Raw genomic sequence first — 56,259 nt, 5'->3', positions numbered from 1 at the left:
TCATCACCAAGGTGGCTGATGAGGGCGTAGGTGACGCTCTCCCAGTCACCGGTCTCCTCGCCGCCGACGCCGACGATCTCCATGCCGGGCAGGATGCCGGCCTCTGCCACGATGGAGGCGGGACGCACCTCGCCCACCACGGGTTTGACGCTCGGCACCCCTATCATGAACATCAGCCAGAAGGCGAACAGGGCGAACACGAAGTTCGCCATGGGGCCGGCCGCGACGATGGCCATCCGGGCCCAGACGCTCTTGTGGTTGAAGGCCTGCGCCTCCTCCCCCGGCTTGAGTTCGTCGACCCGGCCATCCAGCATCTTGACGTAACCGCCAAGGGGGATCAGGGCCAGCACGTATTCGGTGCCATCCTTGCCAAGGCGACGCCAGATGGCCTTGCCAAAGCCGATGGAGAAGCGCTCCACCTTGACGCCGCAACGACGAGCCACCCAGAAGTGGCCAAATTCATGCACCGCCACCAGCAGCCCGAGGGCCACGATGAAGGCGCCGATATTCCACAGAAGCCCGCCCATCAGCCGCGTACCTCGCGGTCATGTCCAGTCCTGCGCTCGAGAGCATGGAGAGGGGCTGGCTGCCACCACAGTCCGTTCATACGGCAAGCTCCTTTATCAGTTGCTGGGCACGGGCTCGGGCCGTACCGTCCAGGGCGATGAGATCCGCCAGAGAGCCGGCGGCACTGCTGCCCAGCTCGGCCATGACGGATTCGTTGACTCTGGCAATATCCATAAATCCGATCCGCTCTGCAAGAAAAGCCGCGACGGCCTCCTCGTTGGCGGCATTGAGGGAGGTGGTCGCCCCCTGCCCCTGCTGGCACGCGCTCATGGCCAGCGCCAGACAGGGATAGCGCTCATAGTCGGGCCGGATAAAGCTGAACTCTCCGACACTGAAGAAATCCAAAGGTTCCACACCGGACTCGATCCGTTCCGGATAAGCCAGAGCGTGGGCAATGGGGGTGCACATGTCCGGGTTGCCGAGCTGGGCCAGTACGGAGCCATCCTTGTACTGCACCATGGAGTGAATGACGGACTGGGGGTGGATCACCACCTGGATCTGCTCGGGGGCCGCATTGAACAGCCAGCGCGCCTCGATGTACTCCAGCCCCTTGTTCATCATGGTGGCGGAGTCCACCGAGATCTTGGCCCCCATGGACCAGTTGGGATGGGCAATGGCTTGCGCCGGGGTGACATGGTGCAGTTCACCCACATCGGCATAGCGGAAAGGTCCACCGGAGCCGGTCAGCAGGATCTTGCTGATCCCCGCCCCGGCCAGATCGCAGAAACCGGGCTGGCGCTGCACGTCGACCGGCAGGCACTGGAAGATGGCGTTGTGTTCGCTGTCGATGGGTAGCAGCTCGGCGCCGTGCTCGCGCACCGCCTCCATGAAGAAGGCGCCTGACATCACCAGCGCCTCCTTGTTGGCCAGCAGAATGCGCTTGCCGGCGCGCACGGCAGCCATGGTGGGTGCCAGACCCGCCGCACCGACAATGGCCGCCATCACGCTGTGGGCATCGGGGTGAGCAGCCACGTCGCACAGGGCTGCCTGACCGGACAACACCCGGGTGGTGCTGCCGTGAGCCTTGAGCCGACCCGCCAGATCGCTGGCGGCGCCTTCGTCCATCATGACGGCGAACCGGGGGGAGAATTCGAGACAGTCGCGCAGCATGGCATCCACGCTGCGGGCAGCGGTCAGCGCCAGCACCTGCCAGCGCCCGGGGTTGTGGCGCAGTACCTTGAGGGTGCTCTGACCGATGGAGCCTGACGCTCCCAGGATCACCAGGTTTTGCATCAAGACTCCTGATTGGGTAACAGACTGATGGAGCGGGACGCTCCCGGGATCATCAGTGCGCGAAACATCAAAACTCCGGACCGAGCAACAGGTAGCTGAGCAGGAAGACGGGCAGCGCCGCCGTCAGGCTGTCGATGCGATCGAGAATGCCCCCATGGCCCGGCAACAGGGTGCCGGAATCCTTGATGCCGGCTTCCCGCTTGAACATGCTCTCGGCCAGATCGCCGAGCACGGAGGCCAGCACCGCCAGCAGGGAACAGAGCAGCACGGTGCCCATCTTGGCAGGCACGAAGCCCATGAACCAGGTCACGCCGATGGCCAGCAGGCTGGCGGTAAACAGCCCACCCAGCATGCCTTCGATGGTTTTACCCGGGCTCACGGCCGGTGCCAGCTTGTGTTTGCCGAACGCCTTGCCGAAAAAATACGCGCCTGAATCTGCCGCCCAGACCAGTCCCATCACGAACAGCAGGATCCAGGCCCCCATCATGGGGTCGTGGTAGAAGTTGTAACCGCGAATGGCCACCAGGGACCAGAAGAAGGGAACCAGGGTCACCAGACCGAACAGGGACTTGAGCCAGATGGATTCACGCCACAGCCTGGCGCTTTGCGGGTAGCGCAGCACCAGCAGCAGCCCCAGCAGCCACCAGCTGACGGCGGTCCAGAGCACGCCCATCACCAGCGGATGCAGTTGGGGGATCCAGAGTTGCTCCACGGGCACCCAGAACAGGCTGGCCCCCAGCAGCAGACAGAACACCAGCGGCAACCACTGTTGCGGCTGGGCAGTGACGAAGGCACTCCACTCACGGCTGGCCAGCAGAAAGACCAGGGCGGCGAGCAGGGCAAAGAATTTCAACGGCAGAAAAAACAGCGCCCCCAACACCAGGGGTACTAACAGTAATGCGGTAATAATTCGTTGTTTTAGCAAAAGAAACCTCTCTCTTGGGAGCGGGGTTTAGCCGGTCTGTTGCGCGGCGATCAATTCCCGGATCTGTTCACCCGTACACCCGAAGCGACGCTCGCGAGCAACGAAGGAGGCAACTGCCCCACTGAACTCGGCCTCGTCAAAATCGGGCCACAGGACCGGGGTAAAATAGAGTTCGGCATAGGCGAGCTGCCAAAGGACAAAGTTGCTGATGCGATGATCCCCGCCGGTGCGGATCAGCAGATCCACGGGGGGCAGATCAGCCATGCAGACATGACGACCCAATGCCGCCTCGTCGACCGCCTCGGCATCCAGTTCACCCGCCGCCACGGCGCGTGCCAGGGTCCGGGCCGCCTGGGCGATGTCCCACTGACCGCCATAGTTGGCGGCGATATTGAGGGTCAATCCCTGATTGTTGGCGGTCAGGGCCTCGGCCTTGGCGATCTTGGCCTGCAGCCGCTCGCTGAAGCGGGCAGTGTCGCCAATCACCCGAAGGCGAATGCCGTTGCTGTGCAACTTGCTCACCTCGCGACCCAGCACCGTCATGAACAACTCCATCAGGGCGTTGACTTCCCCTTCCGGACGGCGCCAGTTCTCGCTGGAAAACGCAAACAGGGTCAGCGCCTCCATCTTGGCACGGGCGGCAAAGGCCACGGCCTCACGCACGGATTTCACGCCCGCCTTGTGCCCGGAAACCCGCATCTTGCCGCGGTTCTGGGCCCAGCGACCATTGCCATCCATGATGATGGCGACGTGACGGGGCAAGGACGAGCTGGCGCTATCGCCTAGCGCTGCCAAAAGCGACATTCATTTCTCCCACAAAGACAAAAGCGCCGTGCAGGGGCACTACACGGCGCTCGTAATATACCTGTCGGAGGCTTAGATTTCCATTAGCTCCTTTTCCTTCACAACCAGGGCGTCATCCACCAGCTTGATGAAGGTATCGGTCAGCTTCTGGATCTCTTCCTGGGCGCGACGGTCGTCGTCTTCGGAGATCTCTTTCTCTTTCAGCAGGGCTTTCAGGTCGGCGTTGGCATCGCGACGGATGTTGCGAATGGCAACCCGGGCACCTTCGGCTTCGGCACGGACGATCTTGGTCAGATCACGGCGACGCTCTTCGGTCAGCGGCGGCAGCGGCACGCGCAGAGTCTGGCCGTTGCTGGACGGGTTCAGGCCCAGATCGGAGGTCAGGATGGCTTTTTCCACCGCCTGGATCATGGAGCGATCGAAGATGGATATGGAGAGAGTACGGGCATCTTCTGCCACCACGTTGGCCAACTGCTTCAGAGGAGTGGCAGCACCGTAATACTCCACCTGGATGCCGTCGAGCAGGCTCGGGTGAGCACGGCCGGTACGGATCTTGGACATCTGGGTCTTGAGCGACTCGACACTCTTGCCCATGCGGTCCTTGGCGTCGTTTTTAATCTCGTTGATCACAGTGGTTTTCCTTTTGGCGAACGAGCCGACAGGCGGCTCGTATCTATCTTGTTGACTGGCGTAATGGACAAGCGAGCCTGGGGCTCACACTTGCCTTACTTGCTGGCCTGGTGGATCAGGGTACCTTCCGGCTCACCCATGATCACGCGGCGCAGCGCGCCCGGTTTGTTCATGTTGAACACCCGGATCGGCAGATCGTGGTCGCGGGCCAGGGTAAAAGCAGCAAGATCCATCACTTTGAGTTCTTTTTCAAGAACTTCATCATAACTCAGTTCCTGATAGAGCACGGCATCCGGGTTCTTGACCGGGTCATCGGTGAACACGCCATCGACCTTGGTGGCTTTCAGCACGACGTCGGCTTCGATCTCGATACCGCGCAGGCAGGCTGCCGAGTCGGTGGTAAAGAAGGGGTTGCCGGTACCGGCAGAGAAGATCACCACCTTGCCGGCGCGCAGCTGGCTGATGGCTTCGGCCCAGCTGTAGGAGTCGCAGACCCCTTGCAGGGAGATGGCCGACATCAGGCGGGCATTCACATAAGCACGATGCAGGGCATCACGCATGGCCAGGCCGTTCATGACGGTCGCCAGCATGCCCATGTGGTCACCCACCACGCGATTCATGCCTGCCTTGGCAAGGCCGGCACCACGGAACAGGTTGCCGCCACCGATGACCAGACCGACCTGAACACCCAGCTCAACCAGCTCTTTGATCTCTTGGGCCATCCGTTCCAGCACCGCCGGATCAATGCCGAAACCCTCGGATCCTTGCAGGGCTTCACCACTCAACTTCAGAAGAACACGTCTGTATGCAGGCTTGGGATTGGTACTCATGTCACTGATTCCTGGTCATATAAAGACCGCGACATAAGTCGCGGTCTGGGGAAACGGAAAAACCGGTTCGATTAGGCCTTCTGAGCGGCCGCGATCTGGGCTGCTACTTCAGCAGCGAAGTCGGTCTCTTGCTTCTCGATGCCTTCGCCCACTTCGAAACGGGTGAAGGAAACAACGTCAGCGCCTTCTTTCTTCAGCAGCTCGGCAACGGTCATGGAAGGATCTTTCACGAACGGTTGACCAGTCAGGGAAACCTCACCGGTGAACTTCTTCATGCGGCCTTCAACCATCTTCTCGGCGATCTCTTTCGGCTTGCCGGAGTTGATGGCGATGTCGATCTGGATTTCGCGCTCTTTGGCAACGACTTCAGCAGACACGTCTTCCGGTTTGACGAATTGCGGGCTGTTGGCAGCAACGTGCATGGCCAGATCTTTGGCCAGCTCGTCGGTACCGCCAACCAGCTTGGTGATAACACCGATGCGGGAGCCGTGAACGTAGGTGCCCAGGTTGTCACCTTCAACCAGCATCACGCGACGCAGGTTCATGTTCTCACCGATCTTGGCGATCAGGTTGGTGATGGTCAGCTCGACGGACTCGCCGTTGCCGAAGTCGGCGGCTTTCAGCGCGTCAACGTCAGCGATTTTCTGGGTAGCAGCGATCTCGACGATCTTCTGACCCATGGCCAGGAAACCGGCATCCTTGGAAACGAAATCAGTCTCGCAGTTCAGCTCGATCATGACGGCAACGTTGCCTTCGGTACGGGCGAAGATCACACCTTCAGCGGCGATACGGCCAGCTTTCTTGGCGGCCTTGGCCTGACCGGATTTACGCATGTTCTCGATAGCCAGCTCGATATCACCGTTGGCTTCTTCCAGCGCTTTTTTGCAATCCATCATGCCAGCGGCGGTGCGCTCGCGCAGTTCTTTTACCAGGGCGGCAGAAATGTTTGCCATGTCCAGTATCCTCGGTCTTGAATTGACAAGAAACAGGGGCCACAAGGGCCCCTGCTAACCAATTACATCAGCTTGGTTAATAAGGGCTTTTCAGTCCTTATCAATTACTCAGCTTCAACGAAGCCATCTTGTTCGGCTTGAACAACGATGTCCTGCTCGCGGGCTTCCAGAACGGTGTCAGCAGCAGCGTTCAGGTACAGCTGTACGGCACGGATAGCGTCGTCGTTACCCGGGATGACATAGTCAACGCCGTCCGGGTTGGAGTTGGTATCAACGATGGAAACTACCGGGATACCCAGGTTGTTGGCTTCTTTGATAGCGATGTGCTCGTGGTCGGCATCGACAACGAACAGAACGTCAGGCAGGCCGCCCATGTTCTTGATACCACCCAGGCTCTTCTCCAGCTTTTCCATTTCGCGAGTACGCATCAGCGCCTCTTTCTTGGTCAGCTTGTCGAAGGTACCGTCTTCGCTCTGGGTTTCCAGATCTTTCAGGCGCTTGATGGACTGACGAACGGTTTTCCAGTTGGTCAGCATGCCGCCCAGCCAGCGGTGGTTAACATAGAACTGGTCGCAACGCTCAGCGGCTTCTTTGACGGCTTCAGACGCGGCACGCTTGGTACCTACGAACAGTACCTTGCCTTTCTTGGCAGCTACGGAGCTGATGAAGTTCATGGCATCGTCAAACATCGGAACGGTTTTTTCCAGGTTGATGATGTGAACTTTGCTGCGGGCGCCGAAGATGTAGGACTTCATTTTCGGGTTCCAGTAACGAGTCTGGTGACCGAAGTGAACGCCGGCTTGCAGCATGTCGCGCATAGAAACTTTAGCCATTTTATACCTCTGTATTGGGGTTAGGCCTCCACACATCCCATATAACCGACCCGTTAAGGCACCCCGGCATATGTGTCGATGTGTGTGTGTTGTTGAGTAAGGGTGATGGCATGAGGACACGAGTTCCCCATTCCGGCGCGCTTTATACCATAACTTTGGTCATGACACCACCAGCCCGGGTGCTAAAAATGAATCCCGGATCATGGTGCGACCGCCTGATGACGTTGCGATGACGATCACACTGGAAGTAAACGGGGGTTGGGGATAAAATTTCGCCCTGATTGCAAACGCATCTATTTTTCATTACCTGGTTGTTGGGCATCGGCAGGATGCGCAATCAGGCCCCAAGAGAGATCCCATGTCCATTAAAATCAAGACACCGGAAGAGATTGAAAAAATGCGTGTCGCCGGCCAGCTGGCCGCCGACGTGCTGGTCATGATCGCCCCCCACGTCAAGGCGGGCGTCACCACAGACGAACTGAATACCCTCTGCCACGACTACATCGTCGACGTGCAGCAGGCCATCCCCGCGCCGCTCAATTACCACGGCTTCCCCAAGTCCATCTGCACCTCAGTGAACGATGTCATCTGCCATGGCATCCCGAACCACAAAAAGCTGCGGGAAGGGGACATCATCAATCTGGATATCACCGTCATCAAGGATGGCTATCACGGCGATACCTCCGCCATGTTCATCGTGGGCCAGACCACCCCCCTGCGCCGCCAGCTCTGCAAGGTGGCCCAGGATAGCCTCTATGCAGCCATCAAGCGGGTGCGCCCGGGCATGTGCATCACCGAGATCGGCGCCGTCATCCAGCCCATCGTCGAGCAGGCCGGCTTCTCCGTGGTACGCGACTACTGCGGCCATGGCATCGGTGCCGAGTTCCACGAAGAGCCGCAGATCCTCCACTACCGCAACGGCGGCAAGCTGGAGCTGAAAGCAGGCATGTGCTTCACCATCGAGCCCATGGTCAACAGCAAGAAGTACCACTGCAAGGTCAATCCGAAGGATGGCTGGACCGTCACCACCAAGGACGGCGGCGACTCCGCCCAGTGGGAGCACACCCTGCTGGTGACCGAGGATGGCTGCGAGGTCCTGACCCTGCGCCCCGACGACACTATCGAGCGTTTTATCCGCCACGTTTGACATTCAACCCCGGCCGCGCGCCGGGGTTGCTCTTTACCCGGCCCGACCGAGAGTGTGACATGCCATGGATGCCAGCCTGCTTTCTCCCCATCTGCTCCCAGACGATCAGCTCACCCGTGACAACTGCAAGGAGTACCTGAGCCGCTTTCTCGCCTGGCTGCACGAGCGCTTCGACGCCGGTGACAACATCATCGAACTAGTGGCCACCCGCTCCGAATACATGGACGCGCTGCTGACCAGGCTCTGGCACAAGTTCGGCTTCGACAGGACCGAGCTCACCCTGATCGCGGTAGGCGGCTATGGCCGCGGCGAACTCCATCCCCACTCCGATATCGACCTGCTGATCCTCTACGAAGGAGATGAACTGGACGAGGTGCTGGGGCTTCGCATCGGCGAGTTCATCACCCTCTTGTGGGATCTCAAGCTGGAAGTAGGGCAGTCGGTGCGCAACGTGGCCGAGTGCATCGAGCAGGGCCGCAACGACATCACGGTTGCCACCAACCTCATCGAGGCCCGTTACATCACGGGTCGCCTGGCGGGATTCGAGCAGTTGCAGGCGGCCACCCAGCCCCAGCACTTCTGGCCGAGCGAAGCCTTCTTTCGTGCCAAACGCGAAGAGCAGGCCCTGCGCCACCAGCAGTTTCTCGGCACCGCCTACAAGCTGGAGCCGGATCTCAAGAACAATCCCGGGGGGCTTCGCGACATCCAGACCCTGGCCTGGGTCGCCCGCCGCCACTTCGGCGCCACCACCCTGTTCGAGATGACCAGCCACGGTTTTCTCAACCGGGCCGAGTACCGGGAATTGCTCGACTGCCAGAACTTCCTGTGGAAGGTGCGCTTCGCCCTGCACATGGCCATCAACAAGGGGGATAACCGCCTCTTGTTCGACCGCCAGCGTACCGTGGCCCAGATGCTGGGGTTCGAGGGGGAAGGAAACGGCCCGGTCGAGCAGATGATGAAGCGCTTCTACCAGACGGTGCGGCGGGTGGCCGAGCTCAACGAGATGCTGCTGCAACTGTTTGACGAGGCCATTCTCGGCAACACCGCCATGGACGTGCGCCGCATCAGCGACGAATTCCAGCTGCGCGGCCACCTCATCGATGCGGTGGACTCCGAGCTGTTCGGCCGGGATCCTGCCGCCATCCTGCGACTCTTCTACCAGATAGCCCAGCACCCGGAGATCGCCGGCATCCACTCCGCCACCTTGCGCCAGTTGCGCGAGGCCAGACGCACCCTCAACTGCTGGCTGCAAGATCTACCCGAGTGCCGCCGTCTCTTCATGGCGCTCCTGCGCCACCCCAACGGCATCGGCCAGCCGCTCACCCTGATGCACAAGTACGGGATCCTCGCGGCCTACCTGCCCCAGTGGAACCTCATCGTCGGCCAGATGCAGTTCGACATGTTCCACGCCTACACGGTGGACGAGCACACCCATCGGCTGCTGCAGAACATCCATCGCTTCCCGAATCCAGCCAGCCGCCAGACTCACCCGCTCTGCCACGAGGTGTTCACCCAGTTGCGCAAGCCCGAGCTGCTCAGCATCGCCGCCCTCTTCCACGACATCGCCAAGGGCAGGCGTGGCGATCATTCCGAACTCGGGGCCGTGGATGCGCTGGAATTTTGCCAGTTGCACGGGCTGGATCGCTACGAGAGCCGACTGGTCGCCTGGCTGGTGCGCCACCATCTGCTGATGTCGGTCACCGCCCAGCGCCGCGACATCTACGACCCGGACGTGGTCACCGACTTCGCCCAGAAGGTGCGGGATGAATTGCACCTCGACCTGCTCTATTGCCTGACCGTGGCCGACATCTGTGCCACCAACGACAGTCTGTGGAACGACTGGAAGGGCACCCTGCTGCGCGAACTCTACTTCGCCACCCAAAAGGCCCTGCGCCAGGGGTTGGAAAACCCGCCGGACATGCGCCTCAAGATCCGTGAAAACCAGCGCCAGGCCAGGCAGATCCTGACCCAGCGCGAGGTGCCACAGGAGGCGGTCACCGCCCTCTGGAACGACTTCAAGGCCGATTACTTCCTGCGCCACAGCCCGGAGCAGATCGCCTGGCACTGCCGCAAGATCATCGCCCACGGTGACAACCCGGCCCCCCTGGTGCTCATCGGCAAGCATCCCATACGGGGCGGTAGCGAGGTGTTCATCTATTGCCGCGATACCCCCAACCTCTTTGCCACCGTGGCTTCGGCACTGGATCAGAAGAACCTCAGCATCCACGACGCCCAGATCATGAATTCGCGCAACGACTATGTGCTCGACACCTTCATCGTGCTGGAACCGAACGGCGAGCCCATCAGCCCCAACCGTACCGCCACCATCAAGAAGGCGCTGGAGAAAGCCCTTCAGGAGCCGGGCAAGCTGGTCCTGCGCAGCAAGCCCCTGTCTAGACGCCACCGCCAGTTCAGCGTGCCGACCAGGGTGGTCTTCCTGCCCCACAAGGGGGAAAACCGCCACACCCTGCTGGAGCTGACGGCCCTAGACACTCCGGGCCTATTGGCCCGTATCGGTGCCGTGTTCCAGCAGTGCGGCCTCTCCCTCCATGCCGCCAAGATCACCACCATCGGTGAGCGGGTGGAGGACTTCTTCAGCCTCACCACCCTGACCGGAGAGCCGCTGAACCCGGAGGAGCAACAGGCCCTCGAGGAGAGGCTGGTCAATCAGCTCAACCCCCAGGAACCGGTTGGCGAGAGTGCCTGACACGCTCGGATGAAGCCTCGAAAGAGGCTTTTTGACGTATTGATTCCTCAATCAGAACAAATGGTTGGACCACTCAAGTACAATAAATCGCCCTGATTCTGAAGAAATCGGCGAGAGCCCTTAAAAACGATTGGAAAAGTGTGATACAACAAACAGAATTTTATAAAGGAAACCTGTCATGACCCAGTTGCAACAGACCATCGAAGCGGCCTTCGAGCGCCGTGACTCCATCACCCCCGGCTCCGTCGATGCCGCCACCAAGGCCGCCATTCTGGAAGCCATCGACCTGCTGGACTCCGGCAAAGCACGGGTTGCCGAGAAGATTGCCGGCGAGTGGGTCGTCCACCAGTGGCTGAAGAAGGCCGTGCTGCTCTCCTTCCGCATCAACGACAACGGCATCATCAAGGGCGACGATGCCCAGTACTACGACAAGGTTCCCCTGAAGTTCTCCAACTACACCGAAGAGCAGTTCAAGGCTGCCGGTGTACGCGTCGTGCCGCCCGCGACCGCGCGCAAAGGCTCCTTCATCGCCCCGAACACCGTGCTGATGCCCTCCTACGTCAACATCGGCGCCTTCGTCGATGAAGGCACCATGGTCGACACCTGGGCCACCGTGGGCTCCTGCGCCCAGATCGGCAAGAACGTGCACCTCTCCGGCGGCGTCGGCATCGGCGGCGTACTGGAGCCACTGCAGGCCAACCCGACCATCATCGAAGACAACTGCTTCATCGGTGCCCGTTCCGAAGTGGTGGAAGGGGTGATCGTCGAGGAAGGCTCCGTCATCTCCATGGGGGTCTTCATCGGCCAGTCCACCCGCATCTATGACCGCGAAACCGGCGAAATCCACTACGGCCGAGTCCCGGCCGGCTCCGTGGTCGTTTCCGGCTCCCTGCCCTCCAAGTGCGGCAAGTACAGCCTCTACGCCGCCGTCATCGTCAAGAAGGTGGATGCCAAGACCCGCGCCAAGGTCGGCATCAACGCCCTGCTGCGCTCCATCGACGAGTAATCCACGCCGATGTCATCAAGGGCACCTCTGGTGCCCTTTTTCATGCCCGCTCTCATGGGTGGACGCCAACTCTCCTGCCCCACCAGCACTGCACACCCCCATGAGACGATACCGCTTATGGCAGTGCTGACAAGGCGTTCACCCCTCCCCCTTGGCTCGCTGATTAAAAAAGACCTTTTTGACACCAATTTGAATTTGGCGCGCCTGTCACAGGCAAGGCGTCCGGACTCGGGTAAGATAGAGGGGTCAGGATCGTTTCAAACCAAGGAAGCCCGATGTACGAGAATCTCAAGAGCCTGGGGATCCAGGAACCCACCTCGGTGGACAGCTACACCCTGCGCCAGGAAGCCAACCACGACATCCTCAAGATCTATTTCAAGAAGCAGAAGGGTGAATTCTTCGCCAAGAGCGTCAAATTCAAATACCCTCGCCAGCGCAAGACCATGCTGGTCGACTCGGGGACCCATGAGTACAAAGATGTCACCGAGATCAACGCCAACCTCAAATACGTGGTGGATGAGCTGGACAATCTGACCCAGGGCGGCCAGCCTTCCGCCGATCCGGACATCAAGCAGAAAATACTGCGCGACTTGCGTCATCTGGAAAAGGTGGTGCAGAACAAGATCAGCGAGATAGAACGGGATCTCGAAAAGCTTTAAGCCGGTCTGATGCAGCAAAGGCGCCCAGGGGCGCCTTTTTCATTGGGTCACACCATGCTGGCGCCGTCAGGAAAGCCCCCGCACATGTCCCGCCACCAAACGCAACCCAGCAAAAAGGGAGGCTTGCGCCTCCCTTTTCGGAACTCGGATATCGGAGCGACAATCAGTTGCTCTTCATCCAGATGTCCATTTCAGTTTTCAGGTTGTCGGACTTGGTGCCGAAGATGGCTTGTACACCGGAACCAGCCACCACCACACCGGCGGCGCCCAGCTTCTTCAGACCAGCCTGGTCAACCTTGGCCACATCCTTCACACCGACACGCAGACGGGTGATGCAGGCGTCCAGAGAGGCGATGTTCTCTTTGCCACCGAAGGCGGAGACCAGTGCAGCAGACATCTCGTCCTTGCTTTGACCGGCAGAGGACTCTTGGGCAGCTTCGTCTTCACGACCCGGGGTTTTCAGGTTCATGGCACGGATGACCACGGTGAAGACCACGTAGTAGATGACTGCGTAGACCAGACCCAGACCCACCAGCAGCAGCATGTTGTCGGCACGCGGAGATTGCACCACGAAGTCGATGAAGCCGTTGGAGAAGGTGTGACCGTGAACGACACCCAGCATGTTGGTCAGCACGTATGCCAGACCGGCCAGCAGAGCGTGGATGGCGTACAGTACCGGGGCCACGAACAGGAAGGAGAATTCGATAGGCTCGGTGATACCGGTCAGGAAGGAGGTCAGGGCAGCAGAAGCCATGATACCTACGATCTTGGCGCGGTTTTCCGGCTTGGCGGAGTGCGCAATGGCAAACGCGGCAGCAGGCAGACCGAACATCTTGAACAGGTAGCCACCCGCCAGCTGACCGAAGCCGTTGCCGGCAGCACGGGAAGCGTCATCAGCAGTCAGGAAGCAGGTCATGATGCCGTGTACGGTTTCACCGGCGGCGTTGACGCAAGTACCAGCCTGATAGAAGAACGGCACGTTCCAGATGTGGTGCAGACCGAACGGGATCAGGGAGCGCTCAACCACGCCGTAGATGCCGAATGCCAGGACCGGGTTCTGGTTGGCAGCCCAGTCGGAGAAGGCACCGATGGCACCACCAATCGGCGGCCAGATGAAGGAGAGCACGACACCCAGACCGATGGAAACGAAACCGGTGATGATGGGCACGGCGCGCTTGCCGGCGAAGAAGCCAAGGTACTCTGGCAGCTGGATCTTGTAGAAGCGGTTGAACGCCCAGGCAGCCACGCCACCGGCGAGGATACCACCCAGCACACCGGTATCGATCTTCTCGACACCCATCACAGGCGCCATCACAGTCAGGGTGGCGGTCATGATGCCGTAGCCGACGATGGCGGACAGGCCGGACACACCGTCGTTATTGGTGAAGCCAAGGGCGACGCCCACGGCGAACAGCAGAGCCATCTGGCCGAATACGGAACCACCGGCCTGCTCCATCAGTTGGGAGACGATTTCCGGCAACCAGCTGAAGTGGGCAGCCCCCACCCCCAGCAGAATACCTGCAACGGGCAAGACCGATACGGGCAGCATCAGCGCCTTACCGACCTTTTGCAGATTAGAGAAAGCATTTTTTAACATGTGTGCGCTCCTGAATGGATTTTTTTCCGACAACGACTCAGGGCAGTTTATTGATGACGATGTTCTTCATCCGTCACTGCGCCAAGTGAGTTTCCCGGGTTGCTTATTTTGACCAGCAGAATATAACCCAGCGGGGGTGGAAATGCCTCTGTCGGAAACAAGGGAATAATAAATTTGGAGGAGAGATCACAAGATAATAAATAAGCAGAGAGGGGACTATCTTGAATATTATTTCGCATTGTTATAGCTTCGCCGCAAAAAGAAATAAACCACTTCAAAATAAATCACAAAGAAACCAAATAATACTGAACAATACCCACCGTAACAAAATGTAACTTATTGCGGATTTATATTATCCAGTCTACCGATTAAAAAGGCCTCCAACAAGGGAGGCCTCCAATAAATATCGATTTTAATAAACCGAGATATTTAGGGAAAGTGCGAACAAGTATCCCAAGAACAAAAAATGAAAATTTTAGTCATTTAATATCAATGGGTTACCAGTAAATGCTCTCGTGCCATATGACTTATTCGCACCTTCCTTAGTTCTTCTGTGAACGTTTCACTGCATCAATAAAGACCGATTTCGCCTTGGTTGAACCTGCACGCTCGGCTTCATTCACGAGTTGCATCGCCTTGTCGATGTCACCGGCCTTCACCGCTTTCTCGATCTGGGCGTTGTAGAAGCTCTCGGTCTCGCTCAGCATGGCGGGAGCCGGTTTGCTCGGCGCTGCGGCAACGGCTGCCGTGGTGGCCGCCGTCGCAGCCACGGCAGTGGTAGCAGGCTTGGCCTGGCTCATCGCCACCTTGTCGGCGTATTCAGGCTTGAACACGGCTTCCAGGCCTTGTCCCTTGGCCATGTCCGTGACCTTGATCTGTACCAGACCCCAGGGCGAATGGGGGATCACGGGGTCCTTGATATCCGGCTCGACCGTGCCGTTGGCACGGGCAAAGGCTTTGGCGGGGTGCAAGATGGTGGTGCTGCCCGCCGTCTCGTTGGCTGGCGCATAGACCACCATATAGGTTTCAGTGGCGGGATTGCCCGGCATGCTGCGGTCCACAAACACACGCCCCTCAATCCTGTCGTTGTCGAGCAAGTGGGCTGGTTGATAGGCAAAGACCGACTCACCCAGCACGCGAGTCACCTTGAACTGGGCATCCAGCATGATCACCTTGGGAACCAGGACCGTCTTGCTGACCTGGGAGGCCAGGGTGATGGCCAGATTGCCGGTATTGGCCGGCAGACGATAGGCGGCAAAATAGCTCATGCCCTCGTCAAACTGATAACTGGGCTGCTTGCCGTCGATGGCCAGCAGCGTCTCGCCTTCCGGCAGGGAGACATAATTGAATTCGTTGAACCCTGTGCAACAACTGGTTGCCTGGGAGAGCGCCTGCTTGGCCTGATCGGCATTACTCAGAATGGAGGCGTGCTCCTGCACGGGCACCACCATGCTACCGGAACAACCGGCCAGCAGCGCGGTAACCATGGCCGCGATAGACATCTTTACCAGTTTCATTCTTCTTATCTCCATAACCCGGTTGCCACATCATGCGAAACAAAACTGCCCCCATAAGGGGGCAGTGACTAACTTAACTGAAGATATTGCTTACCACCAGGCTTCTGCTTGTACGCCAACCTGATAGGTGTCTTTGGAGGTGTTGCCTTCAAAGGCGTTCTGGTCTTCGGTGTTCTTCAGGTAGGTGGCGAACACGCGGATTTCCGGACGGGCCCAGAAGCTGGAGCCGGCAGACCAGGCCTGAGCCAGGGTCAGCTTGTAAGCGCCATCTTTGTCGGTGGTACCGGAAGTGGACTTGCTCTTGTCCTGGAAGTAGCCGCCTTCGAAGATGGTCTTGTTGAAGTCATCCCACTTGTACATCGGGCGAGCGACGACAGACATGGTTTCGTACTTGTCGTTGCCGTTCCACATCTCGTTGCCTACCCCGTAGACCAGCTGGTGACCCATCTCCCAGGAGTTGCCCATCGGGATGACGCCCCAGTTGATGATACGGTAGCCATCGGCACCGGCTTTGGCTTCGGCACCATACCAGGAACCGTCACCGTAGAAGGCCATGGTCTTGGAGTAGCCTTCGGTACCGTACTGCAGCACGGTCTTGTTGAAGCCACCGAAGATGCCTTGAGTCAGTTCGGCAGTCAGCATGACGCCGTTCTTCATGTTGTCGTTCTTCAGATCTTTCTGGGCGTCGGTCTCATTGACCAGGGCATACATGGCGCCCACTTCCAGAGAGCCGTCCTGCCACAGCGGGATGCCGGCATAACGCACGTCCAGGGTGTTGACGTTCAGATCTTCGTTCTTCTGGTAAACCGGATCACCGTTGCCATCTACACCAGTCTGGGTGTACTGACCGAAGACATCACCCGCGCTGCGGTCGTTTCGGACCCAGGCCAGGGAGAGCTTGCCAGGACCAGCCTGGATGCCTTCGATACCGGCGCCGGCACCGGAGATGTTCCAGTAGTAGAAGTCAGAGATGTGGATGTCGTGACGTTGGTAGAAACGCTTACCGGCCCACAGGGTGGCTTCCGGCGCGAAGCCCAGCAGCCCCTTGGCTTGCACGTTGAACTGACGCAGGGCGAAGTCGGAGTCGCCGTTGCACTGCTTGGCATCGAAGTTACAGACGGTGCCGGTACCTTCCCAGTCGTTGGAGCCGTTGGACGCCATGGCGAACATGGAGTCTACGTAGAAAGTCTTGCCATCTTTGTTGAAGACTTCCTGACCCAGCTGGACTTCGCCGTAGGTATCATTTTCGTTACCCAGACGACCAACCTTGTTGACGTTGTATTTGACCATGTCCCCGTCACCGGAAACACCGACACCGGAACGGAAGTAGCCGTGGAAATCAACGGCGAAGGCGGCTTGGGAAGCCAGGGCTGCGGTTACTGCTGCAGCGATCGGGAGCCACTTTGCTTTCATTTTCATTTTCCTTATTCCCGCTGAGAGGAGTGTGATCCTGATATTCAAGTTCTTATCACCGGAAAAACGTTTTGGTGATAACCGAGGTCGATTATAGGTACCCAAATTCCCTGCAAACATGAGCTGATTCACAAAACGATGACAAATCGCACGCCACCGACAGCCAAAGCCACAAAATGTCAATGAATTTTCATTTTTTGGCACCAACCACCCAAGATAAGCACAAAAAAGAAAAACAATAACTAAAGAAAGCGCTTTCAAATATTAATTTGCAACGAGAGTTAAGTGATAAATCCATGTCGCAGTAGCAAAAACATGACTGAAATCGCTTTCAATGCGGAACTTTTAATTTTTCAATTTGTCGTGGTTGATGATGAATATGGCCAATCGCTTATCATCATTGGCGAGAAAAATAACCGGACGAAAGAGAGGATATATTTGGGGGCTGAGGCGTGACGCCCCAAAAATAAAACACCCCCGATAGCACACTCACGGAGGTGAATTTATTCTCGGGGAGAAGGGTCTGGCTACAGTCTATTTTCCCAGGTTTTCAACCAGGCCAGCGCCGCCACTTCAGGCTCATCTTCTACCGTCGCATCGATTTCCAGGTGCACAACCAGTGGCTCGGCAGCCAGCTCCTGCAACAGGGCATCCAGCGATCGCCCCGCTCCGCAGAAGTGTTCATAGCTGCTGTCTCCCATGGCGATGAGGGCATAGCGCCATCCCTTCATATAAGGAGCACGATCGGCCAGAGCACTGGCAAAGGACTGCAAATTGGGCGGTATATCCCCCTGCCCCGTGGTGGCGGTCACGATGAGCAGAAAGCGGGAGGCATCGATGTCGGTCAGCGCCGCGTCATCGAAGATCTGGCAGACATGGCCATCGGCTTGCAGGTGGTCACAGAGGGTCTCGGCCACCAGCATGGCAGAGCCGTAGACGGTGCCGACCAGGATGTCGATCTCGGCCATCAGCGACTCCTCAGGGACAGACATTGGGCCCGGCAAGACCGGGATGGGTAGGAAGAGCCCCCCTGAACAGGCGGGGGGTACGCGATTGCGCAGGCGATATCTCGTTGAGCCATAAGTCATTCCTCTGACGTACCTAGGTTACAGCATGCCACAGCCCGGTCAGAGGCAACAGATGGAAAGAGGCTCAGGCGCCGTAGTCTTGCTCGCTGGCAGGCCAGCCCAGACGGGCGAACAGACCCAGCACCTCGGGGCCCAGGGGCGCCTGGATCCGCATCGGCACCTTGAGCACCGGATGCTCGAAGCTCAGACGGTGCGCGATCAGCAGCAGGCGGTCGCACCCGTAGTGCTCGCGAAAGAAGCGGTTGTGTCGGCCATCCCCGTGGGTGGTATCACCGACGATGGGGTGGAACAGGTGATCCAGATGGCGGCGCAGCTGGTGCTTGCGCCCCGTCTTGGGAAAGAGGCGGACCAGGCTGTAGCGACTGGTGGGATGCTTCTTGGAGACGGCGAAGGGCAGCTCGACCTGATGCAGACGACGAAACGCGGTCACCGCCTCCTGGGCGGGGCGATCCGGGTCGCTGAAGGCATCGGCAATCTTGTCCAGCTGCTCCTTGAGCGGATAGTCGATGAGCCCCTCTTCGGGGGCCCATCCCCGCACCAGTGCCAGGTACTCCTTGTGGACCTGACGGGCAGCAAAGGCCTCGGTCAGGGTACGGGCCACGGCAGGATCGAGAGCAAACAGCAGCACACCCGAAGTGGGCCTGTCCAGTCGGTGCACGGGGTAGACATGACGACCCCCGATCAGATCCCGGGTCATCTGCATGGCGAAACGGGTCTCGGCCTTGTCGAGCCAACTGCGGTGCACCAGGAGACCGGACGGTTTGTTCACCGCCACCAGCCAGTCATCCTGATAGAGCAGAGTCGGCTGCAAGGCATCCGCTGTCCGGGTCTGCTCGTCCATCATTGTTCGACCACTTTGCCGGAGAGCAGCAGATCGAAACGGGCGATCAGACGAAGCAGGGCCTCGACCTCCGCCAGCTCCTCTTTATAGACCTCACTCGCCATGGGATAAAGGGAGACGCTGGTCGGCAGCGGAGCCTGCTGCACCACTAGCTGCTCCATGCGCGGGATCAGCACGAACTGCAGCCATTGATCGAAACTCAGGGTATCGACACAAAACGGCAGCTCGCTTGCCAGCGCCTCGCTCCCCGGATGGTCGGCTTGCCAGCGTTCCAGACGTTGCAACTCGGCAGTCAGCTCTCCCAGCAGACCGGCAACCAGCAGATATTGATTCATCTCGCTCACTTCCTCATCGCGGGCCCGGTCTGCGACGGGGCCCCACTCAATACGGCCATCAAAAAGGGGCGCTACTATACACCGACCCCGCAATGGCTGCCATGTTACCGTCACCTTCATCCCCTGCATCACCGCCTCTGGCTATCTGGTGCAGCCCCCTTATAATCGCCCGCATTATCTTCAAGCGGGATCTCTTCATGTCTTCCATCAACACCCTGACCGAGTTTCTGACCCAGGCCGATACCCAGTTCCAGCTGTTCGATCTGGGCCGCCAGGTGCGCCCGCTCCCCAGCGACCTCTTCGTGCGCATCGAGCAGCAGCAGGAGCCCTACCCCTGGCCGTTGCAGCAGCACGCCTGGCTCGGCGTGCACTTCTTCCAGCCGACCGAATCCAGGCACTACCTCTGGTTCCTCAAGTTCGCCCTTGATGAACGCGGCCTGCTCATCTCCAGCGGCCCCAAGCATTTCATGGATCAGGTGGTAGAGACTCTGGGCTACAAGCTCACCGGTGAACTGGACGAAGAGAAGGCCCAGCGTCTGGCGGACAACCCCTACACCTTCCGTCCGGCCGAGGCCAAGATGGCCAGTGTGCACGCCAAGCTGGCCCGCCAGCTGGAACAAGCCCCTTCCGCTTACTACGAGGCCCTCTGCCACTATCTGGCGGCGCCGGGGGAAGAGGGGTGGCAGGCCCTGGGACTGCAAGGGTTTGCAGATCTCGCGGAGCAGCTGCAGGTTGAACGCAACCTGGCACTGGTCTGCAAGGCCTTGCCCGTACTGCCGCAGGCCCCCCTCTACGCACTGTGCCAGAGCCTGGAGAACGCCCCCCTGCCTCCTGCCCTGCAAGGCGCATTGCTGGAGCGCATCGGCAAGGAGCAGGAGTGCGCCGAGCCTGACCCCGAAACCCTGGCCTATCTGTGCCGGGCACTGGCCTCCTGCCCGGGCAACGGACTGCGCACCAACAAGCTGCTGACCCTGCTGCAAACCCGGCCAAGCCCCTCCCTGCTCCTCGCCATCGCTGGCCGCCTCTGGCCCGATCTGAAACACCCCGAACTGCTCGGCCTGTTTCTGGAGCAGCTCGCCCTGCAACCCACCCAGTTCTTCAACCAGGTATTTGCCGAGCTCGTCACGCTACCGGCATTGCGCAATGATATGCTGGCAAAACTGCGTGACCCCGAACGCAGCGAGGCCCTGGGTCTGGCCATCGGTCGCCTGTTCGCTGCCACCTAGGCCCGACACAACGGCCCTGTTGCCTGAGGTGAACAGGGCCCCACACACATCACAGAAGGAACCCGCTGATGGGAGAAATGCTTGGGATCTTGCTGCTCGGCCTCGTTGGCTGGGCCTTCTGGCAACAGCGCCGCCAGGCGGAGTTGGCTTGGCAATACATGCGCCGCTACTGCCAGCACCACGACCTGCAACTGCTGTCGCTGGCGCGGACACACCGTGCCCTGGGGCACAAGCCCCTGCGCCTGCTCACCTACTACCAGTTCGAGTTCTCCAGCGACGGAGAGAGCCATTATCAGGGGCAGCTCTGCATGCAGGGGCTGCATGTCGCCGGTGTCGAACTGCCACCCCATCGTCTCCCCTCCTAGATTTGAGAGCACGGGGGCTGGCTATACTCTTCCACAGCCCCCTTCCAAGGAGTACCGACATGGAATTGCTCACCCATGACATGGCCGCCCTGTTTGCCCAGCTGGGGCTGGCCAGTGACGACATCAGCCAGCAGCGTTTTATCCGCGACCATCCCATCGATCGCCATACCCAGTTGCCCGACGCGCCGTTCTGGACGCCTTCCCAGGCAGACTTTCTGCGCGATGCCCTCAGCCACGACGCCGACTGGGCGGAAGCCATCGACCAGCTGGATGTGATGCTGCGCCAGGGGACCTGATCCCCCCACTCCCGGCGGCCAGCGTTGGGTCGACGCGGAGCCGCCAATCCCCTCCCTCTCGCCACCCACGCCCTTCGCTCCGCTTTCCTGATGGACAGGCTTTGATTAAGCTCTGTGCCACTATCCACCCGCAGCAAGACGGCCGTGCAGGAGCCAAGATGTCAGCCCAAGAGATCATCCAGATAGCCAACGAACTCAGTGCCAGGGGAATCACCCCCTCTACCGCCATGGTCAAGGCCCGCCTCAGCCATCCCGTGCCCATGGCCGAGCTGCTCAAGGTGTTGAGCCAGTGGAAACAACAACCCCAGCCCGCGTCGACAGCGCCCGCCCCCGCCAGTGCCCCCGAGGCATCCCCCTTGGCCACGGAACGCGTCACTCTTCAGCAACTGAGCGAACAGCTCGCCCGGCTGGAGCAGAAGGTCGATCGCCTCACCGACCTGCTGCTCAACCAGAAGCCGGATTGACCCATCGCCATGTATATCCTCGAACTCACCTTTGAGTGCTACCGCGATACCTCCCTCGGGGAGGCAGAGCGGGCCATTGTCCACTACCTCGACATGTTGCGCTATCAGGGGCAGATCCTGGGGCGGGAGTTTCCCACCAGCATGCACGAAGGCTATTTCGTCAGTCGGGTGGTCTGCCCGGAGCAGGACAGCCTGCACCCTGACAACCAGAGCGAGCTGGTCGCCCTTGCCGAGCAAGGTCTGCACCAGGCGGGCCTGCTCGCCCCCAAACTCCACCTGCAAGGGGCGGATCTGCTCTCGGACAGCACGGACCCGTGCGCAGAGCAGGGGGAGCGTCCCAGCTGGATGCTGCTCTACACCAGCTTCCTGCACAGTTGCTCTCCCCTGCGCTGTGGCGATCACTTCGCCCCCATCCCGCTCTATCGGCTGCCCGCCGTCGCCAACGGTGACCACAAGCAGATCATCAAGTGGCAGGAAGATTGGGAGGCCTGCGATCAGTTGCAGATGAACGGCTCCATCGCCGAGCACGCCGCCCTGCACGAAATCGGCGAGGTGGGCAGCCGCCTTCATCGCCGGGGCAGCGATCACGCCAGACGGCTGGAGCTCCTGAGCGGCATCCCCACCTATTACTATCTCTACCGGGTAGGTGGCCTGAGCACTACCGAAGAGCTGGCTCGCCCCTGCCCTGGCTGTGGTGGCCCATGGGCGCTGGCCGCCCCCCTGCACGAGATCTTCGACTTCAGGTGCGAGCCTTGCAGGCTGGTCTCCAACCTCTCCTGGGACTTCAAGGAGTAGGTGCCCACCGCGCACAATGGCGCATTAAAAAGAGAGGGCCTTGCCAGGTGGCAAGGCCCTCTCTTTTGGGGCATCACTGGGGCAAGGTTTCCAGTCGCGCCAGAAAGGCCGGCAACGAGGAGGCCAGCGTCAGGCGCCGCCCGGAGTCCAGCCACTCCAGCCACACCTGGCCGCTCTCGTTATCGAGGGAGACCAGCGTCATCTCGTTGCGGGTCGTGGCAATGAAGAGTGAAGGGGATCGCTTCAACTTGCGCAGCATCAGCAGGTGGCCGATGAGGTTCTCCTTGAGCAGATCCAGATCGGCATCGTTCCACGGCAGGATGAGTTCGATGCGCAACCCCTTGAAAGAGCAGGACAGAGGGCGGCTGAACCAGTGGCCAAACAGGGCGATGGCGCTGGGATGCAGGGTCAGCTCCAGGGCGTTCGCCATGGCCGTGAAGTCGGCTGCCTGCTCCCGCTGGAACGGACGCCAGGCGACCCGCCCCTCCCTGGGTTCATCCAGCTCGCAAGGAGAGCGCCAATCGGCCTCCCAGTCGCACAGGGGCAGCCCCCGCCTTCCTTCGCCATCGCGCTGCCAGCGTAAAAAGAACTGCTCCAGGGCAGACAGGACTTGATCCGACATCGATATTCCCCACAATAGCGGCCTCTGATGGCCGCAAGTACCTGATCGAAAAATCGGGCCATTGCACCATCAAACCCCTTATCAGACAAGCGTGAGCAAACCAGCATGAGCAAACAAGAGAGATACGCCGGCGCCAGTGCGCTGCAAGGCCTGAGCCTGGGGCAGCAGTCCGCCTACATCAGCCAGTACACCCCGAGTCTGCTGCAGCCCGTGCCACGCAGCCTGAACCGCGACGATCTTGGCCTGAGAGGTGAACTGCCGTTCCAGGGGTGCGACGTCTGGACCCTGTATGAACTCTCCTGGCTCAATGCCAAAGGCAAGCCCGTGGTTGCCATCGGGGAGGTCTTTGTGCCGGCCACCAGCCCGAATCTCATCGAGTCCAAGTCGTTCAAGCTTTACCTGAACTCCTTCAACCAGACCCGCTGCGACTCCCTGGAGGCAGTGCAAGCGCTGCTGGTTCAGGATCTGAGTGGCTGCGCTGGTGCCCCGGTGAGCGTCACCCTCTTCACCCTCGACCAGGCCCCCCACCAGATAGCCCAGCTGCCCGGTGAGTGCATCGACAACCTGGATATCGAGGTGGATGGCTACGAGTTTGACGAGACCCTGCTGCAAGGGGCCGCCGGTCGCGAGATCGTGGAGGAGACCCTGCACAGCCACCTGCTCAAGTCCAACTGCCTTGTGACCAGCCAGCCGGACTGGGGATCCGTGGTGATCCACTATCGCGGCCCGCGCCTCGACCGGGAGAAGCTGTTGCGCTACCTCATCTCGTTCCGCCAGCACAACGAGTTCCACGAGCAGTGCATCGAGCGCATCTTTACCGATCTCAAACACTTCTGCGCCCCGGAACAACTGACCGTCCATGCCCGTTACACCCGCCGCGGCGGCCTGGACATCAACCCTTTCCGCAGCGACTGGGAGCCGGTTCCGGCGAACCTGCGCCTCATTCGCCAGTAATCACCGGCGCCGCCATCCTGCGGGCTGCGGCCCGCTGCGCATCACCTCAGTAAACTCTGGACGGGCGGGGGTGGGCTTGGATAACATGCCTGCACCTCCGTGCCGTTCTTAATCCAATGAATCAACTGTTTTTTCTGGCAATGATGATGTCCTCCCTGTCGGCTCCTGATCTGGATCTGGCCAAGGAGCAGTTGTCCATCGACCTGCAGCAGGCCCAGACCCTGGTGCTGACCGATCCCGCCAGATGTGCCCAGATTGCCACCTCCTTCCTCGAACGCACGGCCAACAATCCCAAGCAGATCATCAGCAACCGTCAGGAGTACGGCTATCGCGAGCCGATGCTGAACTACGGTACCGCCACCCAGACCACGGGCGCCTATCTGCTCAAGGGGGAGTGTCTGCAGCAGCTAGGGCAGTTCGCCCAGGCACAGGAGTCCTTCGAGCAGGGCATCGCCATGGCCGAGAAAGAGCAGCAGTTCGAGCTGCAGGCCCATGGGCTCTATCTGCTGGTTAGAAGCCGCAACCTGCAACAGCATACCCATGGCGCCGCGGCCCCCCTGCTCGACAAACTCGACAAACTGCTGGCCAATCCCGACCTCAAGGAGAGCCAGTTGCAGGTCTACAGCCGCCTGCTGCGCGTCAACGCCAGCATAGAGGAGCGGCAATTCGATCTCGCCAAGCAGCAGCTGGCCGAGACCCGCAAATGGGCGGATCACGCCAAACACCCTCTGGCCAGGGCCTGGACCAGCGCAGTGGGCGGGGATCTCTATCAGGCTCTGGGTCAGCCCCAGCTTGCACTGGGGGAGTACATCGAAGCACAACAGCAAGCCAAGCCCCTGCAGGATCCCCTCTTCCTCGGCCTGCTTTCGAACCAGATGGTCAGCCTCTATCAGGAAGAGCAGGAGCCACAAAAAGCGCTGCAATACGCCAGCGAGGCGGCCAACTATTTTCATGCCCTCGGCAATTCCTCCATGCTGAGCGACGCCCTGATCGTGCTCGCCCGTCTCAACCGGGATCAGGGCGAGATGAACATGGCGCTGGTCTATTTCTTCAATGCCCTCGACCTGCTGGACGAGAGCAGCAACCGTACCCGCATCGCCCATCTCAAGTTCGAGATAGGCAAGACCTACCTGCAGACCGGCAACCTCAACCTGGCGCGAAACTACCTGAACGCCGCACGCCAGTCCCATGAGCTGGGGGATGACAAGGAGTCGCTCATCGACACCCTGCTGTTGCTGGGAGAGCTGCACCTCAAGCAGCAGGAGGCGGGCATCGCCATCCTGCAGTTGGAGAACGCCCTCACCCTGGCCAACCGGATTGGGGACATCCGGCGCCAGTTCGAGATCTTCCGCCTGCTCTCCGTCGCCTATGAGCAGAAGGGTTACCTCCAGCAGGCCCTGGAGAGCTACAAGAATTACCACCAGCGCAGCGAACTGGTTCGCCAGCAACAGCTGGCGCTGGAGCAGGAGGCGGTGCGCGACAACTACGCCCAGGTGGAGCGGGTGCAACAGGTCAAGGAGCTGGAACAGCAACTCGACGTCAGCCAGCACCAGCAGGAGCGATACCTCTGGACCAGCGTCAGCACCGGGCTGCTGCTGGCACTCTTCATCTATCTGTTCTTCACCCTCTGGCTGAAACTGCGGGTCGCGCGCCTTCATGCCAAACAGCTGGGAGAGGCCCTGCTGGTAGAGCCGCGCAGCGGCCTGGCCAACTGGCAGCGACTGATGAGCCGCTGGCCGCGGGAGATGGCAAAGCGCCAGCAAAAATCCGAGCGCTGGTACCTGAGCGAACGCCCCACCAGCGAATTTGACGACAAGCTGCACTACCTGCTGTTCCGGGTTCCCTTCCTGATCAACAGCCTGGAGCAGCACGGCTATCAGGTCAGCCGCGAGATAGAGCAGGCCTTCGGCCGTTACGTCAACGAACTGACCCCGCAGGATGGCCGCATCTACGACCTGCGCGAAGGTCACCTGCTCTATGTGGTGCCCCAGCGCCACGTGGCCCAGTTGCATCAGCTGGCCCAGACCCTGCTCGACACCCTGGCAGCCTTCCCCTGCGAGCACCCGCTGGACAGGCGCATCAGCCTCGGCATCGTCAGTCATCCCTTCCTGCCCAAGGCGGCCATGGCCCTCGATCACCACGGCCTGTTCGATCTCTGCTACCTGGCCCTCTCGGGAGCCATTCAGCTCAGCGAAAAATACCAGCAGAGCGTCTGGCTTGAGCTGGCCGCCATCGATTGCCAGCAGGCCGCATTTTTTAACGGAGATGTGTGGCAATGCTGCTTGATGGCAATTGACAAGGGACTGGTAAAAGTAAATTCTTCTCATGAAAAGCAATGGGTTAACTGGCTTGCGCTTTCACGGATGAAGGTTGCGGACAATCCTTGACAAAAAGGTACTCAACGGGGTCTTTGATTGGCTTTCTGTTGCTGGACGAAACAAAAACGATAATGACAACAGGGCGACCTGAAGAATGAATGATATGGCTGCCGTAACAGGACAACTGGCAAGACTCAGGGAATCCCTCCAGCAGAAACAGCAGGAGCTTGACGGCATGGCGAGCTTCTCCGATGCCGAACGCACCCGCAGTATCCAGTTCATCGGCAAGTTGATGCAAGCCTGTCGCGGCCACGATCGCGAGCTCGACAACCGGCTCGCCAAGCTCAAGCAGAAACTTGAAGGCAACCCTCCGCTCACCTCCATCGATGCCGATCTGATCGCCATCGAGAAGCTGTTGCAGCAGCACAGCCACACCATGGAAGAGTCCATCAGCCTGACCCGGGCAGCCATCGATCTCGGCAGCAAACAGCTCAAAACCATCAAGGGGTTTCCGGAAGATACCCGCCGCGCCCTCAAGGAGTTTCTCGCCAGCCCGGAGAGTTACGGCATCGGCGATCACCAGAAGAAGGTGATCCGGCTGCTGGAGTTCTACCAGCAGGCGATCAAGATCCAGCTGCTGCCGCGCAAGCCGCTGATCCCCCCTTCGGCGGAGATCCCCACCGAGCTCTCCAGCCCGGCCCCTACCGACTCCTTTGACATCAAGGCACATGCCCAGATTTCAGACGAGTTGCAGCGTCTCATCACCGAGCTCGACTTTGCCGGCGCCGTGGGCGAGAGCCTCGCAGACATCCGCCGCCAGTTGCTCGGGGGCATCACCCCTGCCCTGCTGGCCGAAGTCTGCCTGCAGATCATCGAACTCATCATCGAGGGTACCCGGGAAGAGCGCAAAGCCTCCCAGGCGTTTCTCAGCACCCTGAACGAGAGTCTCTCCTCGGTCCATTACAGCTTTACCGAATCCCTGGATGAAGGGCGGGCGCTGCAAAATGCCGCCCATCTCAGCGGACAGGCGCTGGAGCGGGAACTCGCCGCCATCGATCGCGCCATGGCAGCCCATGACTCGCCACAGATACTCAGGGGCGCCATTTCTGGGCATCTGGACACCATCCGCCGGCTGCAGCAGGAGCGGGAGGAGATGGCCAACCGCGAGCGCCACCTGCTCACCCACCTCTCCAACATGGAAGCCAAGCTCAGGTTGATGAAGGACGAGACCGCCGAGTACAAGAAGCGGCTCAGCATCCAGAAACACAAGCTCTTCCTCGACAGCCTGACCCAGGTACACAACCGGGCGGCCCTGGACGAGCGGCTCGAGCTCGAATACAAACGCTGGCTACGCTATGGCACCCCCCTGTGCCTGGCCATCATCGACATCGACCACTTCAAGCACATCAATGACAATTACGGCCACATGGCCGGCGACAAGGCATTGAAGGTGGTTGCCAAGGCCCTGCAGAACGCCTTGCGCGACACCGACTTCATCGCCCGCTTTGGCGGTGAGGAGTTCGTGGTCCTGCTGCCGAACATCAATCCGGACAAGTACCAGAAGCCGCTGGAGAAGCTGCGTCAGACCATCAAGAGCATCCCGTTCCGCTTTCGCGATGCCAGGGTCGAGATCACCATCTCCATCGGTGCCACCCTGTTTCGGACCGGCGACCATACCACGGATGCGTTCGAGCGCGCCGACAAGGCGCTTTACAGTTCCAAGCACTCCGGCCGGGATCAGGTCAATCTCGCCTGAATCCGCTTTGAGGGGCGGCTAAAAAAGCGGCAAACGCACAGTCCCCCTATTCCCCTGCCCACCCCCTTGCCTCTACTATCGAACCCGAGGGATGCCAAAGCATCCCGTTTTCTCCCCAGGGAAAGCACAACGATAACAAGCGAGTGAAAGGGGAAATTATGATTACACACATCAATCCCGTGGGCAGCATGGACCTGCTGTCCCAGCTCGAGGTGGATCGCCTCAAGCAGACGGCCTCCAGCGATATCTATCAACTGTTTCGCAACTGCTCGCTGGCGGTCCTCAACTCCGGCAGCCATACCGACAGTTCCAAAGAGATACTGGAACGTTTCAAATCCTTCGATATTCACGTGATCCGGCGCGAGCGCGGGGTCAAGCTCGAGCTGTTCAACGCCCCCGAGCACGCCTTCGTCGACGGCGAGATCATCCGCGGCATCCAGGAGCACCTGTTCTCCGTGCTGCGGGACATTCTCTATGTGTCGACCCAGCTCGAGTCCAATCGTCTGGTCAACCTGACCAGCTCCACCCATATCTCCAACGTGGTGTTCGCCATCCTGCGCAACGCCAAGGCGATTCTGCCCGGCGCCGATCCCAACCTGGTGGTCTGCTGGGGCGGCCACTCCATCAACGAGGTGGAATACCAGTACACCCGGGCAGTGGGTAGCGAGCTGGGTCTGCGCGAGCTCAACATCTGTACCGGCTGCGGTCCGGGTGCCATGGAGGGCCCCATGAAGGGGGCCGCCGTCGGCCACGCCAAGCAGCGGGTGCGCAACGGCCGTTACATCGGTCTCACCGAGCCTTCCATCATCGCCGCCGAACCGCCGAACCCCATCGTCAACGAGCTGGTGATCCTGCCGGACATCGAGAAGCGGCTGGAAGCCTTCGTGCGTCTGGGTCACGGCATCATCATCTTCCCGGGCGGGGTCGGCACTGCCGAGGAGCTGCTCTACCTGCTCGGCATCATGATGCACCCGGCCAACGATCGCCAACCCATCCCCATCGTGCTGACCGGCCCGAAAGAGAGCGCCGACTACTTCCGCGCCATCGACGACTTCGTCAAGGCGACCCTGGGGGAAGCCGCCACCAGTCTCTACCGGATCATCATCGGCGATGCGCCCGAGGTGGCCCGCGTGATGAAGGAGGCGATGCCGAAGATCCGCGAATACCGCAAGTCGGTGGGAGATGCCTACTCCTTCAACTGGTCCCTGCGGATCGAGCCCGAGTTCCAGCTGCCGTTCGAGCCGGATCACGCCAGCATGGCCAGCCTGGATCTGCATCGCAACCAGCCACCCCAGCTGCTGGCAGCCAACCTGCGCCGCGCCTTCTCAGGCATCGTCGCAGGCAACGTCAAGGAAGGGGGCATCAGGGCCATCGAGAAGAAGGGTCCCTTCAAGCTGCACGGCGACAAGGAGCTGATGCACCTGATGGACAGGTTGCTGGAAAGCTTCGTCAAGCAGCAGCGCATGAAGCTGCCGGGCAGCCAGTACGTTCCCTGCTACGAGATAGTCAAATAGCCGGGACACCACAATGCACCGGAGGGGCCCATGGGCCCCTCTTTCATTGACTGGTCTTCTACGGGGTTAGCAGGAGACGCCACCATTGTTACAATGGCACTCCCCGACGCCCGGAGTGCCCCATGCCACACCTGCTCATCATCGATGCCCTCAACCTCATCCGCCGACTGCACGCGGTGCAGAGCCAGCAGGGACTGACCCCGGCCCAGGCCCTGCTCGCCACCCGAGCCAACCTCATCAACACCTGCAAGAAGCTCCTGGCAGCCAGCGAGCCGACCCACGCCATCGCGGTCTTTGACGGTGAGGTCCACAGCTGGCGCAAGACGCTCTATCCCCCCTACAAGGAGGGCCGCACCCCCATGCCGGATGAGCTGAGGGAAGGGCTTGCCGACCTGCAGGACGCCTTCTGGGAGTGCGGTGTGGATGCCCTGCTCTCCCAGACCGACGAGGCGGACGATCTCATCGCCACCCTGGCAAGCGGCATTGCCCAGCACGGCGCCAGCGCCACCATCATCTCCACCGACAAGGGGTTCTGCCAGCTCATCTGCCCGCAGATCCGGGTGCGGGATTACTTCAACAAACGCTGGCTGGATGCCGCCTTCGTCCAGCAGCAGTACGGCGTTACACCGACCCAGCTTGTGGACTTCTGGGCCCTGACCGGTATCGGCGGCTCCAACATCAAGGGGGTGCCCGGCATCGGCCCCAAGACCGCCACCCAGTTGCTGCAGCAATACGGGGACCTGGCTGCCATGCTGGAGGCCTGCGAGCGGGAGGAGGCCACCAGACCCCTGCTCAAGCTGCGCCAGCACCGGGAAGAGGCCCTGCTGGCCCAACGCCTGGTCCGGCTGCAGCACGATATCCCGCTCGGGTTCAACCTGCGGGAGATCCGCTACCCTCCCGTCCCTGATGCCGGGGCGTGATCCCCAGCACACCATTTCCCAAGACAGGCCGTACCTGTTGACATAAATGGGTAAAATGTAAAGAAACATGGAGGATGTGGTGCAAAAATGGTATAAAGCCGACGAATCCTCCCCCTCTGTTCCCTAGAAGTGGATACGCCTCATGTCAAAAAGAAAGATTACCGTCATCCCGGGCGACGGCATCGGCCCCAGCATCATCGAATCCGCCATCCAGATCCTGACCCACGCGGGTTGTGACTTCGACTACGAATACGCAGACGCCGGTCTGGTAGCCCTGGAAAAACATGGCGAGCTGCTGCCCCAGGCCACCCTCGACCTGATCGAGAAGAACAAAGTCAGTCTGAAAGGCCCGCTCACCACTCCGGTCGGCGGCGGCTTCACCTCCATCAACGTCTCCCTGCGCAAGAAGTTCAATCTCTACGCCAACGTGCGCCCCGTCCTCTCCTTCAAGGGCACCAAGAGCCGTTACGACAACATCGACATCATCACGGTGCGCGAGAACACCGAAGGCATGTACTCCGGTGCCGGCCAGAAGCGCAGCGATGACAACCAGAGCGCCGAGGCGATGAGCATCATCACCCGGGAAGGGGCCGAGCGCATCGTCACCTTCGCCTTCGAGCTGGCGCGCCAGGAAGGACGCAAGAAGGTCACCATCATCCACAAGGCCAACATCCTCAAGTCCACCTCCGGCCTGTTCCTGGAAGTGGCCCGTCAGGTCGCGACCCGCTACCCGGACATCCAGAACGAGGAGATGATCGTCGACGCCGCCTGCATGAACCTGGTGATGTACCCGGAGCGCTTCGATGTGATGGTCACCACCAACCTGTTCGGCGACATTCTCTCGGATCTCTGTGCCGGTCTGGTGGGGGGGCTGGGCATGGCGCCGGGCGCCAACATCGGTGAAGGGGCCGCCATCTTCGAAGCGGTACACGGCTCTGCGCCGGACATCGCCGGCAAGAACATCGCCAACCCCACCTCGGTGATCCTCGCCTCCATCCAGATGCTGGAATATCTCGGCATGCAGGACAAGGCGGAGCGCATTCGCGAGGCCGTGCGGGCGACCATCGAGTCCGGTGATCGGGTGACCCGTGACCTGGGGGGCACTGCGTCCACCAGCGAATTCACCCAGGCCATCATCGACCGTCTATAAATAGAGTCCAACCATATGATTTTAAAAGGGAGCTTCGGCTCCCTTTGTTTTATGCCAACGCCTCCCTACCTCCCTCGCCAGATGAATACTATGTTGATATGAGGGATAAGGAGATCCACCATGCGTGCTACTTTCATCTTGCTGATCGTCAGCAGCAGTGCCACGGCATTAGACAGGCCAGTCGACAATGCCTGGTTGACGCCGCCTCCCCAGCACGAGGCGCCAGCCAAGCAGACCTGGCAATCCACCCTGGATACCAACGATCTGCTCAAACAGCCCAAGCCGCTCTCTCTGGGGGTGGATATCACCACCGACAGCAACGGCAATCGGCAGATCACCCCCTATCAGAAGCTGAACCTCACGGCAGAGAAGAGCGTCAGCCTCTCCTTCGAAAAGCAAAAGCCCAGGATCAAGTTCAACGCTGGCGGCATCAACACCTCGGTCAAGCTTCGCGGGGATGGCGTCAAGATGCAGTTCAACCCCAGTGACAAGACCATTCCCCTGCAAATTGAGCTGAAGATCACCGACGACGAGTCCATGATGCGTCTGGACTACCGATTCTGATGACCCAGACACAACAAAACCGGACGTCGCCGTCCGGTTTTTTCATGCCCTGTTCCCGATGCTGCTTCAGGACTTGGGTGCCAGCTTGGAGACCCAGAACTTGTTGTAGACGTGCACCGTGATCTCTTCGCGATCGTGATAGAGCTGCTTGGCCTGAATGATGAAGCCGCTGTCGATCTCCGCCAGCAGTCCGCGCAGCACCTCGATGTTGTGCACCGCCTCGGCATAGCGCTTCTTCATCGGCAGCTTGAGGTTGAACATGGCTTCCTGACAGTCGTTCTCCCTGAACCAGTCGGCCACCATGTGGGTCACTCGCGCAGGCTTGTCCACCATGTCGCACACCAGCCAGTAGGTATTCTTCTTGCTCGGCCGCCACACGAAACCATCGTCACGGATGTGCTTCACCTGACCTGTGTCCATCAGGGATTGGGCCATCATGCCGTTGTCCACCGCCGTCACCATCATGCCGCGACGCACCAGCTGATAGGTCCAGCCACCCGGGCAGGCGCCGAGATCCACAGCCTTCAGGCCGGAGCACAGGCGCAAGTCCCACTCTTCCTTCGGCACGAAGACGTAGAACGCCTCTTCCAGCTTGAGGCTGGAGCGGCTCGGGGCATCGGCCGGGAAGCGCAGGCGCGGGATCCCCATGTGGAAGGCAGAGTTGTTGAAGGAGTAGGAGTACCCCAGCATCAGGTGGTCATTGGCCAGGAAGAAGGCGTGGAACACGGGACGGTTCGGGGTCTCCTTCTTGGTCAGGATCTCGTTGCTGCGCAGCGCCTGGCGAAGCGGCACGGTGAACTTGCGGCAAAAGGCGGAGAGCTCCTTCGCCTCGTTGGTATCGGCCGTCTCCACCCGCAGATCACCGCAAATGGCGTAACCGCTCGCCGCCTCCAAGATGGGAGAGACCCGATCGCTTATCTCCAGATCTTTCAGCTCGTGGGTCACCACCAGCATCTGGCGAATGAAGATGAGCTCGCGGAACGGCAGCTTGCGCGCCAGCAGATCGGCCTGCTCCTCGTCATACAACTCGAAGATCACATAGCCGCTGTCGTCCTTGACCCGGGCAAAGCCGTAGCACTGCATGTTGCCGGCACGCTCGGTGATCTCTGCCGCCGCCTCTTTCTCAAAACCCGGGCGGCAATAAAGCAGCAGATTATTCATTCTTTCCTCCAAGACGACAGCCGGCCCACATCAGAGCCGCCCATCCCAACATAAAACAGAGGCCACCGGCCGGGGTGATGAGCCCCAACCCCTTGCTGCCAAGCAGCACCATGGCGTAAATACTGCCGGAGAATCCCAGGATCCCCAGCACAAAGACGGCGCCCGCGAAGGTGATCACCTTGCCGCGCACGCCGCACAACCCCAGCACCAGCAGGGCCAGGGCGTGGAAAAACTGGTATTGCACGGCGGTGTTGAACGCCGCCAGCAACGAAGGAGCAATGCCGGTCGCCGCCAGCCCATGAGCGCCGTAGGCCCCGAGCATGGTGGCCGTCAGGCCGAAGAAGCCCGCCAGCACCAGCCAATGTCGTTGGATCTGCATCTTCTCTCCTTGCACGCTTCTTCTCTCGACCCGCTCGAGATGGTCAGGAGCGGCCCACCGCCGCGATAAAACCCTTGATCCGCTCCGCGGCCAGGCGCAGGTTCTCCTGCTCGCTCATGCCGCTCGCCTTTCTCGGTTTGAAACCATGATCCCCGTCGGTCAGCCAGTGGACCGATACGGCGGGTGAGAAGGGGAAATCGGCCAGCTCGGCGCGGGAACCGAAGGTATCGCGCTCCCCCTGCAGCAGCAGCGTGGGCGTCGTGATCTGCTTGAGCACCTCGCCCCGCCATGCGTCGGGCTTGGCCGGGGGGTGGAAAGGATACCCGAGAACGATCAATCCTGCAGCATCCATCTCGTCGCCCCCCTCGCAAAACAGCTCGGCCGCCATCCTTCCCCCCATGGACTTGCCCGCCAGAAACAGCCGGGGATGGGCAAACTGGCGCACCATCTCGCGCCAGTGAGCCAGCAGCACGGGTTGTCTGTCCGGCGGCCTGCGTTTGCCGTCCTGAGCCCGTTTGGTCATGTAGGGGAAGTTGAAGCGCACCACCTCGATCTCCGGCCCCGCCAGCAGTCGCGACAACTCGGCCAGGAAGCTGTGCTCCATGCCCGCCCCCGCGCCGTGGGCCAGCAGAATGCGAACGGGGGCGTCACTCGCCCCCTCTCTTGTCAGGTCAGTCACCAGGTCAACTCCTCAGGCATCGGCAAGGCGGGCACGCCTGCGGGCCTCTTCCTGCTCCACCAGTTCCAGCATCCAGTCACGGAAGGCCACTATCTTGCCCTGATCGGACTGCTGCTCCTGACACACCAGATAGAAAGCGTTCTTGCTCACCAGCACCTGCTCGAACGGGCAGATGAGACGACCCGCCTCGATCTCCGGCTGGGCCAGCACGCTGTGGCCGAGCGCCACCCCCTGACCGTGGATCGCCGCCTGGATCACCATGGTGGAGTGGCTGAAGATGGGCCCCTGATTGACATTGGGGGCATCGATGTCGAGCTGGCGGAACCAGGCCTTCCAGTCGCGCCGGGAGGTGTCGTGCAGCAGGGTGTGACGGATCAGATCGTCCGGGGTGCGCAGGGGCTTGGGGCCGGTCAGCAACAGGGGCGAGCAGACCGGGATCAGGTACTCGGTGTGCAGCTTGTCCGAACGAAGACCCGGCCAGTTGCCGCGGCCGTAGTAGATGGCCACGTCCACGTCGTCGGTCAGCGACCCCTCGTCCATGTCCACCGCCTTGATCCGCACATCGATGTCCGGGTGGCGTTCGCTGAACTTGACCAGGCGGGGCACCAGCCACTGGATGGCGAAGCTCGGCTGCAGGGAGACGGTGAGCGCCCCCTTGGCGCTGCGGGCCAGCAGCTTGTCGGTCGCCTCGGAGATGGAGGCGAAGATGTCCTTGATGTCGAGGAAGTAGCTCTGCCCCTCCTCGGTCAGTAGCAGGGAGCGATTCTTGCGGCGAAACAGCTTGATGCCGAGATACTCCTCCAGCGCCTTGATCTGGTGGCTGATGGCTGCCTGGGTCACGAACAGCTCTTCTGCTGCGCGGGTAAAGCTCAAGTGACGAGCCGCTGCTTCAAACGCTTTCAGTGCATTGAGCGGAGGTAAACGACGAGACATGGAATCGGCCGACGATGAATTTTTCTAATGGGGCGCATTATAAATTGTCGGTTGCGGGTCGACCAGTGAATAAACATAATTCGCCACGCAATTCGTTGTCATATGGCTCACACCTTCTCTTCCATGTTGGTTTACATGTGGTTTTTGTGAGTGAGTCGACAGTGATTGTGGTGTTGTGTTTCTTCCTCTGCGGGAAGAAGGGCTAAATCAGGTCGATTTAACCCAGTCTGTCATCTGAATGTGTTTGGCGCCTCCGGTTGGATGGCGCCTTTTTTCTTATCCTCCCCTACACCCGGAACTGGCCCACCAGTTGCTGCTGCTTGTCCGCCAGTTGCGACAGCTCGCGCCCGTTGTCAGCGGAGGTCGCCGCTTCCGCCCGAATGGTATGGCTCACATCGCGAATGTTGCTGACGTTGCGATTGATCTCGTCCGCCACTCCGCTCTGCTCCTGCGCGGCCCTCGCGATCTGCTCGTTCATCTGGTGGATGGTGCCGACAGCCTGGATGATCTGCTCCAGCACGCTGACCGACTGCTCCACCTTGGTGAGGGTCAGATCCGCCTGGTGATGACCGGTCAGGATCGCCTTCACCACCGCCTCCGTCCCCGACTGCAACTGGCCGATGAGGTTCTGGATCTCGACGATGGCGTTCTGGGTTCGGCCCGCCAGGTTGCGCACCTCGTCGGCGACCACCGCAAAACCGCGCCCCTGCTCACCGGCTCGGGCCGCCTCGATGGCCGCGTTCAGGGCAAGCAGGTTGGTCTGCTCGGCAATCCCCTGGATCACCACCAGGATGTCGTTGATGTTGTCGCTGTTGGCGGAGAGGTGTTCCACCACTGGTTTGGCGTCGCTTATCACCGTCATCAGTCTGGACATGGCCTCCTGGGTCTGCGCCACCACGGACTTGCCCTCCTGAGCCGCCGTGTCGGCCTCATCGGCCGCCGCCACCGCCGCATTGGCATTGCCGGCGACCTGCAGGGCGGTAGCGCTCAACTCTTCAAACGCGGTCGCCACCAGATCCACCTCCTGATACTGGGACTGCATGCCGGCGCTGGTACGGGCTGCCCCTTGCGCCGCCAGGGCCGCACTGGCCCGAGTGCCCGCAACGGTGTCGATCACCTGGCTGATGGTGGATTGCAGTTTGTCCAGGAAGTTGTTGAACCACTTGGCCAGCTCGCCTATCTCGTCATCCCTGCGCAGATCGATGCGCTGGGTGAGATCCCCCTCCCCGCTGGCGATGTCCTTGAGGCGTGCCACCACGGCACGGATGGGCGCCACGATGCGCTGGGCCATCAGCCAGATGCAGAGCAGGGCGAGCGCCGAAATCCCGCCACCTATCGTGAGCTGGGTGGCCACGATGCGCTGGGCCTGATCCTCAAGCTCCCCTTGCAGTTGCAGGGCCGAGGCGAGCACCACGGCGCGGGGCAGCTCGATATAGGTGCCCCACTTGCGATCCGTACCGCGCATGCTGACCGGCACGAAGGTCTGCAACAGTGCGCCATCCGGGCTCCAGCGCGTCACCACATCTCCCTTGGTCAGCCACCCCTTGAGATCCTGCGCCAGCCCTTGCTGCTCCAGCAGATTGCCAAGGGCGACGGGGAACCCTTCCACGCCGGCCACCCGCCCTTCACTGCTGAGCAGAAGCACCTTGCCCTGCCCCTTGTAGAGGGTCCGGCCCATCTCTTCCACCAGGCTCTGCAGGGTCCCCAGGGAGATGTCGACCCCCACCATGCCAAGCAGGGAGCCCTGGTCCAGCAGCGGCACGGTTACCGAGGTCATCAACACCTGCTGGGTCCCCACCTCGTCCACATAGGGTTCGAGCAGACAGAGCGCCTTGCTGCGGATGCTGCAACTGTACCAGTCGTTCTCAAGGCCGCCGTGTCCGGAGGGCTTGTCGTTGGCCAGTATCGCCTCGTCCATCACCTCCAGGGTCACCTTGCCATCGACCCTGGCCCAATAGCTGGAGAAACGCCCCTTGTCGTTGGCCCCGAGCGCCGTCGACCCCTGATAGTTGTCATCCTCCCCGTCGAGCTGGTTGGGTTCGAATACCGCATAGACACCGAGCAGGTTCGCTGACGACTCCGCCGCATCCTGCAACTGCTGGTTGACGGCATTGCGCAGCGCCTCGGAGTGAACGAAGTTGTCGGCCGCGTTCTTGCGCTGGAACAAGATACCCTCGGCAAGCAGGGTCGCCCTGAAGTAAGCCTCATCGAGGTAGCTGGTCACCCGGGCTGCCTGGGTCGCTCCCATGGCCTGCATCCAGTTTTCTGCCGCGTGCTGCCCCTCCAGGGTGGTGGAGGTGAGCACCTGCTCCTGCATGCGGGCCGCGTTGAAAAGAGAAGAAGCCACCAGCGCGACGGCACTGGCCAGCAGACAGCAACCGGCGATCAGGGTGATCCGTCCCTGAACAGAAAGAGAACTCATGCCACTATTTCCTAACGTCTACAGATGTGAACACTGTATCGGTTTTGGATACAAAAACTTAACTAAATCAGCAGAAATCCAGGCTTAATTGATTGATTTCACCCGCTCCGGGCAAACCAACGACCAGACCGAGCAGGCGAATGGGCTTTCCTTGAGCCCGTTGCAGTCCCTCGTGCAGCAGATCGTGGAAGCGGGCCGCCTGATAACTCCCCTTGCGATAAACGGTGGTCTGGTGAAAATCGGCAAACTTCAGCTTGATCCCCTGCCCCATCAGCATCTCCGCAGGGCAGGCCTTGGCAAAACGCTGCTCCAGCTCGGGAATGAGCCGGCTAAGCACCTGCCAGCAGGCGTCCTCGTCCAGCACGTCGCTGGCGAGCGTCGTCTCCACACCGATGCTCTTGCGCACCCGCCTGGCCTGCACCGGCTGATCGTCATGCCCCCAGATGCGGCCGGCCAGCATCTCCCCGAGCTTGCCGAAACGGGCGATCAGCTCCTCGTTGCCGAGCTGGCGGGCATCTTCGCACGAATACAGCCCGAGGGACTCCAGCCGCTCTGCCGTCTTGCGGCCGATGCCGGGCAACTTGCCAAGAGGGAGCTGACGCACGAACTCGTCCACCTCCTGGGGGCGGATGACGAACAGGCCGTCAGGCTTGCGCTGCTCCGAGGCGAGCTTGGCCAGAAACTTGTTCGGCGCCACACCGGCCGAGGCAGTCAACCCAAGCTCGGCGCTGATGGCGGCGCGGATCTCCGCCGCCATCATGGTGGCGCTGCCACCGCAGCGGGGACTCTGGGTCACGTCGAGATAGGCTTCATCGAGGGAGAGCGGCTCCACCTGCTCGGTGTAGCGCAGGAAGATGGCGCGCAACTGGCGCGAAGTTTCTTTGTAGACGGCCATCCGCCCGGGGATCAGCACCAATGGCGGACAAAGCTTTCTGGCCAGGGCGCTCGGCATGGCGGAGCGCACCCCGAAGCGGCGCGCCACGTAGTTGCAGGTGGAGATGACCCCGCGTCGGTCGGCGGCGCCACCAATGGCGAGCGGCACCTCCCTGAGGGCCGGGTTGTCCCGCATCTCCACCGCGGCGAAGAAGCAGTCCATGTCGATGTGAATGATCTTGCGCATGGCCGTGTCTGTTGCTGTGTCGACAGCCTCCCGAACAGATCATAGGGATAGACCCTGGGCATCCGGCGAGGAGGCGTGTCGAACGACAAAAATACTGTATGAATAACCAGTTGAACGTTCCATGCTACCCCAAGCCTGTCATTTCTGCCAGTCTGCGCGCGGGCGCGGCGGCATAGACTCTCAAGGCCACATCCACACGAGACTCAAGGAGGAGAAGCATGAGCATCATCCGGGCGGGGCTCTGCCTGCTGCTGTTGCCGCTAGCGACCATGGCCAAGGATCACCCGACAGCCGAATGCAGCTGGCTGTACAAGCGCATCGAGATACTGGAAACCGCCATCAGGCAGGGGGATGAACTGGGCACTAGGGAAGAGCTGGCAAAGCGAAAGAAAGAGTTCAAGGCAAAGGCATGCAGCCAATATGACTACTGACCCCATGCCACATATAAAAACGAGCCGACCCAGGGGTCGGCTCGTTTCGTTGCAAGGCTGCCTTCAGAGCGATATCCGCCGTTAGATGATGCGGTTGTCCACCAGCATCTTGCGACGGGCCTCTTCCTTGGCCATCTTCTTCTTGCGGTTGTCACAAGGCTCGGGGCAGTCGCACTCCTTCTCGATCCCGATGGAACCCAGGCCGCCACAGGAGCCGGAGATGGACTTGCGCTGGAAAATGTAGCCGATGGCCATGGCCACCACGACCATCAGAAACACCCCGAAGGTGATCAGAAAGATCTGCATGTAGTTACCCCTTACTTCTTGACCAGATATGGTTTGAAGGCATCCGAATAGGCCTCTTCGAACCCGTCATCCGTCTTGGTGATGGTGAAGATGGCCAGCCCCCGTTCCTTGGCATAGGCCAGGCTCTTCTCCGGCCCCATGACCATGAACACGGTCGCCAACCCGTCTGCAGTCATGCAGGAGGGGTGGATGACGGTCACCGACACCAGGCGGTGCTGGATGGGCTTGCCCGTCAGCGGATCCATGGTGTGGGAGAAGCGCTTGCCGTCCAGCTCGTAATAGTTGCGGTACTCGCCCGAGGTGGCCACCCCGTTGTCACCGGGAAGGATCACCTCCTGTACGGAACCGGCATTGACGGTCGGCTTCTCGATGGCGACACGCCAGGGATGCCCCTTGCCGTTGACGCCGTTGATGCGCAGCTCGCCGCCGATCTCCACCAGATAGTTGCGCGCCCCCTGGGACTCCAGGTACTCGGCCACCTTGTCCACGCCAAACCCCTTGGCAATGGCGGAGAGATCCACGTAGAGGTCCGGGATGTCCTTTTGCAGAGTATCGGCATCGGCAGAGGTTATCACATGCAGATTGCCAAGGCCCGTCTTCTGCCGGGTCTGGGCGATCAGCTCGTCGGACGGCACCTTGGTCGGTCTGGCATCCGGCCCAAAGCCCCACAGATTGACCAGCGGACCGACGGTGACATCCAGCGCCCCACGGCTCTCGCGGCCAATGTGAATGGCCTCGGTCACCACCCGCGCGGTATCGCGGGAAACCACCACAGGAGTATTGCTCTTGTGCTGGTTGAAGCGTGACAGCTCGGAATCCGGGCGATAGGTCGACATCTGATCGTTGACCCGCTCCAGCAAGACGTCGACCTCGGCTTGCAGCCTGGCGGCATCCTGAACGGCGCTATCTGCCACCTTAATGGAGTAGTAGGTACCCATGGTGCTGCCGGTGATGTGGATCTCCGGCTTCGATTGGACCGTTTCCTGACCGCACCCAGTCAAGAAAAAGGCTAGCCCGAAGGCTAGCCAGGTCTTTACAACGCTGTGCATGGATTAACCACCGAAGTCATCCAGCAGGATGTTCTCGTCTTCAACACCGAGGTTCTTCAGCATGTTGATGACGGCGGCGTTCATCACGGGAGGCCCGCACATGTAGAACTCGCAATCCTCAGGCGCCTCGTGGTTCTTGAGGTAGTTCTCGAACAACACGTTGTGGATGAAGCCGGTGTAGCCATCCCAGTTGTCTTCCGGTTGCGGATCGGACAGGGCGACGTGCCACTGGAAGTTGTCGTTCTCGGCCTGCAGCATGTCGAAGTCTTCGACATAGAACATCTCGCGCTTGGAACGGGCACCGTACCAGAAGCTCATCTTGCGCTTGGTCTTCAGACGGCGCAGCTGGTCGAAGATGTGGGAGCGCATCGGCGCCATACCCGCACCACCACCGACGAACACCATTTCGGCGTCGGTGTCCTTGGCAAAGAACTCGCCGAACGGACCGGAGATGGTCACCTTGTCACCAGCCTTCAGGCTGAAGATGTAGGAAGACATCTGGCCGGGAGGGGCAGTCCAGTTGCTGGGCGGCGGAGTCGCGATCCGCACGTTCAGCATGATGATGCCGAACTCTTCCGGATAGTTCGCCATGGAGTAGGCACGGATGATCGGCTCGTTGACCTTGGACTCCAGCTCGAAGATCTTGAAGCGATCCCAGTCGCCACGATACTCCTCGGGAATATCAAAGTTCTTGTACTGCACGTGGTGGGCAGGCGCTTCGATCTGGATATAACCACCGGCACGGAACGGCACGCTCTCGCCATCGGGGATCTGCAGCTTGAGCTCCTTGATGAAGGTGGCCTTGTTGTCATTGGAGATGACGGTACAGTCCCACTTCTTCACGCCGAAGATCTCTTCCGGCAGCTCGATGTCCATGTCGGAACGCACGGTGACCTGGCAGGCCAGACGCTCCCCATGACGGGCTTCGCCCTTGCTGATGTGATCCAGCTCGGTCGGCAGGATGTCGCCGCCGCCGGATTTCACACGCACCTTGCACTGACCACAGGAGCCGCCGCCGCCACAGGCGGAGGAGACGAAGATACCACTGCCGGCGAGCACGCCAAGCAGCTTGCCACCCGCCGGGCTGGTCACAGCCTTGGCCGGGTCGCCGTTGATGCTGATTGTCACGTCACCGGCGGTCACCAGCTTGGACTTGGCGAACAGAATGACTGCCACCAAGGCCAGCAGGATCACGGTGAACATGACCACACCCAGAATAATTTCCATCTATATTTCCTTTCCGATTACAGGGAAATACCAGAGAAGGACATGAAGCCCAGCGCCATCAGACCCGCGGTGATGAAGGTGATGCCGAGGCCGCGCAGGCCTTCCGGAACATCGGAATATTTCATCTTCTCGCGGATCCCTGCCATCGCGACGATAGCCAGCATCCAGCCTGCACCCGAACCCACGCCATAGACCACGGACTCAACGAAGTTGTAGTCACGCTGCACCATGAAGGAGACGCCGCCGAAGATGGCGCAGTTCACGGTGATGAGCGGCAGGAAGATACCGAGGGCGTTGTAGAGGGCCGGGAAGTACTTGTCCAGCGCCATCTCCAGGATCTGCACCAGGGCCGCGATCACCCCGATGAAGGTGATGAAGCTCAGGAAGCTCAGATCCAGACCGGATACCAGGGCACCGTCTTTGAGCACGTAGTTGTAGATCAGGTTGTTGGCCGGGACGGCAACGGTCTGAACCACGATAACGGCAATCCCCAGACCCATGGCGGTCTTGACCTTCTTGGACACCGCCAGGAAGGTACACATCCCCAGGAAGAAGGAGAGCGCCAGGTTCTCGATGAAGATCGAGCGAATCAACAGACTGATATAGTGTTCCATACCTTAATCCTTCGCCTCCACCTGCTTGGGATCCTTGGTGCGCACGCCCCAGATGATCAGACCAATGATGAAGAAAGCACTCGGCGGCAGCAGCAGCAGGCCGTTGGGCACATACCAGCCACCATTGTTCACCAGCGGCAGCAGCTCGATGCCGAACCAGGTGCCGGAACCCAGGATCTCGCGCACGGTGGCCACGGTCAGCAGCACGGCGCCATAACCCAGACCGTTGCCGATACCGTCCAGGAAGGAGGGCAGCGGGGCACTCTTCATGGCGTAGGCTTCGGCACGACCCATCACGATACAGTTGGTGATGATGAGGCCGACGAACACCGACAGTTGCTTGGAGATGTCATAGGCATACGCCTTGAGCACCTGGTCAACCACGATAACCAGCGAGGCAATCACCGCCATCTGGGCGATGATCCGCACGCTGTTCGGGATCTGGTTGCGGATCAGGGAGATGAACAGGTTGGAGAAGGCGGTGACCGCAGTAACGGCCAGCGTCATCACGAACGCCGTCTTCATCTGGCTGGTAACGGCCAGCGCGGAACAGACACCCAGCACCTGCAGTGCGATGGGGTTGTTGCCGAGCACAGGCGTCAACAGCAACTTTTTCATTTCGCTCTTGTCAGCCATTGTTGATTTCTCCTGCACGTACTTTGGCCAGGAAGGGACCGAAGCCCTTGGGGCCCATCCAGAAGTCGAAGGTGTGCTGTACACCATTACCGGTCAGGGTTGCACCAGACAGGCCGTCGACTTCATGCTCGGAACCAGCCGGAGCATGGCCCTTGATCACCCGCAGCGCAGGCTGGCCGTTCTGGTCGAACAGCTTCTTGCCGACGAACAGCTCGCGCCAGGCCGGATTCTCGATCTCGCCACCCAGACCCGGGGTTTCACCGTGGTCATAGTAGGTGATGCCCTTGATGGTCTGGCCATCGGCCGCGACTGCTACGAAGGCGTACATGGTGGACCACAGACCCTGGCCGTAGATCGGCAGGATGATGTTGTCGACCTTGCCTTCGGCATCTTTGGCGAAGAACACCGGGATCAGTTTGGAGATTTGACGCAGGCCGGCCTTGTCGTCGGCCGGGGCCAGACGGATGCTCTTGGCCGGGTCCTTGGCGGCAACCTTGGTGTCGAAGTTGTCGGCATCGCCGTCAACGAACTCACCAGTGGTCAGATCCACCAGACGCGCTTCAATCTTGTCGCCATAGAGCTGGGCCAGGTCACGCTTGGCCACAGCGCTGATGTCGACGCCGGCGACGGACAGGATGTTGCTTTGCTTGTCCAGCGCCTTGTTTTCCAGCTGGGCCGGACGCAGACCCACGGCGGCCACGGAGACCACGATGGAGCAGACCAGACACAGACCGGTCACTACGGCGAGAGTGCCGGTAGTAGAGTCTTTATTAAACGCCACGTGCGATCCTCCGCTTGATGTTCGCCTGTGCCACGAAATGGTCAAACAAGGGGGCAAACAGGTTGGCGAACAGAATGGCCAGCATCATGCCTTCCGGGAATGCAGGGTTCACTACCCGGATCAGCACCACCATCACGCCGATCAGGGCGCCATACCACCACTTGCCCTTGTTGGTGAAGGCAGCGGAAACGGGGTCGGTCGCCATGAAGGCCATGCCGAACGCGAAGCCACCTAACACCAGGTGCCAGTGCCACGGCATGCTGAACATGGGGTTGGTATCGGAACCGATGACGTTGAACAGCAGGGAGGTCGCGACCATGCCGACCATGACGCCGGCGATGATGCGCCAGGAGGCGATGCGCATGTAGACGATCATGGCTGCGCCGATGAGGATCATCAGGGTGGAAACTTCACCGATGGAACCGGGCAGGTTGCCAAGGAAGGCATCCATCCAGCTGATGGCTTCACCGGTGGCACCGTTGATCAGCGCCATCTGGCCGCCCTGGGCCCACTGGCTCAGTGCGGTTGCGCCGGAGAAGCCGTCAACGGCAACCCAGACCGCATCACCGGAGATTTGACCCGGGTAGGCGAAGAACAGGAAGGCACGACCCGCCAACGCCGGGTTCAGGAAGTTTTTGCCGGTACCACCGAACACTTCCTTGGCCAGCACCACACCGAAGGTGATACCCAGGGCAGCTTGCCACAGGGGCAGCTCGGGCGGCACGATCAGGGCGAACAGGATGGAGGTCACGAAGAAGCCTTCGTTGATCTCGTGCTTGCGCACCATGGCGAACAACACTTCCCAGAAACCACCGACGATGAAGACGGTGATGTAGATCGGGAAGAAGTGCGCCGCACCGATCAGCATCTTGCTGCCGATGCCGGCGACGGCCGGATCCAGCGAGGCACCGAACAGGGTGGCCAGGGCGTATTGCCAGGAATCGGCACCGGCCGCGCTGCCCATGTGGGCGATAGCGGCGATAGACTGGTTGCCGACGTTGTACATGCCCCAGAACATGGCCGGGAACACAGCCAGCCACACCATGATCATCATGCGCTTCAGATCGATCGCATCACGGACATGGGCGGCATTGCGGGTCACGGAACCCGGGGTATAAAACAGGGTGTACGCCGCTTCGAACAAGGCATAGTACTTTGCGTACTTGCCACCCGGCTCGAAGTGATGTTCCATATTTTCAAGAAGTTGCTTGAAACTCATCGCTTAACCTTCCAGTTCGATCTTGGTCAGGCACTCACGCAAGACGGGGCCGTACTCTGTCTTGCCGGGGCAGACGAAGGTACAGAGCGCCAAATCTTCCTCATCCAGCTCCAGGCAGCCGAGCGCCTGCGCGCTGTCGGTATCACCGGAGATCAGATCCCGCAGCAGCAGGGTCGGCAGGATGTCGAGCGGCATCACACGCTCATAGTTGCCGATAGGCACCATGGAGCGATCACTACCGTTGGTGGTGGTAGTGAAGTTGATGAGTTTGCCCTTCATCAGGTGAGAGAGGGTGGTACGGGTGATGGAGAACTTGTTGGCACTGGGTTTGACCCAGCCCATGAACTCTTTCTCACGGCCTTCGCCCAGCACGCTCACCTGGTTGTGGAAGCGACCCAGGTAGTCATGGACCCCTTCGGCCTTGGCACCGCTCAGCAGGGAACCGGAGATGATGCGGTTTTCGTCCGCACGCAGCTCGTTGTTGGTCAGCTGGCTGAGGCTGGCACCCAGACGGGTACGCAGCAGACGCGGCTTGATGACGTTCGGGCCAGCCAGGGAGATCACCTTGTCGGTAAAGATCTGGCCGGTGGTGAACAGCTTGCCGTAAGCGATCACGTCCTGATAGTTGATGTGCCACTGCACCTTGTTGGCACCGACCGGATCCAGGAAGTGGATGTGGGTGCCCGGCAGACCGGCGGGATGCGGACCGACGAACACGGCTTCCTTGACCTGGGCCAGGGAGGAGTGCGGCAGGCTGGCTTCGCCCTTGCAGACGTGGACGGTACCATCGGTCAGGCGGGTCAGCACGGCCAGACCGTCGAGGAAGGCCTGGGCCTGTTCCTTGATGATCAGCTCCGCACTGGCGGCCAGCGGGTTGGTGTCCATGGCGGTGACGAAGATGGCGCGCGGGGTGGAGCCCACGGCCGGCACCTTGCTGAACGGGCGGGTACGCAGCGCGGTCCATTGGCCTGATGCGACCAGGATCTCCTGCACCTTGCTGCGCTCGAGCTGTGCCAGCTCGGCGGAGGCAAAATGCTCAAAGGTCACCTGCTCGTCGGACCCATCGATGTCGATGACGACGGACTGGAGAACACGCTTGGCACCACGGTTGATCTCAGAAACCACACCGGTGGCAGGGGCCGTGAATTTAACGCCGGGATTCTTCTTATCTTCGAAGAGCTCCTGACCTTTAATGACGCGATCACCTACTTTGACAAACATAGTAGGACGCATCCCCACGAACTCTTCGCCGAGTGTAGCAACACGGGTGATGGCCGGGCCATCGTAGATTACTTGCTCCGGAGCACCCAGCACGGGGATGTCCAGTCCTCTTTTAATTGTAATCATACTCACTTGCACTACCGTTAAGGGAAGACAGGTTGGTTAGCGCCGAGAAATACATCACGACGAGTTGTTGAATGAGCCCGTCAACATCGCGGAAAGCTGTCGAAGAAATAAACAAATCAGCAACATACAGGATCATTCAAAAGCGCCTGAGTTTACCACCTTAGGCGAGTTAGCCGCCACGCCAAATGGGGAAAATCCCCGCCCTATCACAAAATTAACCTTCACTGAATATTTCGCGCACGTCCTTGCAAACCGTGGTTTTAAAGGACTTTTCGCAAAACCAACCATATAGAGGTATTTTTCAGGCGTAAGGAAAAGGATTAGAAAAAATAATGCTACACCCCTCATCCCTGGCGGCACACCATTCGTGATAGCGCTGTTAATGGCCCGAGGAAGGCGCCATCAGAAGGTCCAACGGCTCACGCAAAGGGGGATTTGCTGACGCAACCCGGCGTCTTTGGCGCCTGCTCCCTGGCCTGCCACTCGGATTCGGTATAGGTATGCAGCGCCAATGCATGAATGGCTCCCGCCAGCTCGTCGGCCAGCACCCCGTTCACCTGACGATGGCGACCCAGCAAACGCTGTCCCTCAAACGCCTGGCTCACCACGACTACCTTGAAGTGGCTTTCGGAGCCCGGTGCCACCCTGTGCATGTAGCTCTCATTGATCACTTCCAGGTGGCTCGGGGAGAGCGCGGCGGCCAGCTTGGCCTCTATCTGTTGTTGCATGCTCACGGTAAGGACTCCTCGTTGAATATCCGGCCATTGTAGCCAGGGTTGTGCGCCCGATGCATCAGGTACGAAGGATCCGCTCGCTCTCGCCGCACCGGACTGGTGAATTTCTCCGCCGCCGCTAGAATAGCGCCACTTTCACCGCTGCCGGGCAACACGGGGCAGACGGTCGCCATTCATCAATCACACGTTGGACTCTTGCCTATGCAAACCCTGCTCGACACGGCCCACTGCCGCCTGACCCTGTATCGTTACCCACGGCAGAGCCAGGACCCCCTGCAGGCCTGGGATGCGGCGGACGAGTACCTGATAAGCCACCTTGCCGAATCGCAGCAGGCACCTGACGGCCCCGTCATCATCATGAACGACGGCTTCGGTGCCCTGGCAGGCTACCTGCATGCCCACGCCCCCGTCTGCGTGACCGACTCCCACATCAGCGAGCGGGCCACCCTGGCCAACCTGGCGGAAAACGGGCTGGATCCCCACTCCATCACCCTGCAGGATGCCCTGGCCCCCCTGCCCGATGCCCCCGCCCTGGTGGTGATCAAGGTCTCCAAGTATCAGGCGCTGCTGGAGCAGCAACTGCTTGCCCTGCGCGGGGTCGTGACCCCTGCGACCCGCATCATTGCTGCCGGCAAGGCCAAGGACATCCACACCTCCACCCTCAAGCTGTTCGAAAAGTATCTGGGGGAGACCCGCACCTCGCTCGCCTGGAAGAAGGCGCGCCTCATTCATTGCACCCCGGCCGCCGAGCGCCCGTCCCTGACCAGTCCCTTCCCGACCGTCTGGCCGCTGGAAGGCACCGACATGCTCATCCACAACCATGCCAACGTGTTCTCGCGCACCAGCCTGGATATCGGCGCCCGCTTCATGCTGGACAACCTGCCCATCCACAGTGCCCGCAGGGTGATCGATCTGGGCTGTGGCAACGGCGTGCTCGGGCTCTCCCTGCTCGCGCGGGACAGCGAGGTGGAGGTGACCTTCATCGACGAATCCCGGATGGCGGTGGCGTCCGCACGGCTCAACGTCGAGCACAACCTGCCCGATGCCCTGCCCCGTGCCCACTTCATGGTCAACAACTGTCTCGATGACGTTCCCGTCGGGGCAGCGGACAGGATCCTCTGCAATCCCCCCTTCCATCAGTTGCAGGCGATCACCGATCACATCGCCTGGCAGATGTTCAGCGACGCCCACCGGGTGTTGCCTCAGGGGGGCGAACTCTGGATAGTAGGCAACCGTCATCTGGACTATCACAACAAACTCAAGCGCCTGTTTGGCAACGCACAAGTCGTTGCGTCGAACAGCAAATTCGTTATTTTGAAAGCCATCAAACGCTAAAGATAAAGCTAAAGGAAACCCATGATGAAAAAGTCACTCTTGCTGCTGGCCGCTCTGGTATTGGGCGGTTGTGCTACTCACTGGCCCGAGAGCGCCCTGCTCAACCCGCAAGTCATCCCCTCCAACCAGCAGTACTACTCCGGCAACCGCATCACCATGGAAGGGGTGGACAAGCGTGAAGCCGCCTATGTCTTCTCCATCAAGAAGAAAGAGAAGGCCCCTGTGCTGGTGAACAGCAGTCAGCCTCTCAACAGCCTGCTGGCTGAAAAACTCGCGGAAGGGCTGCGCAGCCAGGGCCTGGAAGTGGGCAACAGCGGCACCACCAACCTGACGCTGGCCATCTCCACTGCCGCCGTCACCGTGGAAGAGAAGACCTTCACCTATGTCACCAAGTCCCGCGTCAGCCTGCAGGTGATTGCCGACTTCCAGGGCAGCAAGCTGACCAAGCAGTTCAACATGTCCTCCAGCAAAGAGAGCCCGGGCGAGCCGAGCATGGCCGATCTGGAATCCACTCTGAACCAGCAGCTGGGCAGCGTGCTGCAGCAGATCATGGCCGACGAGGCACTGCGCGGTTATCTCAAGGGCCAGCCGAGCTGAGCGAGGACATATAAATGAAGAAACTCTGGTTACTGGTCACCCTGATCGCCCCCCTGGCTTTTGCCGGTCAAAAAGTCCAGATGGAGACCAACCATGGCACCATCGTCGTGGAGCTGGCCCCCAAACAGGCGCCCCAGACCGTGAAGAACTTCCTGCGCTACGTGGCAGACGGCAGCTATGACGGTAGCCTGTTCCACCGGGTGATCCAGAACTTCGTGGTGCAGGGTGGGGGCTACAACCAGCAGTTCCAGCCCCTGCCGACCTTCGATCCCGTGGTCAACGAGTCCAGAGGCGGCCTGCCCAACAAGCGCGGCACCATCGCCATGGCCCGCACCCAGGCGGTCGACAGCGCCACTCGCCAGTTCTATTTCAATCTGGTGGACAACGACAACCTCAACGCCAATGCCGGCGCCGGTTACACCGTGTTCGGCCAGGTCGTGAAGGGGATGGAGGTGCTGGACAAACTGGCCCAGGTCCAGACCGGCTACAGCTCCATCCTGCGTGCCAACGACGTCCCCACCAGCCCCATCATCCTGAAGAAAGTGGTGCTGCTCGCGGACAAATAACGCGGCCCGGATCACATTCCACCGCGTCCCTGAACGGGTCACCAATCTCTTTTTCTATACTCTGCTCCCCGATGTGTGCCACGCATCGGGGAGCAGAACCAGAAGGAGGAACCGGTGACCTGTCATGATTACATAGCCCAACACGCCGGCCCGCTAGCCCAGGCGGTTCGCCATTTTCTGGCACGCAAGATTCCCTACCAGCAGCTGGAGGACTTGAGCTGGCAGCTCCTCTCCCATTGGCAGGCGCTCTGCGTGATCCCCATGGACAAGGCTCCCGCCAACGCACAGGAAGGGGTGTTCTGGCATCTGCTTCACAGCCTGCACCTGTGGGATGAGCAGCGCCTCCTTTGTGATGACGCGCTGCGCCTGCAACTCATGGCCTGCGCCAATTTTCTCGCCGACGAGGGCCCCTGCCCGCACCACTGCATCGGCTCGCGCCCCTGAAACCTGCCGCCCGCCACTCGGCTTGCCTTGGCTACGCCTGCCGAACCTGACAAAATGACCCCCTTTTCCCCGAGGAGTCAGGCAGTTGAACAATCTCCGCCCGCCCAGCCACACACCGGGCCGCGCCACCCGCTGGCGAGATGCCCTCGCCGTCTATCTGGAAGCGCGGGTACTCATCCTGTTTGCCATGGGATTCTCCTCCGGCCTGCCCTTGCTGCTGGTCTTTGGCACCCTCTCGTTCTGGCTGCGCGAAGCGGATGTCAGCCTGACCGACATTGGCTACATGAGCTGGGTAGCCCTGGCCTACGGTTTCAAGTGGCTGTGGTCGCCCCTGGTGGATCGGCTGCCCCTGCCCCTGCTGTCACGGCTGCTTGGGCGGCGACGCAGCTGGATGCTGTTCTCCCAGGTGCTGATCGCCCTCTCCCTGGTGGGGATGGCCTATTGCGATCCCAAGACCCAGCTCGCCCAGCTGGCCCTCTTCGCCCTGCTGGTGGCCTTCTCCTCTGCCACCCAGGACATCGTCATCGACGCCTATCGCATCGAATCCGCTCCCGAGCGGCTGCAGGCGGCCATGGCCGCGTCCTATATGACGGGGTATCGACTCGCCATGATCATGGCGGGAGCGGGGGCGCTTGCGCTGGCGGCCTGGCTCGGCAGCAACAGCGGCTATGACTATCGCGGCTGGCAGCTCACCTATCTGCTGATGGGAGGGCTGATGTCTCTTGGCATCCTCACCACCCTGATGAGTCACGAGCCGCAGATCGATCTCAAGAGTCAGGACGAGCAGCAGATGGCGCGCAAGGCCACCCTGCTGGCACGGGGTTGGTCACCCATGCTGGCCGGGCTGGGGGCCTGGACCTACGAGGCCATCTGGTGTCCCTTCGCCGACTTCTTCCGTCGCTACGGCTCCTCGGCCCTGCTGATCCTCGGGCTTATCGCCTGCTATCGCATCTCGGACGTGGTGATGGGGGTGATGTCCAACAGTTTCTATGTGGATCTGCAGTTCAGCAAGACGGAAGTGGCCACCATCACCAAGGTCTATGGCGTCATCATGACGCTGGTGGGGGCCGCGCTCGGGGGCGTGCTGGTGATGCGCTTTGGCACCCTGCGCATCCTGTTCCTCGGCGCCGTGCTGACCGCCAGCACCAACCTGCTGTTCGCTCTCCTCAACGAAGTGGGCCACAACCTGGAGCTGCTGACTCTGATCATCTCGCTGGACAACCTCAGCGCCGGCATAGCGACGGCTGCGTTTGTAACCTATCTATCGAGCCTCACCAACGTCGCCTTCTCCGCCACCCAGTACGCCCTGTTCAGCTCCATCATGCTGTTGCTGCCCAAGTTGCTGGCGGGGTTTTCTGGTCGCGTGGTGGAGCAGATCGGCTACAGCCACTTCTTCATCGGCACCAGTCTGCTCGGCATTCCGGTGATGATCCTGATCATCATGGTTGCCAAACGAGGCAGCACCTTGTCACTACAAACGCACAAATAGCAAGCGTTTGCGCATTTTAGGGGGTGATTAGATTCACAAATCCTGACAAAGTTCCCTGGTGCTTGTTTATCCGTTGAATTTATTTGGCTAGAATCCCTCCCGCTCCTTGTGGGCAGGCTACGGAAAACCTCAACTAACGCACAAGAGACCAATAAAATGGCCAAATTTACCAAGACTCTGATCGCTGCCGGTCTGCTGGCTGCCTCCGCCACTCCGGCCTTCGCTGCCGACTACAGCGGCGACATCCACAAGAACGACTACAAGTGGTTCCAGTTCAACGTGATGCACACCATCGACCAGCTGCCCTACGCTGAGTCCGAAGGTGGTTACAACGATACCTACTTCGAAATGGAGTTTGGTGGCCGTTCCGGTATCTTCGATCTGTACGGTTACGTCGACGTATTCGACATCTTCCAGAACCGTCACGACGACAAGCACAACCAGGACAACCTGTTCATCAAATTTGCACCGCGCATCTCCATCGATGCCATGACCGGCAAAGATCTCTCCTTCGGCCCGGTGCAGGAAGTCTACATCGCCAACCTGATCAACGTAGGTGGTCCGGATGGTCTGTTTGAAGCCATGACCGGTTTGGGTGCAGACGTCATGGTGCCTTGGTTCGGCAAAATGGGCATGAACCTGTATGCCCGTCACGTCAATGAAGGCGGTGGCGAGCAGGGCTGGAACGGCTATCAGTTCTCCATGAACTGGTTCAAGCCTTTCTACACCTTCTCCAACGGCAGCTTCGTAGCCTATCAGGGTTACCTGGATCACCTGTTTGATGCCAAGGACACTTCCACCGACGGTACCGCCATGTTCAACGGCCTGTACTGGCACTCCGACCGCTACGCCGTCGGTTACGGTCTGAAGTACTTCAACGACATCTACGGCATCCAGAACGGTTCCTACGGTCTGAAGACCACTGGTTTCGGCCACTACTTCTCCGTGACCTACAAGTTCTAATCGAACTCATCACACGGACACAAAAAACCGGAGCAGCTGCTCCGGTTTTTTTATGCCCTCATGCTGGCAGTGGGGGAGAGCCGCGCCCTCCCCGTTCGCCATCAATCGCGGAAGTTCTGGAACTGCATCGGCTGGCCCAGTTCGGCGCCACGCACCAGAGCCATGGTCTCTTGCAGATCGTCGCGCTTCTTGCCGGTGACCCGCACCTCGTCGCCCTGGATGGCGGCCTGCACCTTGATCTTGGAATCCTTGATGAGCTTCACCAGCTTCTTGGCCACTTCCTTGTCGATCCCCTGCTTGAACTTCACGGTCAGGTGGAAACGCTTGCCGGAGTGGACGCTGTCACCCACGTCCATGGAACTGTTCTCGATCTGGCGCTTGAGCAGAGCACCGCGCAGGATCTCGACCATCTGCTTGAGCTGGAAATCGGCATCGGCTTCCAGCTTCACTTCTTCCTTGTTCAATTCGAAGCTGGCTTCCACACCACGAAAATCGAAACGGGTCGCCAGTTCACGGTTGGCGTTATCAACGGCGTTCAACACCTCGTTCATTTTGACTTCAGAGACAATATCGAATGACGGCATAGCCGGGCTCCTCATGCTGTACTTCAGGTTGTGCTGACAGGTGGGCAAATCTACCAGAAAACGGGCAAATTTGCTGATTTCGATGGGATTGCTCTGCTAGAATCCCCTGCGCACAGGAATGGTGAGACCCGTTAGAACCCGTTCAGGAGCAGTCGCGAGAGGTCCGACACTCGGTGAAGTGCAGCCCAGGCACCCGTATGGTCATGCATACATGAGGCTCCCTGGCTGCGCATGAGCCTTGAGCACGACCCGGCAGTCAGCTCATGCATCGGTTCCAGGTATTCACCAAGCGACATCTTCCCTTATCCCGGGTTGGCGGTTGACAGGATGGCAGCCCTTCCCATGATCGAGCCTCTTCATGCCAAGCGGATTACGCGACAACAACCTGAAAACACGCCGTCACCCTGTCTCTCCCGAGTGGACCTTGCTGGGCTGCGGCGCCCTGGGCGGCGTCTTCGCCTCCCTGTTGACCCAAAGCGGCCAAGCAACCCGCCTCCTGCTGCGCGAGCACCATCGTGCCACCTTGCACCCCGGCGTCGACTTTACCTCCCTTGAGGGGCATACCCAGCTCCTGGCCATCAAACGCGCCTTCATCGACAAGCCGGGCAGCATCAAACGCCTGCTGGTCATGACCAAGGCGGGGCAGGTGATATCGGCCCTCACTCCCCTGGTCGGGCAACTGGCGGCAGGGGTGCCCATCGTGCTGCTGCACAACGGCATGGGGATCGCCGATCAGGTGGTCGCACTCTTCCCAGACAACCCGGTGATCGCCGGCGTCACCAGCCATGGCGCCATGCAGAGCGGCCACTTCGTGTTCCGCCACACCGGCAAGGGGGAGACCTGGCTGGGCCCTGTCAACGAAGCGGCCCGTGCCCATGCCCACCTCGCCGACGAGCTGGCCAGCGCTCTGGGTCAGGCCGGCTGGGATGAGCAGATCCTGACACGCCAGTGGCAGAAACTCGCCGTCAACTGCGCCATCAATCCCCTCACCGCGCTCTACAAGCTCAAGAACGGCGAATTGGCCGGCCTGCGTTTTGCCGATGTCCTGCAGCAAATCTGCGTGGAAGTGGCTGACGTCATGCGGGCCGAAGGTCAGCCTACCGGCAGCGAAGAGCTGCTACGCCGTGTCATGATGGTGGTGGAGCTCACCGCCGACAATTACTCTTCCATGTATCAGGACATGGAACAGGGCCGCGAGACCGAGATCGAAGCCATCACCGGCTTCCTGTTGAACAAGGCCGCCCTTCACGGTATCGCGGTGCCGGTCAATCAGGGCCTCTATCAGGCCGTCAAAGAGAAGCGCTGAGCAGAGCAGCTGGCAAGCAAGGAGTGCAAGATGAACGTACTGGTACTGGTGGCCCCCGGGTCGGAAGAGATAGAGACGGTTGCCATCGTCGATACCCTGGTTCGGGGTGGCATCGATGTGGTGCTGGCCTCCTGCTGCCCCACTGGAGCGCGCCAGATCCGAGCCTCTCGCGGGGTGCAACTGGTGGCGGATTGCCATCTCGACGAGCTGACCACCCGTGACTTCGATGCCATGGTCGTGCCGGGCGGTCTGCCCGGCAGCGAAGTGATCCGCGACACCCCCCTCGCCATCGACCTGCTACGGGAGCAGGCAGACCTCGGCCGCTGGCGCGCCGCCATCTGCGCCGCACCCGCCGTGGTACTGCACCATCACGGCTTGCTGGGGGATGCGAGCATCACCTGCCACCCGGGCTTTCAGGCCCGTCTGCCCGCGACACAATTGAGCACGGCAAGGGTAGTGACCGATGAAGCCCATCGCCTGATCACCAGCCAGGGCCCGGGTACCGCTATCGAGTTCGCCCTCGAGATAGTACGGGTACTGCGCGGTGACGAGGCCGCCCGTACGGTGGCCGGTCCCATGGTGTTGCCCCCCTCGCTATCGCCATAACCACATCGGGCACTCCGATGAAAGCGACAGAGCCCCCTTGCTTGGTCTATGTTGGCTGCTCTTGTGCTAGATAAAACAATCCGGGCTTCCCCGGCCTGGCACCGACTGTTAACATGCGCCCCTTATGCCTGTTATGTGCTCTGGGGTGGCCGTCACGCCGCCCTGACCCTGCCCTGTGCGGCCTCTGCCGCCTGACTCCGGTTATGCCGACCGGCCGGTTTACCCGACCATCAACAGCCAATCCAACCCTGTGATCCCCGCCATTCCCCCTGATTTGCGGGCCTGTGGCCATGGATCCTCAACGAGCGAGAAAATCCCCATGCTGGAACGTGCAAGACAAGAGTGGTTCTCCAACATACGGGGCGATCTGCTGTCGGGCATCGTCGTCGCCCTGGCGCTGATCCCGGAGGCCATCGCCTTCTCCATCATTGCGGGCGTCGACCCCAAGGTCGGCCTCTATGCCTCCTTCTGCATCGCCGTGGTCATCGCCTTCGTCGGCGGTCGTCCCGGCATGATTTCTGCCGCCACCGGCGCCATGGCGCTCCTGATGGTGACCCTGGTCAGGGAACATGGCCTGCAGTATCTGCTGGCAGCCACCCTGCTCACCGGCCTCTTCCAGATAGCGGCGGGCTACCTCAGGCTCGGCAGCCTGATGCGATTCGTCTCCCGCTCCGTGGTGACCGGCTTCGTCAACGCCCTGGCCATCCTTATCTTCATGGCCCAGCTGCCCGAGCTCACCAACGTCACCTGGCAGGTCTACGCCATGACCGCAGCCGGGCTTGGCATCATCTATCTGTTCCCGCTCGTTCCCGTGGTGGGCAAACTGCTCCCCTCCCCCCTGCTGTGCATCGTCATCCTGACGGCGGTGGCCATCACCCTGGGCATCGACATCCGTACCGTGGGCGACATGGGCGAGCTGCCCGATACCCTGCCGGTCTTCCTCTGGCCCGACGTCCCCCTCAATCTGGAGACCCTGGCCATCATCTTCCCCTATTCAGCGGGGCTGGCGGTGGTGGGACTGCTCGAGTCCATGATGACGGCAGCCATCGTCGACGAGATGACCGACACCCCAAGCGATCGCAACCGCGAGTGCAAGGGTCAGGGGATCGCCAACATCGGCGCCGGTCTGCTGGGAGGCATGGCGGGGTGCGCCATGATTGGCCAGTCCGTCATCAACATCAAATCCGGTGGCCGCGGCCGCCTCTCCACCTTCGTGGCGGGGACCCTGCTCATCCTGATGGTGGTCTTCATGGATGAGTGGATCCGTCAGATCCCCATGGCAGCCCTGGTGGCCGTGATGAT

58 protein-coding genes (2 of these 58 cut by a window edge) are annotated in these 56,259 nt (G+C 60.4%); 27 read left to right on the top strand and 31 right to left on the bottom strand.

Annotated elements, in window-relative coordinates; all coding sequences use genetic code 11:
• From rseP to rpsB, 8 genes are all read right to left on the bottom strand, one after another.
• Positions 1-527 carry the start of a sigma E protease regulator RseP gene (rseP, locus tag J9893_RS16905; RefSeq protein ID WP_039039430.1) on the bottom strand. The gene continues 826 nt to the left of window position 1, outside the view, so the window shows 527 of its 1,353 coding nt (coding positions 1-527); the start codon lies at positions 525-527; its stop codon lies off the left edge, out of view.
• Positions 528-603: 76 nt separating this feature from the next.
• A complete protein-coding gene (gene ispC, locus J9893_RS16900) occupies positions 604-1,800 on the bottom strand; it encodes a 1-deoxy-D-xylulose-5-phosphate reductoisomerase (RefSeq protein WP_182957482.1) in 1,197 nt (398 codons plus the stop codon).
• A 67-nt stretch (positions 1,801-1,867) separates the two neighbouring features.
• Complete coding sequence (locus J9893_RS16895; RefSeq protein WP_039039428.1) at positions 1,868-2,725, bottom strand: phosphatidate cytidylyltransferase; 858 nt, start codon at positions 2,723-2,725, stop codon at positions 1,868-1,870.
• Between the two features lie 27 nt (positions 2,726-2,752).
• Positions 2,753-3,529 (bottom strand): polyprenyl diphosphate synthase, encoded by a 777-nt coding sequence (gene uppS / locus J9893_RS16890; protein ID WP_039039427.1) that lies wholly within the window; start codon positions 3,527-3,529, stop codon positions 2,753-2,755.
• Positions 3,530-3,601: 72 nt separating this feature from the next.
• On the bottom strand, positions 3,602-4,159 hold the full coding sequence (frr, locus tag J9893_RS16885) for a ribosome recycling factor (RefSeq protein ID WP_010673406.1): 558 nt from the start codon (positions 4,157-4,159) through the stop codon (positions 3,602-3,604).
• 95 nt (positions 4,160-4,254) lie between these two features.
• Positions 4,255-4,989, bottom strand: a complete 735-nt coding sequence (gene pyrH, locus J9893_RS16880; protein ID WP_010673405.1) for a UMP kinase — start codon at positions 4,987-4,989, stop codon at positions 4,255-4,257.
• 71 nt (positions 4,990-5,060) lie between these two features.
• The gene (gene tsf, locus J9893_RS16875; protein WP_010673404.1) at positions 5,061-5,942 is read right to left on the bottom strand and encodes a translation elongation factor Ts; all 882 of its coding nucleotides are present in this window, start codon (positions 5,940-5,942) and stop codon (positions 5,061-5,063) included.
• 104 nt (positions 5,943-6,046) lie between these two features.
• Positions 6,047-6,775 (bottom strand): 30S ribosomal protein S2, encoded by a 729-nt coding sequence (gene rpsB, locus J9893_RS16870; protein WP_010673403.1) that lies wholly within the window; start codon positions 6,773-6,775, stop codon positions 6,047-6,049.
• Positions 6,776-7,133: 358 nt separating this feature from the next.
• On the opposite strand from rpsB, the gene map reads away from it, so the two are divergent.
• The 4 genes from map (at position 7,134) to J9893_RS16850 (ending at position 12,294) form a co-directional block, all read left to right on the top strand.
• Entirely contained in the window at positions 7,134-7,922 is a 789-nt protein-coding gene (gene map, locus J9893_RS16865; RefSeq protein ID WP_010673402.1) for a type I methionyl aminopeptidase, read from the top strand.
• A gap of 64 nt (positions 7,923-7,986) precedes the next feature.
• Entirely contained in the window at positions 7,987-10,629 is a 2,643-nt protein-coding gene (gene glnD / locus J9893_RS16860) for a bifunctional uridylyltransferase/uridylyl-removing protein GlnD (protein ID WP_210601681.1), read from the top strand.
• Between the two features lie 178 nt (positions 10,630-10,807).
• Complete coding sequence (gene dapD, locus J9893_RS16855) at positions 10,808-11,635, top strand: 2,3,4,5-tetrahydropyridine-2,6-dicarboxylate N-succinyltransferase (protein WP_010673400.1); 828 nt, start codon at positions 10,808-10,810, stop codon at positions 11,633-11,635.
• Positions 11,636-11,910: 275 nt separating this feature from the next.
• Positions 11,911-12,294, top strand: coding sequence for a DUF3461 family protein (locus tag J9893_RS16850; RefSeq protein ID WP_039039426.1), 384 nt, complete (start codon positions 11,911-11,913; stop codon positions 12,292-12,294).
• 163 nt (positions 12,295-12,457) lie between these two features.
• Here J9893_RS16850 and ptsG read toward each other — a convergent pair whose 3' ends face one another.
• From ptsG to J9893_RS16835, 3 genes are all read right to left on the bottom strand, one after another.
• Entirely contained in the window at positions 12,458-13,891 is a 1,434-nt protein-coding gene (gene ptsG, locus J9893_RS16845) for a PTS glucose transporter subunit IIBC (protein ID WP_010673398.1), read from the bottom strand.
• A gap of 542 nt (positions 13,892-14,433) precedes the next feature.
• Entirely contained in the window at positions 14,434-15,408 is a 975-nt protein-coding gene (locus J9893_RS16840; protein ID WP_042015533.1) for a MalM family protein, read from the bottom strand.
• Between the two features lie 90 nt (positions 15,409-15,498).
• Positions 15,499-16,821 carry a maltoporin gene (locus tag J9893_RS16835; protein WP_119197404.1) on the bottom strand — a complete coding sequence of 441 codons (1,323 nt, stop codon included), beginning with the start codon at positions 16,819-16,821 and terminating at the stop codon, positions 15,499-15,501.
• A 315-nt stretch (positions 16,822-17,136) separates the two neighbouring features.
• Here J9893_RS16835 and J9893_RS16830 point away from each other — a divergent pair, with 315 nt between their 5' ends.
• Positions 17,137-17,277, top strand: coding sequence for a hypothetical protein (locus J9893_RS16830; protein ID WP_155488369.1), 141 nt, complete (start codon positions 17,137-17,139; stop codon positions 17,275-17,277).
• A 71-nt stretch (positions 17,278-17,348) separates the two neighbouring features.
• On the opposite strand, the gene J9893_RS16825 is transcribed toward J9893_RS16830, so the two are convergent.
• The 3 genes from J9893_RS16825 to J9893_RS16815 all read right to left on the bottom strand — a co-directional run bounded on the left by J9893_RS16825 (position 17,349) and on the right by J9893_RS16815 (position 19,085).
• Positions 17,349-17,789: a flavodoxin gene (locus J9893_RS16825; protein WP_041211289.1), complete on the bottom strand. Its 441-nt coding sequence runs from the start codon at positions 17,787-17,789 to the stop codon at positions 17,349-17,351.
• A gap of 184 nt (positions 17,790-17,973) precedes the next feature.
• Entirely contained in the window at positions 17,974-18,753 is a 780-nt protein-coding gene (gene truC, locus J9893_RS16820; protein ID WP_010673393.1) for a tRNA pseudouridine(65) synthase TruC, read from the bottom strand.
• Positions 18,750-19,085, bottom strand: a complete 336-nt coding sequence (locus tag J9893_RS16815; RefSeq protein ID WP_041211288.1) for a YqcC family protein — start codon at positions 19,083-19,085, stop codon at positions 18,750-18,752. The genes truC and J9893_RS16815 overlap by 4 nt, the downstream gene beginning before the upstream one ends.
• A gap of 197 nt (positions 19,086-19,282) precedes the next feature.
• Here J9893_RS16815 and J9893_RS16810 point away from each other — a divergent pair, with 197 nt between their 5' ends.
• The 5 genes from J9893_RS16810 (at position 19,283) to J9893_RS16790 (ending at position 22,231) form a co-directional block, all read left to right on the top strand.
• A complete protein-coding gene (locus tag J9893_RS16810; RefSeq protein WP_049636270.1) occupies positions 19,283-20,311 on the top strand; it encodes a DUF3549 family protein in 1,029 nt (342 codons plus the stop codon).
• A 68-nt stretch (positions 20,312-20,379) separates the two neighbouring features.
• The gene (locus tag J9893_RS16805; protein WP_039039421.1) at positions 20,380-20,676 is read left to right on the top strand and encodes a DUF3301 domain-containing protein; all 297 of its coding nucleotides are present in this window, start codon (positions 20,380-20,382) and stop codon (positions 20,674-20,676) included.
• A gap of 59 nt (positions 20,677-20,735) precedes the next feature.
• Positions 20,736-20,972 carry a DUF2789 domain-containing protein gene (locus J9893_RS16800; RefSeq protein ID WP_010673389.1) on the top strand — a complete coding sequence of 79 codons (237 nt, stop codon included), beginning with the start codon at positions 20,736-20,738 and terminating at the stop codon, positions 20,970-20,972.
• Between the two features lie 158 nt (positions 20,973-21,130).
• The gene (locus tag J9893_RS16795) at positions 21,131-21,436 is read left to right on the top strand and encodes a DNA-binding protein (RefSeq protein ID WP_048208177.1); all 306 of its coding nucleotides are present in this window, start codon (positions 21,131-21,133) and stop codon (positions 21,434-21,436) included.
• Between the two features lie 9 nt (positions 21,437-21,445).
• Positions 21,446-22,231: a Zn-ribbon-containing protein gene (locus tag J9893_RS16790; RefSeq protein ID WP_210601682.1), complete on the top strand. Its 786-nt coding sequence runs from the start codon at positions 21,446-21,448 to the stop codon at positions 22,229-22,231.
• A 73-nt stretch (positions 22,232-22,304) separates the two neighbouring features.
• On the opposite strand, the gene syd is transcribed toward J9893_RS16790, so the two are convergent.
• Complete coding sequence (gene syd, locus J9893_RS16785) at positions 22,305-22,853, bottom strand: SecY-interacting protein (protein ID WP_109113045.1); 549 nt, start codon at positions 22,851-22,853, stop codon at positions 22,305-22,307.
• 105 nt (positions 22,854-22,958) lie between these two features.
• Here syd and queF point away from each other — a divergent pair, with 105 nt between their 5' ends.
• The 7 genes from queF (at position 22,959) to J9893_RS16750 (ending at position 32,029) form a co-directional block, all read left to right on the top strand.
• Positions 22,959-23,807 carry an NADPH-dependent 7-cyano-7-deazaguanine reductase QueF gene (queF, locus tag J9893_RS16780; protein ID WP_048208179.1) on the top strand — a complete coding sequence of 283 codons (849 nt, stop codon included), beginning with the start codon at positions 22,959-22,961 and terminating at the stop codon, positions 23,805-23,807.
• A gap of 116 nt (positions 23,808-23,923) precedes the next feature.
• Positions 23,924-26,194, top strand: a complete 2,271-nt coding sequence (locus tag J9893_RS16775) for a hypothetical protein (protein ID WP_210601683.1) — start codon at positions 23,924-23,926, stop codon at positions 26,192-26,194.
• 85 nt (positions 26,195-26,279) lie between these two features.
• Positions 26,280-27,881, top strand: a complete 1,602-nt coding sequence (locus J9893_RS16770; protein WP_210601684.1) for a GGDEF domain-containing protein — start codon at positions 26,280-26,282, stop codon at positions 27,879-27,881.
• Between the two features lie 158 nt (positions 27,882-28,039).
• Positions 28,040-29,395, top strand: coding sequence for a nucleotide 5'-monophosphate nucleosidase PpnN (ppnN, locus tag J9893_RS16765; protein WP_010673382.1), 1,356 nt, complete (start codon positions 28,040-28,042; stop codon positions 29,393-29,395).
• Positions 29,396-29,517: 122 nt separating this feature from the next.
• Positions 29,518-30,315 (top strand): flap endonuclease Xni, encoded by a 798-nt coding sequence (xni, locus tag J9893_RS16760; RefSeq protein WP_042015872.1) that lies wholly within the window; start codon positions 29,518-29,520, stop codon positions 30,313-30,315.
• Positions 30,316-30,457: 142 nt separating this feature from the next.
• Positions 30,458-31,465: an isocitrate dehydrogenase gene (locus J9893_RS16755; RefSeq protein WP_210601685.1), complete on the top strand. Its 1,008-nt coding sequence runs from the start codon at positions 30,458-30,460 to the stop codon at positions 31,463-31,465.
• Between the two features lie 120 nt (positions 31,466-31,585).
• On the top strand, positions 31,586-32,029 hold the full coding sequence (locus J9893_RS16750) for a hypothetical protein (protein WP_010673379.1): 444 nt from the start codon (positions 31,586-31,588) through the stop codon (positions 32,027-32,029).
• 66 nt (positions 32,030-32,095) lie between these two features.
• Here J9893_RS16750 and rlmM read toward each other — a convergent pair whose 3' ends face one another.
• The 6 genes from rlmM to dinB all read right to left on the bottom strand — a co-directional run bounded on the left by rlmM (position 32,096) and on the right by dinB (position 38,723).
• A complete protein-coding gene (gene rlmM, locus J9893_RS16745) occupies positions 32,096-33,190 on the bottom strand; it encodes a 23S rRNA (cytidine(2498)-2'-O)-methyltransferase RlmM (RefSeq protein WP_041211280.1) in 1,095 nt (364 codons plus the stop codon).
• A complete protein-coding gene (locus tag J9893_RS16740; protein ID WP_010673377.1) occupies positions 33,183-33,569 on the bottom strand; it encodes a DUF423 domain-containing protein in 387 nt (128 codons plus the stop codon). Before J9893_RS16740 ends, rlmM begins: the two co-directional genes overlap by 8 nt.
• Positions 33,570-33,612: 43 nt before the next feature.
• Entirely contained in the window at positions 33,613-34,248 is a 636-nt protein-coding gene (locus J9893_RS16735) for an alpha/beta fold hydrolase (RefSeq protein WP_042015876.1), read from the bottom strand.
• Between the two features lie 12 nt (positions 34,249-34,260).
• Positions 34,261-35,181, bottom strand: coding sequence for a transcriptional regulator GcvA (locus J9893_RS16730; protein ID WP_052816326.1), 921 nt, complete (start codon positions 35,179-35,181; stop codon positions 34,261-34,263).
• Positions 35,182-35,467: 286 nt separating this feature from the next.
• A complete protein-coding gene (locus tag J9893_RS16725; protein ID WP_103858146.1) occupies positions 35,468-37,603 on the bottom strand; it encodes a methyl-accepting chemotaxis protein in 2,136 nt (711 codons plus the stop codon).
• A gap of 67 nt (positions 37,604-37,670) precedes the next feature.
• Positions 37,671-38,723, bottom strand: a complete 1,053-nt coding sequence (gene dinB / locus J9893_RS16720; protein ID WP_119197399.1) for a DNA polymerase IV — start codon at positions 38,721-38,723, stop codon at positions 37,671-37,673.
• Between the two features lie 218 nt (positions 38,724-38,941).
• On the opposite strand from dinB, the gene J9893_RS16715 reads away from it, so the two are divergent.
• Positions 38,942-39,154, top strand: coding sequence for a hypothetical protein (locus tag J9893_RS16715; protein ID WP_039040708.1), 213 nt, complete (start codon positions 38,942-38,944; stop codon positions 39,152-39,154).
• 81 nt (positions 39,155-39,235) lie between these two features.
• On the opposite strand, the gene nqrM is transcribed toward J9893_RS16715, so the two are convergent.
• From nqrM to J9893_RS16670, 9 genes are all read right to left on the bottom strand, one after another.
• Complete coding sequence (gene nqrM, locus J9893_RS16710) at positions 39,236-39,460, bottom strand: (Na+)-NQR maturation NqrM (RefSeq protein WP_010673371.1); 225 nt, start codon at positions 39,458-39,460, stop codon at positions 39,236-39,238.
• Between the two features lie 11 nt (positions 39,461-39,471).
• On the bottom strand, positions 39,472-40,509 hold the full coding sequence (locus tag J9893_RS16705; RefSeq protein WP_029313924.1) for an FAD:protein FMN transferase: 1,038 nt from the start codon (positions 40,507-40,509) through the stop codon (positions 39,472-39,474).
• A 3-nt stretch (positions 40,510-40,512) separates the two neighbouring features.
• Positions 40,513-41,736, bottom strand: coding sequence for an NADH:ubiquinone reductase (Na(+)-transporting) subunit F (nqrF, locus tag J9893_RS16700; protein ID WP_010673369.1), 1,224 nt, complete (start codon positions 41,734-41,736; stop codon positions 40,513-40,515).
• Positions 41,737-41,753: 17 nt separating this feature from the next.
• Positions 41,754-42,350 carry an NADH:ubiquinone reductase (Na(+)-transporting) subunit E gene (nqrE, locus tag J9893_RS16695; protein ID WP_005303538.1) on the bottom strand — a complete coding sequence of 199 codons (597 nt, stop codon included), beginning with the start codon at positions 42,348-42,350 and terminating at the stop codon, positions 41,754-41,756.
• A 3-nt stretch (positions 42,351-42,353) separates the two neighbouring features.
• Positions 42,354-42,986, bottom strand: coding sequence for an NADH:ubiquinone reductase (Na(+)-transporting) subunit D (locus tag J9893_RS16690; RefSeq protein ID WP_005303545.1), 633 nt, complete (start codon positions 42,984-42,986; stop codon positions 42,354-42,356).
• Positions 42,979-43,767, bottom strand: a complete 789-nt coding sequence (locus J9893_RS16685; protein ID WP_052816328.1) for a Na(+)-translocating NADH-quinone reductase subunit C — start codon at positions 43,765-43,767, stop codon at positions 42,979-42,981. The genes J9893_RS16690 and J9893_RS16685 overlap by 8 nt, the downstream gene beginning before the upstream one ends.
• On the bottom strand, positions 43,757-44,986 hold the full coding sequence (locus J9893_RS16680) for an NADH:ubiquinone reductase (Na(+)-transporting) subunit B (protein ID WP_010673367.1): 1,230 nt from the start codon (positions 44,984-44,986) through the stop codon (positions 43,757-43,759). The genes J9893_RS16685 and J9893_RS16680 overlap by 11 nt, the downstream gene beginning before the upstream one ends.
• Before the next feature lie 3 nt (positions 44,987-44,989).
• A complete protein-coding gene (locus J9893_RS16675; protein WP_029313920.1) occupies positions 44,990-46,333 on the bottom strand; it encodes a Na(+)-translocating NADH-quinone reductase subunit A in 1,344 nt (447 codons plus the stop codon).
• 419 nt (positions 46,334-46,752) lie between these two features.
• The gene (locus tag J9893_RS16670; protein ID WP_010673364.1) at positions 46,753-47,061 is read right to left on the bottom strand and encodes a BolA/IbaG family iron-sulfur metabolism protein; all 309 of its coding nucleotides are present in this window, start codon (positions 47,059-47,061) and stop codon (positions 46,753-46,755) included.
• Positions 47,062-47,268: 207 nt separating this feature from the next.
• Between J9893_RS16670 and J9893_RS16665 the strand changes: the two genes are divergently transcribed.
• From J9893_RS16665 to J9893_RS16640, 6 genes are all read left to right on the top strand, one after another.
• Positions 47,269-48,402, top strand: coding sequence for a methyltransferase (locus J9893_RS16665; protein ID WP_052816330.1), 1,134 nt, complete (start codon positions 47,269-47,271; stop codon positions 48,400-48,402).
• A gap of 24 nt (positions 48,403-48,426) precedes the next feature.
• Positions 48,427-48,999, top strand: coding sequence for a YajG family lipoprotein (locus tag J9893_RS16660; protein ID WP_010673362.1), 573 nt, complete (start codon positions 48,427-48,429; stop codon positions 48,997-48,999).
• A 14-nt stretch (positions 49,000-49,013) separates the two neighbouring features.
• Positions 49,014-49,565: a peptidylprolyl isomerase gene (locus J9893_RS16655; protein WP_010673361.1), complete on the top strand. Its 552-nt coding sequence runs from the start codon at positions 49,014-49,016 to the stop codon at positions 49,563-49,565.
• Between the two features lie 114 nt (positions 49,566-49,679).
• Positions 49,680-50,009, top strand: coding sequence for a hypothetical protein (locus tag J9893_RS16650; RefSeq protein WP_119197398.1), 330 nt, complete (start codon positions 49,680-49,682; stop codon positions 50,007-50,009).
• Between the two features lie 187 nt (positions 50,010-50,196).
• Positions 50,197-51,498 (top strand): MFS transporter, encoded by a 1,302-nt coding sequence (locus J9893_RS16645; protein WP_246875632.1) that lies wholly within the window; start codon positions 50,197-50,199, stop codon positions 51,496-51,498.
• A 156-nt stretch (positions 51,499-51,654) separates the two neighbouring features.
• Entirely contained in the window at positions 51,655-52,461 is an 807-nt protein-coding gene (locus J9893_RS16640; protein ID WP_039040713.1) for an outer membrane protein OmpK, read from the top strand.
• A gap of 101 nt (positions 52,462-52,562) precedes the next feature.
• On the opposite strand, the gene J9893_RS16635 is transcribed toward J9893_RS16640, so the two are convergent.
• Entirely contained in the window at positions 52,563-53,045 is a 483-nt protein-coding gene (locus tag J9893_RS16635; protein ID WP_010673357.1) for a YajQ family cyclic di-GMP-binding protein, read from the bottom strand.
• 358 nt (positions 53,046-53,403) lie between these two features.
• Between J9893_RS16635 and J9893_RS16630 the strand changes: the two genes are divergently transcribed.
• The 3 genes from J9893_RS16630 to J9893_RS16620 form a co-directional block, all read left to right on the top strand.
• Positions 53,404-54,351, top strand: a complete 948-nt coding sequence (locus tag J9893_RS16630; RefSeq protein ID WP_210601687.1) for a 2-dehydropantoate 2-reductase — start codon at positions 53,404-53,406, stop codon at positions 54,349-54,351.
• Positions 54,352-54,381: 30 nt separating this feature from the next.
• The gene (locus J9893_RS16625) at positions 54,382-54,957 is read left to right on the top strand and encodes a DJ-1 family glyoxalase III (RefSeq protein ID WP_128296725.1); all 576 of its coding nucleotides are present in this window, start codon (positions 54,382-54,384) and stop codon (positions 54,955-54,957) included.
• Positions 54,958-55,276: 319 nt separating this feature from the next.
• On the top strand, positions 55,277-56,259 hold the 5' portion of the coding sequence (locus J9893_RS16620) for a SulP family inorganic anion transporter (protein ID WP_134997567.1). It continues 508 nt past the right edge of the window; only the first 983 of its 1,491 coding nucleotides appear in the window; the start codon lies at positions 55,277-55,279; its stop codon lies off the right edge, out of view.

This window comes from Aeromonas sp. MaB10011B, from assembly GCF_017939325.1.
Taxonomy (GTDB): domain Bacteria; phylum Pseudomonadota; class Gammaproteobacteria; order Enterobacterales; family Aeromonadaceae; genus Aeromonas; species Aeromonas caviae.
The sequence above is the reverse complement of the archived record's forward strand: the minus strand, read 5'-3'. Positions and strand labels throughout refer to the sequence as shown.

Excerpts from the sequence above, each read along its gene's own strand:
- ispC (WP_182957482.1), bottom strand. The coding sequence starts at position 1,800 with ATGCAAAACCTGGTGATCCTGGGAGCGTCAGGCTCCATCGGTCAGAGC.
- uppS (WP_039039427.1), bottom strand. The coding sequence starts at position 3,529 with ATGTCGCTTTTGGCAGCGCTAGGCGATAGCGCCAGCTCGTCCTTGCCC.
- pyrH (WP_010673405.1), bottom strand. The coding sequence starts at position 4,989 with ATGAGTACCAATCCCAAGCCTGCATACAGACGTGTTCTTCTGAAGTTG.
- tsf (WP_010673404.1), bottom strand. The coding sequence starts at position 5,942 with ATGGCAAACATTTCTGCCGCCCTGGTAAAAGAACTGCGCGAGCGCACC.
- rpsB (WP_010673403.1), bottom strand. The coding sequence starts at position 6,775 with ATGGCTAAAGTTTCTATGCGCGACATGCTGCAAGCCGGCGTTCACTTC.
- map (WP_010673402.1), top strand. The coding sequence starts at position 7,134 with ATGTCCATTAAAATCAAGACACCGGAAGAGATTGAAAAAATGCGTGTC.
- glnD (WP_210601681.1), top strand. The coding sequence starts at position 7,987 with ATGGATGCCAGCCTGCTTTCTCCCCATCTGCTCCCAGACGATCAGCTC.
- dapD (WP_010673400.1), top strand. The coding sequence starts at position 10,808 with ATGACCCAGTTGCAACAGACCATCGAAGCGGCCTTCGAGCGCCGTGAC.
- J9893_RS16850 (WP_039039426.1), top strand. The coding sequence starts at position 11,911 with ATGTACGAGAATCTCAAGAGCCTGGGGATCCAGGAACCCACCTCGGTG.
- ptsG (WP_010673398.1), bottom strand. The coding sequence starts at position 13,891 with ATGTTAAAAAATGCTTTCTCTAATCTGCAAAAGGTCGGTAAGGCGCTG.
- J9893_RS16840 (WP_042015533.1), bottom strand. The coding sequence starts at position 15,408 with ATGAAACTGGTAAAGATGTCTATCGCGGCCATGGTTACCGCGCTGCTG.
- J9893_RS16835 (WP_119197404.1), bottom strand. The coding sequence starts at position 16,821 with ATGAAAGCAAAGTGGCTCCCGATCGCTGCAGCAGTAACCGCAGCCCTG.
- J9893_RS16830 (WP_155488369.1), top strand. The coding sequence starts at position 17,137 with ATGACTGAAATCGCTTTCAATGCGGAACTTTTAATTTTTCAATTTGTC.
- J9893_RS16825 (WP_041211289.1), bottom strand. The coding sequence starts at position 17,789 with ATGGCCGAGATCGACATCCTGGTCGGCACCGTCTACGGCTCTGCCATG.
- truC (WP_010673393.1), bottom strand. The coding sequence starts at position 18,753 with ATGATGGACGAGCAGACCCGGACAGCGGATGCCTTGCAGCCGACTCTG.
- J9893_RS16815 (WP_041211288.1), bottom strand. The coding sequence starts at position 19,085 with ATGAATCAATATCTGCTGGTTGCCGGTCTGCTGGGAGAGCTGACTGCC.
- J9893_RS16810 (WP_049636270.1), top strand. The coding sequence starts at position 19,283 with ATGTCTTCCATCAACACCCTGACCGAGTTTCTGACCCAGGCCGATACC.
- J9893_RS16805 (WP_039039421.1), top strand. The coding sequence starts at position 20,380 with ATGGGAGAAATGCTTGGGATCTTGCTGCTCGGCCTCGTTGGCTGGGCC.
- J9893_RS16800 (WP_010673389.1), top strand. The coding sequence starts at position 20,736 with ATGGAATTGCTCACCCATGACATGGCCGCCCTGTTTGCCCAGCTGGGG.
- J9893_RS16795 (WP_048208177.1), top strand. The coding sequence starts at position 21,131 with ATGTCAGCCCAAGAGATCATCCAGATAGCCAACGAACTCAGTGCCAGG.
- J9893_RS16790 (WP_210601682.1), top strand. The coding sequence starts at position 21,446 with ATGTATATCCTCGAACTCACCTTTGAGTGCTACCGCGATACCTCCCTC.
- syd (WP_109113045.1), bottom strand. The coding sequence starts at position 22,853 with ATGTCGGATCAAGTCCTGTCTGCCCTGGAGCAGTTCTTTTTACGCTGG.
- queF (WP_048208179.1), top strand. The coding sequence starts at position 22,959 with ATGAGCAAACAAGAGAGATACGCCGGCGCCAGTGCGCTGCAAGGCCTG.
- J9893_RS16775 (WP_210601683.1), top strand. The coding sequence starts at position 23,924 with ATGAATCAACTGTTTTTTCTGGCAATGATGATGTCCTCCCTGTCGGCT.
- J9893_RS16770 (WP_210601684.1), top strand. The coding sequence starts at position 26,280 with ATGAATGATATGGCTGCCGTAACAGGACAACTGGCAAGACTCAGGGAA.
- ppnN (WP_010673382.1), top strand. The coding sequence starts at position 28,040 with ATGATTACACACATCAATCCCGTGGGCAGCATGGACCTGCTGTCCCAG.
- xni (WP_042015872.1), top strand. The coding sequence starts at position 29,518 with ATGCCACACCTGCTCATCATCGATGCCCTCAACCTCATCCGCCGACTG.
- J9893_RS16755 (WP_210601685.1), top strand. The coding sequence starts at position 30,458 with ATGTCAAAAAGAAAGATTACCGTCATCCCGGGCGACGGCATCGGCCCC.
- J9893_RS16750 (WP_010673379.1), top strand. The coding sequence starts at position 31,586 with ATGCGTGCTACTTTCATCTTGCTGATCGTCAGCAGCAGTGCCACGGCA.
- rlmM (WP_041211280.1), bottom strand. The coding sequence starts at position 33,190 with ATGAATAATCTGCTGCTTTATTGCCGCCCGGGTTTTGAGAAAGAGGCG.
- J9893_RS16740 (WP_010673377.1), bottom strand. The coding sequence starts at position 33,569 with ATGCAGATCCAACGACATTGGCTGGTGCTGGCGGGCTTCTTCGGCCTG.
- J9893_RS16730 (WP_052816326.1), bottom strand. The coding sequence starts at position 35,181 with ATGTCTCGTCGTTTACCTCCGCTCAATGCACTGAAAGCGTTTGAAGCA.
- J9893_RS16725 (WP_103858146.1), bottom strand. The coding sequence starts at position 37,603 with ATGAGTTCTCTTTCTGTTCAGGGACGGATCACCCTGATCGCCGGTTGC.
- dinB (WP_119197399.1), bottom strand. The coding sequence starts at position 38,723 with ATGCGCAAGATCATTCACATCGACATGGACTGCTTCTTCGCCGCGGTG.
- J9893_RS16715 (WP_039040708.1), top strand. The coding sequence starts at position 38,942 with ATGAGCATCATCCGGGCGGGGCTCTGCCTGCTGCTGTTGCCGCTAGCG.
- nqrM (WP_010673371.1), bottom strand. The coding sequence starts at position 39,460 with ATGCAGATCTTTCTGATCACCTTCGGGGTGTTTCTGATGGTCGTGGTG.
- J9893_RS16705 (WP_029313924.1), bottom strand. The coding sequence starts at position 40,509 with ATGCACAGCGTTGTAAAGACCTGGCTAGCCTTCGGGCTAGCCTTTTTC.
- nqrF (WP_010673369.1), bottom strand. The coding sequence starts at position 41,736 with ATGGAAATTATTCTGGGTGTGGTCATGTTCACCGTGATCCTGCTGGCC.
- nqrE (WP_005303538.1), bottom strand. The coding sequence starts at position 42,350 with ATGGAACACTATATCAGTCTGTTGATTCGCTCGATCTTCATCGAGAAC.
- J9893_RS16690 (WP_005303545.1), bottom strand. The coding sequence starts at position 42,986 with ATGGCTGACAAGAGCGAAATGAAAAAGTTGCTGTTGACGCCTGTGCTC.
- J9893_RS16680 (WP_010673367.1), bottom strand. The coding sequence starts at position 44,986 with ATGAGTTTCAAGCAACTTCTTGAAAATATGGAACATCACTTCGAGCCG.
- J9893_RS16675 (WP_029313920.1), bottom strand. The coding sequence starts at position 46,333 with ATGATTACAATTAAAAGAGGACTGGACATCCCCGTGCTGGGTGCTCCG.
- J9893_RS16670 (WP_010673364.1), bottom strand. The coding sequence starts at position 47,061 with ATGCAACAACAGATAGAGGCCAAGCTGGCCGCCGCGCTCTCCCCGAGC.
- J9893_RS16665 (WP_052816330.1), top strand. The coding sequence starts at position 47,269 with ATGCAAACCCTGCTCGACACGGCCCACTGCCGCCTGACCCTGTATCGT.
- J9893_RS16660 (WP_010673362.1), top strand. The coding sequence starts at position 48,427 with ATGAAAAAGTCACTCTTGCTGCTGGCCGCTCTGGTATTGGGCGGTTGT.
- J9893_RS16655 (WP_010673361.1), top strand. The coding sequence starts at position 49,014 with ATGAAGAAACTCTGGTTACTGGTCACCCTGATCGCCCCCCTGGCTTTT.
- J9893_RS16645 (WP_246875632.1), top strand. The coding sequence starts at position 50,197 with ATGGGATTCTCCTCCGGCCTGCCCTTGCTGCTGGTCTTTGGCACCCTC.
- J9893_RS16640 (WP_039040713.1), top strand. The coding sequence starts at position 51,655 with ATGGCCAAATTTACCAAGACTCTGATCGCTGCCGGTCTGCTGGCTGCC.
- J9893_RS16635 (WP_010673357.1), bottom strand. The coding sequence starts at position 53,045 with ATGCCGTCATTCGATATTGTCTCTGAAGTCAAAATGAACGAGGTGTTG.
- J9893_RS16630 (WP_210601687.1), top strand. The coding sequence starts at position 53,404 with ATGCCAAGCGGATTACGCGACAACAACCTGAAAACACGCCGTCACCCT.
- J9893_RS16625 (WP_128296725.1), top strand. The coding sequence starts at position 54,382 with ATGAACGTACTGGTACTGGTGGCCCCCGGGTCGGAAGAGATAGAGACG.